This is a genomic window from Promicromonospora sp. NPDC057488 (assembly GCF_042802395.1).
Taxonomy (GTDB): Bacteria; Actinomycetota; Actinomycetes; order Actinomycetales; family Cellulomonadaceae; genus Promicromonospora.
The window spans coordinates 57,224-106,767 of sequence record NZ_JBHVEG010000002.1 but is presented as its reverse complement, the minus strand read 5'-3'; the positions used below and the strand labels follow the sequence as shown (position 1 = coordinate 106,767).

The 49,544-nt window shown below is 66.7% G+C and carries 34 protein-coding genes and 2 pseudogenes (1 of these 36 cut by a window edge); 9 read left to right on the top strand and 27 right to left on the bottom strand.

Annotation, left to right across the window (positions count from 1 at the left end):
• Positions 1 to 1,407, top strand: a pseudogene (locus ACFU5G_RS01080) (Tat pathway signal sequence domain protein); the annotation flags it as partial.
• Positions 1,404 to 4,277, top strand: a complete 2,874-nt coding sequence (locus tag ACFU5G_RS01075) for a hypothetical protein (protein ID WP_377239872.1) — start codon at positions 1,404 to 1,406, stop codon at positions 4,275 to 4,277. The pseudogene ACFU5G_RS01080 and the gene ACFU5G_RS01075, both read left to right, overlap by 4 nt.
• Before the next feature lie 906 nt (positions 4,278 to 5,183).
• Here ACFU5G_RS01075 and ACFU5G_RS01070 read toward each other — a convergent pair.
• On the bottom strand, positions 5,184 to 6,254 hold the full coding sequence (locus tag ACFU5G_RS01070) for a LacI family DNA-binding transcriptional regulator (protein WP_377239869.1): 1,071 nt from the start codon (positions 6,252 to 6,254) through the stop codon (positions 5,184 to 5,186).
• A gap of 103 nt (positions 6,255 to 6,357) precedes the next feature.
• On the opposite strand from ACFU5G_RS01070, the gene ACFU5G_RS01065 reads away from it, so the two are divergent.
• Positions 6,358 to 7,368, top strand: a complete 1,011-nt coding sequence (locus tag ACFU5G_RS01065; RefSeq protein ID WP_377239867.1) for a LacI family DNA-binding transcriptional regulator — start codon at positions 6,358 to 6,360, stop codon at positions 7,366 to 7,368.
• A 151-nt stretch (positions 7,369 to 7,519) separates the two neighbouring features.
• Here ACFU5G_RS01065 and ACFU5G_RS01060 read toward each other — a convergent pair whose 3' ends face one another.
• The 5 genes from ACFU5G_RS01060 to ACFU5G_RS01040 form a co-directional block, all read right to left on the bottom strand.
• Entirely contained in the window at positions 7,520 to 7,852 is a 333-nt protein-coding gene (locus ACFU5G_RS01060) for a hypothetical protein (protein WP_377239865.1), read from the bottom strand.
• A 204-nt stretch (positions 7,853 to 8,056) separates the two neighbouring features.
• Positions 8,057 to 13,150, bottom strand: coding sequence for a carbohydrate-binding protein (locus ACFU5G_RS01055; RefSeq protein ID WP_377239863.1), 5,094 nt, complete (start codon positions 13,148 to 13,150; stop codon positions 8,057 to 8,059).
• Positions 13,151 to 13,356: 206 nt separating this feature from the next.
• Positions 13,357 to 14,346: a hypothetical protein gene (locus ACFU5G_RS01050; protein ID WP_377239861.1), complete on the bottom strand. Its 990-nt coding sequence runs from the start codon at positions 14,344 to 14,346 to the stop codon at positions 13,357 to 13,359.
• A gap of 47 nt (positions 14,347 to 14,393) precedes the next feature.
• Entirely contained in the window at positions 14,394 to 15,026 is a 633-nt protein-coding gene (locus tag ACFU5G_RS01045) for a hypothetical protein (protein ID WP_377239859.1), read from the bottom strand.
• 229 nt (positions 15,027 to 15,255) lie between these two features.
• Complete coding sequence (locus ACFU5G_RS01040; RefSeq protein WP_377239857.1) at positions 15,256 to 17,946, bottom strand: carboxypeptidase regulatory-like domain-containing protein; 2,691 nt, start codon at positions 17,944 to 17,946, stop codon at positions 15,256 to 15,258.
• 413 nt (positions 17,947 to 18,359) lie between these two features.
• Between ACFU5G_RS01040 and ACFU5G_RS01035 the strand changes: the two are divergent.
• Positions 18,360 to 18,734: pseudogene (locus tag ACFU5G_RS01035) on the top strand (transposase); the annotation flags it as partial.
• A gap of 69 nt (positions 18,735 to 18,803) precedes the next feature.
• On the opposite strand, the gene ACFU5G_RS01030 reads toward ACFU5G_RS01035, so the two are convergent.
• The 3 genes from ACFU5G_RS01030 to ACFU5G_RS01020 are packed head-to-tail and all read right to left on the bottom strand — an operon-like array spanning position 18,804 to position 22,006.
• Complete coding sequence (locus tag ACFU5G_RS01030; protein ID WP_377239855.1) at positions 18,804 to 20,120, bottom strand: ABC transporter substrate-binding protein; 1,317 nt, start codon at positions 20,118 to 20,120, stop codon at positions 18,804 to 18,806.
• Between the two features lie 40 nt (positions 20,121 to 20,160).
• Positions 20,161 to 21,072 (bottom strand): carbohydrate ABC transporter permease, encoded by a 912-nt coding sequence (locus ACFU5G_RS01025; RefSeq protein ID WP_377239853.1) that lies wholly within the window; start codon positions 21,070 to 21,072, stop codon positions 20,161 to 20,163.
• On the bottom strand, positions 21,062 to 22,006 hold the full coding sequence (locus ACFU5G_RS01020; protein WP_377239851.1) for a carbohydrate ABC transporter permease: 945 nt from the start codon (positions 22,004 to 22,006) through the stop codon (positions 21,062 to 21,064). Before ACFU5G_RS01020 ends, ACFU5G_RS01025 begins: the two co-directional genes overlap by 11 nt.
• 259 nt (positions 22,007 to 22,265) lie before the next feature.
• Between ACFU5G_RS01020 and ACFU5G_RS01015 the strand changes: the two genes are divergently transcribed.
• Positions 22,266 to 25,904: a glycosyl hydrolase 115 family protein gene (locus ACFU5G_RS01015; protein WP_377239849.1), complete on the top strand. Its 3,639-nt coding sequence runs from the start codon at positions 22,266 to 22,268 to the stop codon at positions 25,902 to 25,904.
• A gap of 83 nt (positions 25,905 to 25,987) precedes the next feature.
• Here the strand turns inward: ACFU5G_RS01015 and ACFU5G_RS01010 are convergent, their stop codons facing one another.
• From ACFU5G_RS01010 to ACFU5G_RS00945, 14 genes are all read right to left on the bottom strand, one after another.
• Complete coding sequence (locus ACFU5G_RS01010) at positions 25,988 to 27,973, bottom strand: hypothetical protein (RefSeq protein WP_377239847.1); 1,986 nt, start codon at positions 27,971 to 27,973, stop codon at positions 25,988 to 25,990.
• Between the two features lie 131 nt (positions 27,974 to 28,104).
• Positions 28,105 to 29,172, bottom strand: coding sequence for a LacI family DNA-binding transcriptional regulator (locus ACFU5G_RS01005; protein WP_377239846.1), 1,068 nt, complete (start codon positions 29,170 to 29,172; stop codon positions 28,105 to 28,107).
• A gap of 480 nt (positions 29,173 to 29,652) precedes the next feature.
• Entirely contained in the window at positions 29,653 to 30,678 is a 1,026-nt protein-coding gene (locus ACFU5G_RS01000; RefSeq protein WP_377239844.1) for an ATP-dependent DNA ligase, read from the bottom strand.
• 74 nt (positions 30,679 to 30,752) lie between these two features.
• Positions 30,753 to 31,586, bottom strand: coding sequence for a hypothetical protein (locus tag ACFU5G_RS00995; RefSeq protein WP_377239842.1), 834 nt, complete (start codon positions 31,584 to 31,586; stop codon positions 30,753 to 30,755).
• A 210-nt stretch (positions 31,587 to 31,796) separates the two neighbouring features.
• Entirely contained in the window at positions 31,797 to 32,168 is a 372-nt protein-coding gene (locus ACFU5G_RS00990; protein WP_377239840.1) for an aldo/keto reductase, read from the bottom strand.
• Positions 32,087 to 32,590 (bottom strand): aldo/keto reductase, encoded by a 504-nt coding sequence (locus ACFU5G_RS00985; RefSeq protein ID WP_377239838.1) that lies wholly within the window; start codon positions 32,588 to 32,590, stop codon positions 32,087 to 32,089. Before ACFU5G_RS00985 ends, ACFU5G_RS00990 begins: the two co-directional genes overlap by 82 nt.
• The gene (gene tmk / locus ACFU5G_RS00980; RefSeq protein ID WP_377239835.1) at positions 32,587 to 33,228 is read right to left on the bottom strand and encodes a dTMP kinase; all 642 of its coding nucleotides are present in this window, start codon (positions 33,226 to 33,228) and stop codon (positions 32,587 to 32,589) included. The genes ACFU5G_RS00985 and tmk (ACFU5G_RS00980) overlap by 4 nt, the downstream gene beginning before the upstream one ends.
• Positions 33,225 to 33,845, bottom strand: a complete 621-nt coding sequence (locus ACFU5G_RS00975) for an exonuclease domain-containing protein (protein WP_377239833.1) — start codon at positions 33,843 to 33,845, stop codon at positions 33,225 to 33,227. The genes tmk (ACFU5G_RS00980) and ACFU5G_RS00975 overlap by 4 nt, the downstream gene beginning before the upstream one ends.
• Entirely contained in the window at positions 33,842 to 35,002 is a 1,161-nt protein-coding gene (locus tag ACFU5G_RS00970; RefSeq protein WP_377239831.1) for a hypothetical protein, read from the bottom strand. The genes ACFU5G_RS00975 and ACFU5G_RS00970 overlap by 4 nt, the downstream gene beginning before the upstream one ends.
• A gap of 297 nt (positions 35,003 to 35,299) precedes the next feature.
• Entirely contained in the window at positions 35,300 to 36,442 is a 1,143-nt protein-coding gene (locus tag ACFU5G_RS00965; protein ID WP_377239829.1) for a lanthionine synthetase LanC family protein, read from the bottom strand.
• Positions 36,443 to 36,875: 433 nt separating this feature from the next.
• Positions 36,876 to 37,676, bottom strand: coding sequence for an HAD family hydrolase (locus ACFU5G_RS00960; RefSeq protein ID WP_377239827.1), 801 nt, complete (start codon positions 37,674 to 37,676; stop codon positions 36,876 to 36,878).
• Between the two features lie 29 nt (positions 37,677 to 37,705).
• On the bottom strand, positions 37,706 to 38,002 hold the full coding sequence (locus tag ACFU5G_RS00955) for a hypothetical protein (protein ID WP_377239825.1): 297 nt from the start codon (positions 38,000 to 38,002) through the stop codon (positions 37,706 to 37,708).
• A 229-nt stretch (positions 38,003 to 38,231) separates the two neighbouring features.
• A complete protein-coding gene (locus tag ACFU5G_RS00950; RefSeq protein ID WP_377239823.1) occupies positions 38,232 to 39,098 on the bottom strand; it encodes a phosphotransferase enzyme family protein in 867 nt (288 codons plus the stop codon).
• Positions 39,099 to 39,103: 5 nt separating this feature from the next.
• Entirely contained in the window at positions 39,104 to 40,456 is a 1,353-nt protein-coding gene (locus ACFU5G_RS00945) for a hypothetical protein (protein ID WP_377239821.1), read from the bottom strand.
• Between the two features lie 332 nt (positions 40,457 to 40,788).
• On the opposite strand from ACFU5G_RS00945, the gene tmk (ACFU5G_RS00940) reads away from it, so the two are divergent.
• Complete coding sequence (gene tmk / locus ACFU5G_RS00940; RefSeq protein WP_377239819.1) at positions 40,789 to 41,433, top strand: dTMP kinase; 645 nt, start codon at positions 40,789 to 40,791, stop codon at positions 41,431 to 41,433.
• A gap of 468 nt (positions 41,434 to 41,901) precedes the next feature.
• Here the strand turns inward: tmk (ACFU5G_RS00940) and ACFU5G_RS00935 are convergent, their stop codons facing one another.
• The gene (locus tag ACFU5G_RS00935; RefSeq protein WP_377239817.1) at positions 41,902 to 42,147 is read right to left on the bottom strand and encodes a DUF2188 domain-containing protein; all 246 of its coding nucleotides are present in this window, start codon (positions 42,145 to 42,147) and stop codon (positions 41,902 to 41,904) included.
• Positions 42,148 to 42,349: 202 nt separating this feature from the next.
• Here ACFU5G_RS00935 and ACFU5G_RS00930 point away from each other — a divergent pair, with 202 nt between their 5' ends.
• From ACFU5G_RS00930 to ACFU5G_RS00920, 3 genes are all read left to right on the top strand, one after another.
• Complete coding sequence (locus tag ACFU5G_RS00930) at positions 42,350 to 42,919, top strand: hypothetical protein (protein WP_377239815.1); 570 nt, start codon at positions 42,350 to 42,352, stop codon at positions 42,917 to 42,919.
• A 33-nt stretch (positions 42,920 to 42,952) separates the two neighbouring features.
• Positions 42,953 to 43,600 (top strand): hypothetical protein, encoded by a 648-nt coding sequence (locus ACFU5G_RS00925; protein ID WP_377239812.1) that lies wholly within the window; start codon positions 42,953 to 42,955, stop codon positions 43,598 to 43,600.
• Positions 43,601 to 43,879: 279 nt separating this feature from the next.
• Positions 43,880 to 45,757, top strand: coding sequence for a DUF4365 domain-containing protein (locus ACFU5G_RS00920; protein ID WP_377239810.1), 1,878 nt, complete (start codon positions 43,880 to 43,882; stop codon positions 45,755 to 45,757).
• Between the two features lie 104 nt (positions 45,758 to 45,861).
• Here ACFU5G_RS00920 and ACFU5G_RS00915 read toward each other — a convergent pair whose 3' ends face one another.
• The 3 genes from ACFU5G_RS00915 to mobF all read right to left on the bottom strand — a co-directional run.
• Positions 45,862 to 46,446, bottom strand: coding sequence for a hypothetical protein (locus tag ACFU5G_RS00915; protein ID WP_377239807.1), 585 nt, complete (start codon positions 46,444 to 46,446; stop codon positions 45,862 to 45,864).
• A 246-nt stretch (positions 46,447 to 46,692) separates the two neighbouring features.
• Positions 46,693 to 47,652, bottom strand: coding sequence for a hypothetical protein (locus ACFU5G_RS00910; protein ID WP_377239805.1), 960 nt, complete (start codon positions 47,650 to 47,652; stop codon positions 46,693 to 46,695).
• Between the two features lie 360 nt (positions 47,653 to 48,012).
• Positions 48,013 to 49,544: the 3' portion of a MobF family relaxase gene (gene mobF / locus ACFU5G_RS00905; protein WP_377239803.1), read on the bottom strand. The gene runs 3,787 nt beyond the window's last position; only the last 1,532 of its 5,319 coding nucleotides appear in the window; its start codon lies beyond the right edge, outside the window; its stop codon occupies positions 48,013 to 48,015.

The following is a 49,544-nucleotide window of genomic DNA, read 5'->3' as shown; positions in this document are numbered from 1 at the left end:
GACACCTACCCCGAGCAGCTCGACGCCCTGGAGATCACCTACGAGGACTACGAGCCCGAGTTCGGCACGCCCTACGGCGTGGCCCGCACCACCGAACTGATGTTCTGGGCGCTGGCCGCCACCCCGACCGCCGAGCGGTTCACCGAGCTCGCCGCCGCGAGCGCCACACCGCCGCTGCTCGTCACCAGCCCGCGGCACAACCACCGGGCGGGCGTGTTCGGTTCCTGGTCGCCCGTCGACCGCTCCACGCCGGCGCGAGCAGAGATCGAGGACAGGCTGGAGGCCATCCACCGCTACCACCTCGGCCAGGTCGATCAGCGCTCGTGGTACGGCTTCTGGGACTACGGCGACGTCATGCACGACTACGACGGTGATCGCCACCAGTGGCGCTACGACGTGGGCGGGTACGCCTGGGACAACTCGGAGCTGTCCACGGATCTGTGGCTCTGGCACCACTACCTGCGCACCGGCGACGCTGCGGCGTTCCGGTTCGCCGAGGCGATGTGCCGGCACACGGGCGAGGTCGACGCCTACCACCTGGGCGAGTGGAAGGGTCTGGGCACCCGGCACGGTGTGATGCACTGGGGTGACAGCGCCAAGCAGGTGCGCATCAGCAATGCGAACTACCGCCGGCCGCACTACTTCCTGACCGGGGACGAGCGCAGCGGCGACCTCCTGCGCGAGCTGGTCGGCTCCGACCGCACCTACCTCGTGCTCAACGCCGGTCGCAAGGTGGATGGGTCCACCGGCGAGTACGACCCCGATCCTTCGGCGCTGCCCCTGAGCAAGACCACGGACTGGGGCGCCATCGCGGGCGCGTGGTTGACCGAGTGGGAGCGGAACGGCGACCCCGCCGCCCGTGAACGGCTGCTGGCCAGTGCCCGGTCCATCGCGGCTCTGCCCAACGGCTGGGCTCAGGCGGGTTCCACCTACGACCTGGCGACGGCGACGTTCTCGTCGGGCCCGGAGAAGGCCGTGTCCGTCGGCAGCCTCAGCTCCGTGTTCGGTCTCATCGAGGTCATGACCGAGCTGATCGACCTGGTCGACGAGCCCGAGGTCGAAGCCAAGTGGGTCGAGTTCTGCCGCCTCTACAACGGCACCAAGGAGGAACAGCGCGCGGAGACCGGCGCGGACTGGGGCAGCCTGAACCTCAAGCAGTCGTACTCGCGCGCCACTGCCTATGCCTCCGTCAAGCTCGACGACGACGCCCTGGCAGCTCGTGCATGGCAAGAGCTGGCTACCGGGCATGCCGGATATCCGGCAGACCATGACTGGGGGACGCGCCGCATCGAGCCACCCGTGGCCCTGCACTCGGTCGACGAGGCCCGGTTCTCCACCAACGCCAGCGCCCAGTACGGTCTCGCTGCCATCCAGTGCCTCGCCCTCGTCGGGGAGAAGCTCTCATGACCGCGCGTCGGGCGTTCGCGGCAGGAGCTCTTTCCCTGGTCCTGGCGACGGCCACTGGTGCGCCGTCGATCGCCGCCCGCATCGAGGGCTCGGCGCCCGGCTCCCAGGTTGGCAGTGCTCCCACTGGGCAGAGTGCTCGCCCGGTGGAGAACCTGGGCCGGGGACTCGTCGCGGTTCGGGAGGGCGCGGACCGCGTGCTGGTGAGCTGGCGGCTGCTCGGTCTCGACCCGTCGGGCATCGGCTTCAACGTCTACCGGTCGACGGCCGGTGGGGACGAGGTACGTGTCAACGACGAGGTGCTCACCGCAGGCACGAACGTCGTGGACACGGATGCCGACCTGAGCCGGACGACCACCTACCGGGTCCGGCCGGTCGTGGACGGGGCCGAGGGCTCACCGAGCGCCCCGTACACCCTGACCGCCGACCACCCGGTCGAGCCAGTGCACCGGATACCGATCGGGCAGGGCGGCCCGATCAAGTTCGTATGGGTCGGAGACCTGGACGGGGACGGCGAGTACGACTTCGTCGTCGACCGGCAGACCAGTCCTCAGTCGATCGAGGCCTACCGCAGTGACGGCACGCCGCTGTGGTCGGTGGACATGGGCCCGAACAGCGTGGACCAGGACAACATCGAGGGCGGGTCGGCCACGATCGACGTGGGCCATTGGGACGGCGTCACGGTCGCCGACCTGGACAGCGACGGTCGAGCAGAGGTCGCCGTCCGCGTCGCGAACGGCGTCACGTTCGGCGACGGCGAGACCTTTGAGCTCGACGACGATGTCCACCAGGCTGTCGCGGTCCTGGACGGACGCACAGGTGCGATGCGCGCGACAGCGCCCGTACCGGACGACTACATCGAGGACGGTCCGATGTACGCCCGCTTCGGTGTCGGCTATCTCGACGGCGTCCGCCCGCACCTCGTGGCTCACATGAAGAACCGTGTCGGCTCGGAGGGCTTCAACCTCATGATCGGTGCCTGGACCTTCGACGGAGACCGGATCTCCCAGGAGTGGACCTGGCACCGCGGCGACACGGACGCCCCCGACGGGCACAACACCCGCATCGTCGACGTGGACGGCGACGGCCGCGACGAGGTCGCCGAGATCGGGTTCGTGCTGAACGGCGACGGCAGCCTGCGCTACTCGCTCGGCCCGGACGTCGTGCATGGCGACCGCTTCCACATCGCCGACATGGACCCCGACCGACCCGGCCTCGAGGGCTATGGCGTGCAGCAACGCAACCCGTCCGGACTCCTGGAGTACTACTACGACGCGGCCACGGGCGAGCTGCTGTGGGAACACCACGGCGATCCAGGAACCGACGTGGGAAGGGGCATGGTCGGCGACATCGACCCACGCCACCCCGGCATGGAGGCCTGGTCGTTCTCCGGCCTGTACAACGCGCCGACGAACGAGCTCACCGAGCCGGACACGAACCTCCGGCCCTGGCCGCATCTCGGCCTGTGGTGGGACGGCGACCCCATGATCGAGCTGCTGAACGACGGCAAGATCGAGCAGTGGGACCCCGAGAACCCCACCCCGTCGGGATCGCTGCCGAGAATCGAGACGATCAGCCGGTTCGGAGCGAAGAACGCCGCCGGCGGGCGCAACCCCGCGATGGTGGGAGACGTGCTCGGCGACTGGCGCGAGGAAGCGATCTACCCGGGTACCGAAGACGACGAGCTCGTCGTCTTCGCGACCGACATCCCCACCGACCTGCGTCTGCCGACCTTGGCACACGACCCTGCCTACCGGAACGCCATGACGCTCAAGGGATACCTGCAGTCCCACCACACCAGCTACTACCTGGGAGACGGGATGGAAACACCGCCACGGCAGAACATCACCTACGCCGGCTCCGATGCGCAGCCCGGAGCGGCTGCGGGAAGCCAGCGCCCCCGTGCCGGCGAAGGACTGCCCCACTGCACCGGCGAGAGTCCGATCACGTGCACCTTCGACGTGCCGCCCGGGCACTACGACGTGACCGTACTGCTCGGCTCACGCGACGAGGCGGCGGAGACCACCGTCCTGGCCGAGGCCCGCCGCCTGATGGTCGACGCAACGGCGACATCCGCAGGCGAACGGGTCCGACGATCGTTCACCGTGAACGTACGGGACCCTGAAGGCCAGCAGAACGATCACGCGAAGCCAGGCGGCGACGGACTGACGCTGACGTTCGCCGGCCCGTCACCGAAGGTCACGGGGATCAGCGTGCGGCGAGCATCTCCCCGGACCACTCGGGTCGCGCTCCTCGGCGACTCGACGGTCACCGACCAGGAGAACGCCCCGTACACCGGCTGGGGGCAGCGACTCCCTGTCCACTTCGGCCGGGGTGTCTCGGTGATCAACCACTCCGGGTCGGGCGAGAGCACGGTGTCCGCGCTCGCCGACCCGCGGATGTTCGATGCCCTCGAACCGCAACTGAGGAGGGGCGACGTCGCCCTCGTCCAGCTGGCACACAACGACAAGACCACGACGGCTGCCGAGTACCGCGCCAATCTCACGGAGATCGTCACTCGCATCCGCGACCGCGGTGCGACGCCGGTGCTCGTCACACCGATCGTCAGACACCGCTTCGAGGGCGACCGGCTCAGTCCCACCGGGCTCATCGTCACGGACAACGCGGACCTCCCCGCAGAGATGCGAGGCCTGGCGGCCGATCTCGATGTGGCGCTGATCGACCTCACGGCGATGAGCAAGGAGCTGGTGGAGGGGCTGGGCCCTGCGGACTCGGAGCCGCTCTACCTGGTCAGGGTCAACGGCGACCGCACCCACACCTCGGAGCACGGTGCATCGGTGTACGCCGGCCTGGTCGCCGGCGAGCTGGAACGTCTGGGCCTGGTCCGGGAACAAACCGGGCGGAGCGAGTAGGTGACGCCGGAATCTCACACGTCCACGCCGGCGGGGCCTTTCGCCTTCGTCTTCTGGAACGACGACTCTGGGCGACGAGCAGATCCTCGACCAGCTGCGCGAGCTCGCCAAGATCTGCCCCGTGGCAGATGGCGGATCACCGCTGTCCTGGACGCGCCGAGCGGGGCACGATACGTGGCGCCCATCCCGAACAGGACGACGGTTCGGCTCTCGCCCCGCGGCGGCGGACCTGCTGCGCAAGGACGCGGTCGACGCCTTCATCGAGCTCCCCCACGACGCCTACGCGCGGGCGCTCGGCGACCATCTCGGAACGACGGTCGTCGCACTGTTCACGGACGAGCCGTTCCTGCTCGGCCGCAATCCTCGTGCGGACGCCCGCCCCTACACCCCGGGCCTTGAGCACGACGCCGCGACGTCCTGGGCACGGAGGTGGACGACGTGCTGCGGCGGTTTCCCCAGCTGTGGGACTCGGACGATCCGACACGCCCCGGCGGGTCGGATCCGACGGCGGCCGGCTTCCCCCGTCTCTGGGACGAGGTCGTGCGCACCCGGCTGCACGAAGTCTTCTATGACAGCCAGGCCGCCTGGTGCACCGCGCACGGGATCGCCCTGACCGGCCACCCGGCCGAGCCGGACGACCTGTCCACGGCGACCAGGCTCCACTGGCCAGGACAGGACACGGTGTGGCGGTGGGTGCTGCCGGGAGGCGTCGGCTCGCTGGACGCCCCCGAGAGCGCCGCCCGTTCACGAGACGCCGAGACCTCGGTGGCGGAGGCGCTCGGCGCCTACGGGTGGCGGCTCACCTTGGACGAGGCACGCTGGCTGCTGGACTGGTATCTGAGTCGCGGGGTCACGACACTGGTCCTGCACGCGTTTTTACCTCACCGACCATTTAGGAGACACGCCCTAGATTCGTGGGGGTGTGCTGTCGCGCACGACGGTCCGTGCGACGAACTCGACACGGCGCCGCTCGGGGACAGCCGTGCGCAAGGCCAGCTCGACAGCGGCCCCACCGACCGCCTCGAGCGAGAGGTCCACGCTGGTCAGCCCCGGGGTGACGTCGTCCGCGTCGACCACATCACCGAACCCCGCGACACCGATGTCCCGGCCGGGTTCAAGCCCTGCTGCGCGGAGCGCTCTGAGCGTGCCGAGCGCCATCGTGTCGTTCGCCACCACCAGGCCGTCGACGTCGGTCGGCCCATCAGACAAGAATGCGGCCGTGGCGGCGAAACCGCCGTCCCGTGTTCTCGCGACCTCCGGACCTCGGTGCGGCTGTACGACGCGGACCCCTGCTGCGCGGGCGCCTTGGAGCAGCCCTCGTTCCCACGCACGCACGTCGGGCGCGTCCTCGGCTGGCCGGATCAGCCCGAGCGACCGATAGCCCAGGTCGCGCAGCGTCGTGGCAAGAAGGTACGCACCCTCGTGACGAGGCACGACCGCGGTATCGAAGGGCAGGTCGTCGTCTCCGGCAACCACGACCCGTCCGCCGTCACGCTCGTAGCTCTCAAGCTCGCGCAGAAGCCGGCTGGAGGAGGACCACGAGCCCGTCCGCGTGCTCGTGAGCACGAGCGCCCGAGGGCGCTGCCCGCGCAGCAACCGGATCGTGCGGACCTCGTCGCCCGTGACGTCGTCGGCGCCCGTAATCGTCACCATGAGCCCGGCCGCACGGGCCTTGTCGATCGCGCCGTGCACGAGCTGAGCGTTGTACGGGTCGCGGATGTCGGAAACCAGCATCGCGATCGTCGGCGCGGAACCGGTCGTCGTGGCACGCGCCGACGAGTTGGGCCGGTAGCCGAGGCGGTCGGCAACCTCGAGGACCCGGGCCCGCACCTCGGTCGCGACGTACTGGGACGTCGGGTCCATCGCCCGTGAGGCGGTTCCGAGCCCTACACCCGCTTCGCTCGCGACATCCCGAAGGGTGACGGTCGAACGTTTAACCGCGCGTGCCTGCGCCTCGCCGCTGAGATTCTTCGACACAGTTTCATCTTCCCATCTCCGAGGTCGGTGCTCCGTCGAGTGGCGGGCGACACACGGGATACTGGGCACGAGTCAGGAAATCAAAGGATCGGAGCGCGCAGCGATGGCATGGGATGCGGCGGGCGGCAGCGCAACGTTGCGCGACGTCGCCGAGGTGGCGGGTGTGTCGGCCTCGACGGCATCCCGCGTACTCAACAACGGCGGACAGGGGGTCAGCAATGACCTGTCCGTGCGAGTACGTGCCGTCGCCGACGCCCTCGGCTACGTGAGCAACCAGGCAGCGCGGGCACTACGGGGTCATCGGTCGGGAGTCGTGCTGTTGGCGAGCGATCCCCGCACCTCGTCCATCGCCGCCATGGCGGCCGGCATGGAGGAGGCGGGCCGGGAGCGTGGGGTCTCGGTCTCGATCGCGGCCGTCGGACCGGACGCCGATGCTCACCTCGCGGTGCTGCGGATCCTGCGAGGGATGCGCCCGCTGGCCCTGGTCGTGACGAGTGCGAGCTTCGTGGGGACCGAGAGCGCCAGGATCCTTCCGGAGCTCGAGGCCGCCAAGCGCGAGGGTGCCAACGTCGTGTTCATCGGCGAGCACGAGTACGACTTCCCGGCCATCCGGTTCGACGACGTGCAGATCGGGCGGACCGTGGCCGCGCACATGGCCACCCTGGGCCGCGCCCGGCCCGCGATCCTCACCAGCCAGGGTCACCCTGCGATCGAGGGGCGCACGCAGGGCTTCCTGGAAGGGCTCACGGCACGGGGATACGACGGCGAGTCGATTCCCGTCGAAAGCTCGGAGGTTAGCCGGGCCGGGGGCTACGCGTCCACCAACCGGCTCCTGCGACGTCGTGAGAGGCCGGACATGATCCTCGCCGGCAACGACGTGCTCGCGATCGGTGCGCTGCACGCGCTGCGGGATGCCGATGTGGAAGCCCCTGGCGATGTGGCCCTGTCAGGGGTCGACGACATCCCGATCGCCCGCGACCTCACCCCGGCACTGACCACTGTCTCCCTGCCCTTCCTCGAGGCGGGCCGCGCCGCGCTGGCCCTCGCTCTCGAGACGTCGATGCCGAAGGACGTGCACCTCAACAGCACGCTCGTGACGCGCGAGAGCGCGTGATCCGGAGTTCTCCCTAGCGGGACATGTTGCCTGGGCTGAGCGGCGGCGGTGCTTGAAAAACACCCTCCGCGAGGAGAGACATGTAACCGCGTTCGACAAGCCTAGACGGCGAACCTGGCGAAACTTCGGAGCACCGGCGACCCGGCAGAACTCATCGGCGAGGAGCCCGTTCCGGCCACACTCCGAGGCCGGGTACATAGCGGCCGGACCTCTGGAGCCACTCGTCAAAGGTCGGGATCCTCGCCCGACCTGCCCGCTGGCTCGGGGACTCTTCACGCCACCGACCAACCTGGAAAACGACGAGGTCGAGGTAGTCCACACCGAACGCGAGCCACGTAGCGCCGAAGTCCGCGAGTTCTACGCAGTCTTCGACGGACATCCGATCCGCGAAGCCGAGGCCGGCCGACTCGCCCAGCGTTGCTCCAAGACTCCGTTGGAGGTGACGCCATCCCTTCGGCATTCCGGACTCCTCCTCCTCGAGCACCGCCACAGCTCACGGACGGCGGGCACCCAGCGCTCGACTTCGTCCACGACACCGATGTGCCCCATGTGATCTGTGGCAGTGGTGCCGCTGTCGGGCGGATGGCAATCGTGCCGAAGCCGTTTCCCAAGGAGTTCCGTGACGACGTCATCGCGGTCGCGCGTCGCACTCGGCGTGTGGGGAGGCCCTCGCGGGCCTCCCCACTGATCAGCAGGTCTTCGCCGGATACGAAAGGGCCTGGCGCGTGTTCTTGCTTGTGCCTTGGACCTGAGCCGTCGCCGTCACGATGAGTTCCCCAGCGGGAACCGCGTTCAGACGGGTGGTGAAGCTATGGAAGACGCTCTTGTCGGCGCCGACGACAGCGAAGTTCTTCGCGCCGTAGGCAGATTCGAGCGCGATCGCAATCGGACCGGTGTCCTGGTTCTTCACGGTGACCGCAAGCAATACCTTCGACGCGACGCAGCGCGCCTCGACCACGACTTCGAACTTCACGGCGCTGCCGACCGTTACCGGCTCGGACGGCGCCGAGGACGGCGAGTCGCCTAGAGCGTTCGTTGCTACAACACTGGCCGAGTAGACACCGCTGGCTACAGCAGTAATCGTCACACTCGTGGCCTCGCCGTCGACGGCTCTGGTGATCGGCGCGGGTCCGCCCGAGAGCGTCACGGTGTACCCCGTGATTGCCGAGCCGCCGTTGTTTGCGGGCGCCGCCCACTGGACTCTCACCTCGTCGCCCTCAGCTACGGCCGCCGGCTTGGCAGGGGCGTCCGGGACACCCGCAGCGACGTCCACGTTGAGCTCAACATCGAGCGACACACCATTCGCGGTGAAGCCTGTCGGCAACGCGACTTTCCCTTGGACTGCCACCGGTTCGGTGACTGTCTCCGGCAGTGCCTCGTCCCAATCGACCGATGCCGACACGGCGGCGCCGTTCGCGGTGAGCTCGATCCGATCCGGCAGCTGCGATCGAAGCTCGTCATCAGTGGTTCCCTTCGGAACGGTGATTCCGTCGGGCTGTTCGACCGAGCTGATCGGAGTAGCAGGGACGGCACCCAGGAATCGGAACGTCTGGAGATTCGCTGACGCGCCGGCTGGTACCTCAACTTGGAGGGAGAAGTCGCGCTCGCTGACGATCTTCGGGTCGATCTTGAAGAACTGGGTGTGGTTCTCGCCGTACTGGGAGTCGCGACCGTACCCGATTCGCGGTTGCGCCGTGAGCGGGATCTCGACCCCGTCGGCACCCTCCGTGACGAGCGTGACCTTCACGGGCTCATCGGACCCGAGGGTCATCTCGAGTGCCGCGGCTCCGGCGTCGCCGAACTGTCCGTTGGTGTAGGGAAGCCGGATGCTTCCCTGGATCGTGCCACCGATCTCGAGGGCTTCAAACGACGACCCACTGCCAACGAGCTCAAGGTCCGGGTTCGACCGTGGGTCGATGGCGGCGTAGGGGTCGGTGGTCGGGATCTCGACGAACGAGAAGTGGTTCAACTGCAACCCAGCAGTCTTGGCCACGATCGTGATGTCCTTCGTACCCGTGATCCTCGGGATGGTGAATCGCTGCGACTCCGCGTGGAGCGCATCTCCAGGCCCGTCTCCCGTGCTCTCGAAATCGACGGTTGAGATGAGGGTCCCACTGATGCCGCCGTCACGGAGCTCCACCTGTACTGGCAGACCATCCGCGCGAGAGTTGATGCCGTTGAGTACGAATTCACGCGTACCGACGGACCCGAACTTGACTCCCGTGTGCGTGGTCCATGGGCCGGATCCGACCGGGCCATCCACTACCGTCTCGGTCGTGCTTGTTCCGTCTACTCGGTCCGTCACGAGACGTGCGCCGGTGATCGCGGAGGTGTAGCTTTCCGACTCAATCTTCGAGTAGGCATACGGTGCTTTCGTCAGCTGGATGTAGTTCAACGCGATGCTGCCGTTGACGAAGACCAGGGTGAGATCCTGCACGCCCTCCAGTCCAGTGAGGTCGAACGTCCGCGAGACGTACGACGTCCAGCTCGATCCAGTTTTGGCGAAGTTGATCGTGGAAAGCAGCGTCCCGGTCGGACCGCCCTTGCGAACCTGGATCACTGCTGCAGCACTGGTCGAGGACGCGTTCGCGCCGTTCAGCGTGATCGACTTCGACCCGGTCAAGAAGTCCCGGGCTTTGTAGGTGATGTAGTCACCTGCAACGACGCCGCCGATGACGGTCGCGGCTTTGCCGTCGACCGTCGTACCTGTTTCCGTCTTGAAGTTCCTGCTGCCGACGTCGTAACGCTCGGCTTCGAACTGTGCGTACCCGTCATTGCTCACGTCGAACATGTCGTCGAGTGCGGCGACCGAGACACCGGTGTAGCTCGGCGCGAAGTCCGCGGAGCCCATGTAGTCGAGCATGCTCGAGTAGAGCTGCGTGATTTCCGGATGCGACTTGTCGAAGAGATCGAACGACGAAACCATCAGCGACCCGGCACCCACCTTGGCCTCGAAGAGGCTAGCCAGGCGGTGGTGGCGGTTGATGTGATCGATGTTCTCAGCAATGACCGGCTGATCCGCAGGCAACGAGTCCATGACGATGGCGCGAGATCCACGAACAAGGTTGTACCACTGCGCGTCACTGAAGAACTCCGTCGGGAAGTTGTCGAACACCGGGTGGTCGGCGTCGATGTAGGCGCCCAGCGTGTACGCGTCTTCCTTGGTGTATGCCTTGCCGAACGAGTCGACGCCCGTCCGCTTGGGCCGGTCATAGTTGGGATCGACGAGGTGGAAGTACTTCGACCAGTAGTCGGGGCGCCAACCGACCTGCACCGAGTTCGGGATGTCGGCGCCCTTCGGCACGAACAACACCCGTCCTCCAGCGGCGAGCCGGTCCTTGGCGGCCTGGTCCCACGTGCGGGTCACGTACACGTTGCTGGGCACCGTGGTCGACGGTGCAGCTGGGTATACCCAGACGTTGTAGAAGTTCGAACCGGTGAAGCCGGACTCTGCCTTCAGGCGCAGCACGAGCTTGGTCGGCTTCGTAATCGACGACAGGTCGATGGAGAGGTCCTTGACGTCCCTGACGACTCCCTGATCGATGTGGTCGATCGTGAAGTCACCTGAGGCGATGATGTCGCCCTTGTCCGTCACGACGTCCTTGCCATCGATGGACAGCGTCTCTTCGCCGAGGGTCCATGAGACGCCGAGGTCCGCGAGATCAGTCGAGCCGTAGTTGGCGATCGTGACTGTCGGCTCGATGTCCTGGTCGTTCGTGTAGACGAACGTATCGAGTTTGCCGAGGAGTGAGACGTCGTCGTTGAATGCGCGGTAGTCCGAGCTGGCGAGCCCGCCGATCTTCTCATCCATGAAAATGTCGAGGATGCCGACCAGGGCCGTCTGCTGGCCAGGGAAGTCCTGGATGCTGAGCAGCTGGTAGCCAGCCATCTCTGACGTGCGAATGTTGGCTTCGATGTCCGCCTTGTATGCGGTGGCAGCGAGCCTTGTGGAGGCTAGAGCGAAGCGGTCCTCCATGTCGCTGAGTCCCGAGGCAGCCGCCATGCTCTGGTAGCGGGACAGGTTCCGAGCTTCGAACTTACCCTCACGGACCACACCACCTGAGTCGGTGTAGCTGGTCCGATACTTGGGGATCTCCTCGCTGAAATCGGGATAGTTCTCGTACTGCCCGGTCTCGTGGCCCATGATGGGCATGTTGTAGCCGGCCGTGCCCGTGTCCATGGTGAAGCTTGAGTTCGGCTGCATGGACTCGAGGAAGCCACCGCCGCCTTCGTTCTTGTACGAGAAGGACATGCGGACTGCGTCCTTCTCGGTGCGCATGGTCGCCCAGAAGTCGTCACCGGTGTTGAGGCTTGCCCCGGTCAGGTTCGCGTTCGTCCCCTCGGCATAGAGGCGTGTCGGGTCGAGTTCACGCATGAACGTGCGAAGCCGGTTGGACGCGTCGCGTGAGGCTCCAGCTGTGCTGGTGACTTCGTTGCCCCACGTCATCGCGACGTAGGAGGGGTGGTTCGCGAGGTGCTTGGCGATCAGCTCGGCCTCTGCCCGGTTGGGCTCGTAGTTCGCATCGAGGCGGCCGCCGAAGCGGTACAGCTCGGGCTGCATGTAGATGCCGAGCTCATCGGCGGCAGCGAACGCCGCCTCCGGCGGTGACCACGAGTGGAAACGGAAGAAGTTGATACCGAGGTCCTGGGCCTTGCCGAAGAACTTTCGCCACTCCTGCTTGGTCATGTACGGGTATCCCGTCAGCGGGAAGACAGCCGAGTTTGCCTCGCCACGGAGGAAGGTCACGTCGCCGTTGATGGTGAAATGACGGTTGCCGGGTCCGCCGGCGCTGAACTCGCGCATCCCGAACGAGGTTTCGTAGCTCGCGCTCGGAATGCTCACCTCGAGGTCGTAGAGGTTGGGCGTCCATTCGCTCCACAGCTTGACGTTGTCCCCCATGGGCACGCTGTAGGAGAAGGACTGGACCGCACCTGCGGCGACCGTGCCACCCGCACCCGTGAAGGCCGGGATCTGTGCGGGAGCTTCGCCTTCCGTCCCGTTGTAGCTTTCGCCGGTGATCGAAACGGCCGGGAAGCTGGACGCGCGCGAGCTGGCGTTGGCGACGGCCACATTGACGAGCGCTGCGTTCTGGTCGAGGTCGGGGTACACGCGGACGTCGCGGATTGCGAGCGCCGCCGTTGCCACGAGCTCGAACTTTCCGATGATGCCGTTCCAGTTGGTCTGGGTCTCGCGCGTGATCATGTGGTTGTCGGTCGTGAACTGCGTGATGGAGTTGTTGACCTCGATGGTGATCGTGTTCACCTCGCCCGCGCGGATGCCCGTCAGGTAGTACTCGTGCGGTGTGCCGTACGAGTACTTGCTGTTGAACGCAGTCTGCTCGACTCCGTTCAGCCACACCCGGGTGTCCTTTGTTCGCTCCATGAACAGGGTGATCTGCTTGCCGCTCCAGTCAGCGGGAATCGAGATGCGCCGTTGGTAGACAGCCGCTCCCACGTAGTTGTACAGGCTCGTCAGACGGTCAATGCTGCTTGAGCCGTCAGGGTTCCCCTTTTCGTTCTCGCCCATGGTGCCGGGAAGCAGCACGCTCTCCGAGAGCGTTCCGTTCGGGTCGGACGTTGCGTATCCGCCGGTCTTGAACTCCCATGAACCATTCAGGGAAAGCACGTCGCCGGTTACGTCGCCGATCCTCGGATCGGTCGGGGCGTCGAGGGAGGCTGGTGGTGGGGCCGCGGTTGCAGCGAGTGGTGTGAGCGCGACGGCGCTGGCCGCGAGCGCGACTGCTACCAGCGGGGCCGTGATCGCGCGGATCAGTCGAGGCATTCTGAACTCCGTTGTTGATGAATGCATGAAATCGTCGGGTGGCGCGTGAGCAGAACGGGGTGTTTGCGCATGTGCGCAAATTAAGGTCTGTGAGGGCAAATGGTTGAGCAGTCCTTCGACGCGATTTGCACCTCGATGGTGAGCGCGCCGTTCAGTTCGTCACGGTGATCACCTTCAGCCACAAACTTTCAGCGCTGATTGCGACGTCAGCTGACGGCTTCGCGTCGACCGGCCTCGCGCGCATCGTCGAGGAGGCGGTGAAGTTTTGCCTTGCTCCGGCGGCGTGAGCCGACCAGGCCCAGTGCAACGAGAATGGTGCCCAGAATCACGATGATCTGGGGCCACGGAATCGCCCATGTCGTGATGCTGGTCGTCACAGGGTTGAGTTCTCCGTCTATGCCCTCGGCGGTCGGAGCCAGGGTGAGGTCGGACGAGATGAGGAAGGTTGGCCAGACAGCGTTGCGGCTGAGCGTGATCGTGCGGGATTCACCGGGCAGGAGTTCGCCGCGGTCTTGCGTTGATTCTCCGTTGAGACTGTCGCTGTAGCGCAACTGCACGTTGCCGGTGTTCTGAGCGGTGTAGGTGACCGTCATGAATCCTCGATCCAACGGGTTCCAGGAGTAGGTGTAGTCAGTCGATGTGGTGGTGATCGCAAGAGCCGGATCGAGTTCGCCGTTGACTCGTGTGAGGACTCGGAACCCGACTCGGCTTTCGACGCCAACCCGGGCGCCCTCGGCGGAGGTCGTGGTGCTTCCAACGGACGCAGCTAGACCGGCGGCGTGGTCGCCGGGGGTGGCGTTCTCGGGAACGTGGATCTGAAAGGGGATGATCGATTGCTCCCCCGCGGGCACGATCGCGGTGGGCTGAACGTCGATCCAGGTGCCCGCCTGCTTGGAAGGTTGGTCCGACGGCAGCATGTTGAATCGGCCGGTGTCAGTGAAGTAGCCGTCGGCCGCGGTGAGCCGGAACTCTGCGTCGGTGTCGCCGAGGTTCCGCACGGCGACGTATTCAGTGACGGTTTCCCCTGGATCCAGTTCGTGTTCGACCCAGGCTCGGCCATCCGGGCCGTCGATCGTGGCGGGCGCGACCGCCCAGGTCACTGATGGGTCGGTCTCGGCCGCGACAGCCGTACCGGAGGTTCCGAAGGCGAGCGCAAGGACGGTGACGGCTGCCGCGGCCGTGAAGAGGTGTTTCATGGTGCTCCGCCCTGGCCGGGGCGGAGCACCCCGGCCAGGTTTGCTGTTCACTCGAACAGGGAGAGGGTGAGGATGGACGCGTACGCACCGGGCGCGACGGTTGCCGGCGTGCGCAGCTTGAGGTCGGCGGTCGCGGTCCACTGGCCCTCGGGTGCGATCGCGCCGGAGTCGGACGCCATGGCAAAGAGCTCGGTGTCGACGAGGCCGACGTTGTCGGGTGCCTGGGCCGTGTCGACGGCGGAGAACACTTCCTCACCTGCGCCGACGCTGCCGGGATCGGCGTCAATCAGGCGCGGCGCCCAACCGAGGTACTCCGCACCGATGTCAGGCTGGCCGGCGTCTCCCACGAAGTCGGTTGCCGTGCCGATGACGTACCAGTACGCCCCGGCGGGAATCTCGTCGGCGGTCCGGGTGTCGGTGACGGTCACGGTGGGCAGGGTGCCGGTGAACTGGCGGATAAGTTCTGTCGAGCCATCCTCGACGAGCGATGCGGAGCTGCCCGCCACGGTGAGTGCAAGCACGCCAGGCTCGCTGATCTCAGGGATCTCGACCGTCACATCGATGTCGCTGTCGCCGTACCCTTCCTCGGCGGTCGCGATGCCGACGCCTGCCACACCGGTCACCATGAGTGCACCCACCGCGACTGCGCCGATGTGGAAGCCCCTTCTGAGGTCCATCATGTTCTTCTTCCTTCGTTTCGCCCGCAACGGGGAGCGGGTGGCGATCCGTGCGCCGACCGGCGGACGGAAAAGTGAGTTTGGGGGTCCAGTCGCTGCCCTATGGGGCCCAGTGCCGCTAGGAGGTCTGCGAGCACCAGCTACGCGGACTGCTAGCGCAGCGTCGAATTTGGGAGGTGCGGAATGCGGGTTGTGGTGTGGCCGCCGCCCGGATGGGCGACGGCCACCCCGTTCAGCAGGTTCGGTTGTTGTACGCGACGTGGTCGGTGACCGTTACCGGTGCGCCCCCGATCGTGGCTCTCGCCGTGACCGTGACCTCGCCCGCGGGCACGGTCCCCAGACGGGTCGTGAACGGCTGGAGCGCGTCCGTGCCTGGCGCGATCGATGCGATCGCCTTCGAGCCGTACGGGGTCTGCAGCGTGACGGCGACAGGCACCTCGTTCGTGTTCGTCGCGGTCGCGGCGAGCACGACCTTGCCCGCCACGCACCGCGTCTCGACGGTCACTTCCGTGGTGAGTGCGGGCGTCGGCTCGTGCTCCGCCACGAGCGTGAAGTAGCTCGCGGTTTCGGCGGACGAGCCGTTGTTCCCGCCGAGCGCGACGGTCGTGCCGGCCGTGACGTCCTTCGCGAACAGCACGTACGACGCCGCCGACCCGTCGTCAGACTTCGCCCGTAGGTCGGTCTCGACGAACCCCTGCTGCCCGACCCATGCCGGCCACCAGCTCCCGCGGCCCCGGGTGTCGAACGCGACGTAGACGGTCGAATCCCTTTCGACGGTGAACCGCAGGTAGTTCGTCGTGCCTGCGATCAGCTTGTCACCGCTCGCTCCCGGGATCAGCACCGCCCCGGTCAGCGACTCGGGGTACTGCACCAGCTTGTACGTGCGGTCCACATACTGAACCGCACCGACCTCGCCGCGACGGACGGCTTGCAGCTTCGTCGGAGTCTGCACGGTCACGTTGGGGATCACGTCGGCGGGGCCCGCCACGACGTGAACACGGTACGTGCGCGGTTCGCCCGATACCGGAGTCACCACGATCTGCACCGTCGGCTCGGCTGCAGCGGTCCCACCACCACTGACGGAGACCACGGCGGTCGCGGTCGGATTGATCGTCGTAGCGGTGACCGTGGCAGTTGTGATCGCTCGGTTCGCAGGAACAGTGACCGAAATTTCACCTGTCGTCGTGAGTGCTGCGACATCGACCGGGATATCCGAGATGGTCAGCGACGAGAGGGAGGTATCGGCGACAGCGTCGGGGTCCTCGAGCGCGAAGCCCTGGAACGTCGTCGAGCCCACGGTGGCCACGATCTGGTCTGCCGACGCGGTGGTGTAGCTGTCGCGAGAGGCGGTCACGGTGTAGCGGCCTGCGCCGAGTCCGGTCAGTGCATAGAACCCGGCAGCGTTGGTCGTCGCCGTCGGCCCACCATTGATCGAGACGGTGGCGCCGGCAAGCGGAGCACCGTCCTGGTCCTTGACCGTACCCGCGATCTGACCGCTGTCCGATGCCGCGTTCGCGATGTTCAACGTGCCGAGGAAGTCCGACCCCAACGTGTTGTTACACGTCGCGACCTGGCACTTGTCAGTGACCAGACGGTCCTCCCCGTTGATCCGCTCGTAGATGCGGTCCAGGTTGACCGTCGCCCGGTCATCGGAGTTCATCCCCGAAATGTCGACCGGGTAGAAGACGTTGCGCAGCGTGAACTCCATGAACTCCGGCCACGCCGTGTAGTGCGGCGTCGACGTCGGGTACCAGCTCGAATCCTGGCTCGAGCCCTTCCCGTAAGAGAAGAAGAACCATGGATCGACGCGGTTGAACGTCGTCTTCTCCGACGTCTGATTCGCGTAGTACGAGTAGTACACGTTCTCGACGTTGAAGTTCTTCGTGTAGTCCCAGTGGTTCGCGCCCCAGGCCGCCGCGATCAGCGCTGTGTTGTAGCGCGTTACGTAGAGGTTCTTGATCGTGATGTCCTCGATTCGGCCGTTGCCGACCTCGGGGTCGAAACGTGAGTCGCTCACGCCCTGCACGAAGATCGTCGACGTGGACGCCCCGCCGTATTTGTTGGCGACGACGTTGTCGAACTCGACGTCCTTCGTCAGACCGTTCCAGCCGATGACGAACACATTGTCGCTGCAGGCAGCGAAGAAGTCCTGGACGCGCACGTTGCTCGAGGCCTCGACGCTGAACCCATCACCGTTGCTGTCACGCGAGATGACCTTGAGGTTCTTGCTGGTCACGTCCTGGCTGTAGAGGACGGTGACGTTGTGGATGCCGCCGCCCGCGGTGACATCCGTGACGATGACATCCTCGATTGAGACGTTCGATGACTGCACGATGTCGAGGTGGTTGCCCTGAACCTCGTCGTAGGGTCCGGTGTGGTCGGTCCCGATCTTGCTGGGATCTTTTCCGTCGGTGTTGGCGTAACCCACGATGATTCCGGGGCCGACAATCTTGATGTTCTCCGCCTGCTTGGCGAAGGTCGTTGCGCGCAGTACAGCTCCGGGCTCGAAGTAGTAGATGGTGTTGGACTGCAGCCGGTAAAAGTGCGCGGACGGTTCGGTCACGCCTGCGGGAATCGTGACCACGTTGGTGTAGACCCCGCTCGCGGTCGGAACGTCGACCGGCTTGTCACCGAAGATGAATAGCTCCTTGGTGATGTCGCCGTTGGCGCGGAAGATAACTCTGGTGTCGCGGTAGTCGTTCTCGTCTGTCAGAACGAAGGATGCTTCACCCGTGGCCAATGCACTCGACGTGATGCCGTAACGCGCGGGCTCGATGGCGAAGGTGCTGAACCCGGGGTTGTACTTGACACGAACGGTCACTGAACCAGTGAAGGAGAAGTTCGCGACAGCGCGTGACTCCGTCACCCACACGTTCGCCGGCTGGTCGTTGACCCAGACGCTCCAGTCGGAGGTCGTGCCCATGCTCGCAGGGAACGGGTAGATGTTCACTTCACCGCTGTCAGCCGTGGCGGCGGTTGTTGGGTCTGGGGCCGCATGTGCGCTTACCGGGCTGAGGACGCCCGTGACGATGAGTGCGAGCAGGACCAACGCCGCGAGAGCGGCGCGACCGAGTGAACTTCCCTTGGGTCCGGGGAAGGCGAGCGATGCGGCTAGTGCAGCGGCTGGAGGAACGGCGTCAGCCGAGGCTGCCGTGTGTGTGCTGGCGCGTGGGCGCCGGATTCCGAGCTTCATTGCTTCTCCCACTTCATCGTGTTGGCAGAGAGGTCCGGACGGTCGAACGGGTGTTGCGGAGGTCGTGTAGTCGGGTCGGGTGGGCATAGATGAGCGGCATTTCCGTGACAAGGACCGGGGACCGCTGGGGCGCACCACCCGAGGCGATGCTCGAGCAGGTCCTGACAGACATCCGCGTCCCACGGCTGGGCCCTGGACGCCCGCGCACCACGCCGAACGCCGTCGTCGCTGACCGTGCCTACACCAGCGGCAAGTCCCGCCGGATGCTCGCCGCGCGAGGTATCAGGACCGTGATCCCGCAGAAGAAGGACGAGATCGCTGCCCGTCGCCGCAAGGGCTCGGCCGGTGGGGGCCCACCGAAGCTGGACACCGTGACCCACAAGGGCCGCAACGTCGTCGAACGAACCTTCGCCCTGGCCAAGCAGTGGCGCGCCCTGGCCGCCCGGTACGACAAGCTCGCCATCACCTACCGCGACGCCGTCGTCCTGTCAGCCTGCATCACCTGGACCCGCATTTAGGAGACATGCCCTAGACGGCTACACCTGTGGGGCCGGTCGATTGCTCGACTGGCCCCACAGGATCGTGCGCTACTTAGTGGCGTCGATGCTCGATTGAAGCTCGGCGATGAGCTTGGACGCCGCGTCGGCGGGCGTCTGCTTCTCGAACAGTACGTCCTGCAGGTACCGCAGCAGGAGCGAGTCGACCTCGGAGGCTCCGTTCGGGACGATGTCCGGTGCGTCACCGAGCATCGAGGTCAGGGAGTCGGTGTAGTCGACGGCCTTCTTCTCGTCCTCGGTCAGGTCCGCCGAGATGCTCTCGAGGACCTCCGGGTTCGACGGCAGACCGCGCTCGGTGCCCAGCAGCGCCCCTGCCTCGGTGCTGTTGGTCATGAAGTCGACGAACAAGGCTGCCTCGGCGGGGTGCTCGCTCTTGGCCGAGACCGACCAGTACATGCCCGGCTTGAAGTACTGGTACGGGGTGGCGTTGGCGTCGTCCGTGGGCAGCTTGGCGACGGTGAGGTTCGCGCCTCCGGCGGCCTCGGAGTAGGCGGTGAGCTGGGTGACCTGGGAGAAAATCATCGCGGACTTCCCGGTCGCGAAGTCCGTCTGGTCGAGAGAGGCCGCCGCCTGCTCAGCGAACTGCGAGGCCGACTGCGACGCGCCGTCCTTAGTCCAGTCCAGGGCCCGCTGGAAGTACCCCTCCAGGGTCTTCGGGTCCATCACCACATCGCCGCCGGAGAACAGCTCGTCGCCCACCGGACGCGCAGCGAGCTGCAGGGAATACTCGTTGTTCCACGGCGTGATGCCCACCGTCTTGCCGTCGGACTTCTCCGAGACCGACTTTGCGAAGGCGTCGAACTCCTCCCAGGTCCACGTGTCGGTATCGGGGAGCTCAAGGCCGTAGGCGTCAAGCACGTCCTGGTTGACGAGGATGCCGAACGACGTAGTCGAGATCGGCATCCCGTACAGCGTGCCGTCGGACTTCCCCATGTCGAGCACGGCCGGCTCGAGGCCGTCCGTCTTGAGCTGGCTGAGCGAGCCCAGGTCGGCCAGGGCTCCTCGGTCTGCGTAGGAGGCGAGGTAGAGCTGGTCCATCTGGATGACGTCGGGCGAGTTCCCGCCTGCGGTCGAGGTCGCCAGCTTGTCCCAGTACCCGGACCAGTCGGTGAACTCGCCGGTCACGTGGATGTTGGGGTACTTCGTCTCGAAGGCGTCGATGGCGTCCTGGGTGCGCTCGAGGCGCGCGTCGGCGCCCCACCAGGTGACTCGCAGGTCGACCTCGCCGTCGCTCAGCTCGGTGCTACCGCCGCCGTTCTCCGCCGTGCCGCATGCCGCCAGGCCGAGGGTCACCGCCAGGGTGCCGACTACTGCCGCCGCACGCACGGACCACGTTGTCGTACGCATGTGTGTCACTTTCTCTAGGGTGCCGTCGCCGGCAGGAGGGTTACTTGCCGCCGGTCGTGGCGATGCCGCGGACCAGGTACTTCTGGCCGAGAGCGAACGCCACGATGAGCGGGAGGACCGACACGACGCTCATGGCGAACATCGAGCCGTAGGAGGACTGGGACTGCGCATCCACGAACGAGCGCAGCGCGACCGGAACCGTGTAGAGGTTGGGGTCCGTGAGGTAGATCAGCTGGCTGAAGAAGTCGTTCCACGTCCAGATGAAGGTGAAGATCGCCGTCGTCGCCAGGGCCGGGGTCATCAGCGGCAGCAAGATCTGTACGAAGATCCGGCCGTGCCCGGCTCCGTCGATGCGGGCCGCCTCGTCCAGTTCCTTCGGCAGGCCGCGGATGAACTGGATCATGAGGAACACGAAGAAGCCGTCGGTCGCGAGGAACTTCGGCACGATCAGCGGCCAGACGGTGTTGATCAGGTCGGCCTGCGCCCAGATGACGTACTGGGGCACGATCACGACGTGGATCGGGATCATGATCATCAGCAGCATGACCACGAACGCCGGCTTCTGGAACCGGAACCGCAGGCGGGCGAAGGCATAGGCGGCCATCGAGCAGGACACGAGGTTGCCGATGATCGCCCCGGCCACGACCAGCGCCGAGTTGAGCAGGTAGGTGCTGAACGGTGCGCCGAGCGCGTTCCACCCATCCGTGTAGTTGGAGATCTCGAACGTGTTCAGCACCAGCGAGGGGTTGCCGAAGATGGTGCCGTCCGGCCGTAGGGAGCTGACGATCATCCACAGCACGGGGTAGAGGGCCACCGCGACCGCGGCGATCATCAGGGCGTGACGCACCACGCGCAGGACACGGGTGCGCACACTGGGTTTTTCGTGCCTGATCCGCTGAGGGGACGTTCCGGGCGGAACGGCCGGCGCAGCGGTGATGGTCTCAGTCGTCATAGTGCACCCAATACTTCGAAGCCCAGAAGTTGATGAGAGTGAAGGCGCCGACGATGACCACCAGCAGCCAGGCCAGCGCGGACGCGTACCCCATGCGGAAGGCGCCGAAGCCTTCCTGGTAGAGGTAAAGCGTGTAGAACAGGGTCGAGTCGCTCGGTCCGCCGGTCCCGCCCGAGACGACGAACGCCTGCGTGAACGCCTGGAACGAGTTGATGATCGCGAGCACCAGGTTGAAGAAGATGATCGGCGTCAGCAGCGGCAGCGTGATGGACCGGAACTGGCGCCACGGCGTCGCACCGTCGGTGGAGGACGCCTCGTAGAACTCGCGCGGGATCTGCCGGAGACCGGCCAGGAAGATCACCATCGGCGACCCGAAGGTCCAGATGTGCAGCAGGATGATCGTCCACAGTGCCGTGTCAGGGTCCGCGATCCACGATGTCGTCGAGTCGATGCCGATGGCGCCGAGCAGGCCGTTGAAGAGTCCGGTCTGGCCGAAGATGAGCCGCCAGAGCACGGCGATCGCGACGCTCGAGCCCAGCATCGACGGCAAGTAGAACGCCGAGCGGTAGAACGCCAGGCCGCGCATCCCGCGGTCCAGGACGACCGCGAGCAGGAGCGCGACGGCCAGCTGGCCCGGGACGCTGACGAACACGTAAGTGAACGTCACCCGCAGCGACTGGTGCAGGCGCTCGTCGCCGAGCATGCGGGTGAAGTTGTCCAACCCGACGAAGCTCGGGTCCTGCAGCAGGTTGTAGTCGGTGAACGACAGATACAGCGACGCCAGCAGCGGCGCGATCATCAGCACCACGGCACCCACCAGCCATGGCCCGAGGAAGACCAGCGCGGCCTTGTTGTCCGGGGTCTCCTGTTTGACCCGTGGTCCCGTTCTGCGGCGGGTCACCTGTTGCAGCTCTGCAAGGCTCACGGCCCTCACTCCTTCCGCACCCTCGCGCGAAGCTCCGGCGGCTCTCGCCGCTCCGCCACCCGGATCTTCCCGAGCGACTAGCCGCAATCGTGACAACGGTTCCAGAAGTTGTCAACGTCTGGTTAGACTCCCGATGCCCAGGCAATGTCCTCGGGAATCCGCAGCAGGCCCTCCGAACAGGCCGCCCGGCCATAGGCGGGGCGACACGACACGACTGGATAACGGTTCCACAGTGATACGGGGCGGCGAACACACCAATGGAGGCGCCATGAGCAGGGGTTATGTCCAGGACGAGCGCGCGGGTGGGGTCGTCGTCTCCGAGTCCGGCGGACAGGTCCGGGTCGCCGTCTCAGCGAGTGAGGCTGCTGCGGTACAGCGTGCCGTCAAGAACCTCGCCGGAGACCTGCACGCCATCACCGGATCTGCCGTCGCGATCGCCCACGGCGCCTCCGCAGACGTCGGGGCGAACGTAGTCGTCGGAACCATCGGCGCGTCCCCTCTCATCGACGCCGCTGTCGCTGCCGGCATCCTCGACCTGTCCGGCCTGCGCGACGAAGACGGGCGACTGCGCTGGGAGGGGTTCGCCATCACCGCGGTCGGCGAGACCGTCTACGTCGCCGGCGCCGACCAGCGCGGCACCGTGTTCGGCGTGTACGACCTGTGCGAGGCAATCGGCGTGTCTCCGTGGGCCTGGTGGGGCGACGTCCCGGTCCGGCGACGTCCGCACGTCACCGTCACCCGCGGGACGACGTACTGCGACTGGCCGGGCGTGCGCTACCGCGGCATCTTCCTCAACGACGAGGAGGAGCTCGAGGCATGGGCCCGCGCCCACCTCGGCGAAGACACGATCGGACCCGCGACTTACGAGCGCGTGCTCGAACTGCTGCTGCGCCTCAAGGGCAACTACCTGTGGCCGGCGATGCACGTCAGCGCCTTCAACGACGACCCCGCCAACGGACGGCTCGCGCACGAGATGGGCGTGATCGTCGGCACGAGCCACTGCGACATGCTCCTGCGCAGCAACGAGCACGAATGGCGCCCCTGGTCGGCACGCCAGTCCGAGGACGTGCAGTACGACTACTCGATCCCGGGCCGCAACCGCGAGCTGGTCCAGGAGTACTGGCGCGGCAGCATCCACCAGAACCGCGACTACGAGGTCACCTGGACCGTCGGGATGCGCGGGATCCACGACTACGGGTTCCGCACGTCCGTGATCGACGCCGACGAGCACATGTCCGACGCCGAGAAGGACCGGGCGCGGGTCGCCCTGCTCGGCACGGTGATCGCCGACCAGCGAGGCCTGCTCGCAAGCGAGCTCGGCGCACCGGCCGAGACCGTGCCCCAGATCTTCATCCCGTACAAGGAGGTCCTGCCCCTGTACGACGCGGGACTAGATGTCCCGGACGACGTCACCATCGTGTGGGCGAACGACAACTTCGGCTACGTCCGGCGCTTCCCCTCCGGCGAAGAGCTGCACCGCTCCGGCGGGCACGGCCTGTACTACCACTCCTCGTACTGGTCCATGCCGCCACGGTCCTACCTCGCCACCTCGTCCACGCCCCTGGCCCTGATGCGTCAGGAGCTCACTAAGTCCTGGGAGCGCGGCATCCGGCGACTGTGGGTCAACAACGTCGGCGGGCTCAAGCCCCTGGAGGTGGAGACCGAGTACTTCCTGCGCTGCGCCTGGGAGGCCGGGAAGGAGACCACGACCGGCGACGTGGTCGGGTTCGTCGAGCAGTGGGTCGACAAGACCTTCACCGGCGGGCACGGCAAGCAGGTCGGGCCGCTGTACGCGGCCTACTACCAGCTCAACAACCAGCGCAAGCTCGAGCACCTCGACGCAGGCGCCTTCGCGCAGACCAGCTACGGGGACGAGGCCGGCAGGCGGCTGGCGGCGCTGCGCGGCCTGTACGAGGAGGCAAACGAGATCCACGCGTCCCTCCCGGCCGACGAGCAGGACGCGTTCTTTCAGCTGATCGCCGTGAAGATCCACCTCGCCTACCTCGTGTCAGGGCAGTTCCTGCATGCCGACCGCAGCACCCTCGCCCACCAGCAGGGCAAAGCGGCCGCCGCCGACCGCCACCTGGACCGCTCCAGAGAGTACGAAGCCCACAAGCGAGCCCTCCTGCACTTCTACGACACGACGATGTCCGGTGGTCGCTGGCGCCACATCTTCACGCCCGAGAGCTTCCCGCCACCCGCGATGGCCCTCCACCCGGCCGCACGCCCCGCGCTAAGGATCGGCTCCGCACCAGGTCTGGGCGTCCTCACCTACGACGACGGACCCCTCCCGCGGGACCGGCCGCGGCTGCGGTTCGCCCCCTACGGCACGACCTCCCGGTGGATCGAGGTCTTCACCACCGGCAGCCCCACCCGGTTCACCATCGACGCCGACCCCTGGATCGAGCTCGGCGTCGCCTCCGGCACGGTCGACACGGAGCAGCGCATCGAGGTCCGCGTGCCGGAACTGCACACCAGTGCCGGACGCCACGGCACCATCACCGTCACCGACCCCGACTCGGGCACGATCATCAAGATCAGCGTCGACGTCGCCCCCGTCCGTCCCGTCGACCCGCAGTTCGTCGGTGCCGTCGAGTCTGACGGGTACGTCTGTCTCGACCCGGCGCAGCCGGACAGGCGCCGCCCGGGTTCCTCATCCTCCTGGGACGACGTGCCTCACCTCGGGCGCTACGGCAACGCCCTCACCGTCGCGAGACGCACGGGCCCGGCACCAGACGCGCCGAACTCCGAGGACGCCGTGCTCGAGTACGACATCGTCCTCGCCACCGCGGGGGCGCACCTGGCCGAGCTCCACCGTCTCCCGACGCTCGACTCGACCGGCCGCATCCGCCTCGGCCTCAGCATCGACGACATGCCGCCGGTCGTGGTCGAGTCACCCACCACGGACGAGTACCGCGGGGCCTGGACGTCCGCCGTGCTCGACAACGTCGAACGACTCCTAGTGCGGCTGCCCTACCTCCCGGCCGGGCGGCACACCCTGCGGCTGCACGCCATGGACCGCGACATGGCCCTGTCCAAGATCGTCGTCTACACCCGCACCCGACAGGAGACGAACCTCGGTCCAGGGTTCAGCCACCACACCTCACGCCCACAGCCCGCCATCGCCGACCCGGGCGTCACTGTGGACAGCGACGACCGCCTGATCGCCACAACGCGCACGATCTACCGGACCGACCCGACCCGAGTCCCCCTGCCGCCCGTGGTGTACGCCGGTCCTGGGTTCTGGGACGGCGACACGACGTTCAAGCGAAACCTTGTTGAGACGCAGGGTCGCCTGGGCAAGCCCCGCCTATGGACGATGGCGGACGGCTCCAAGGACGTCGTCGCCCGTCTCGGAACGGGGGCGATCAAGGAGGTCGACGGTGTCCTCGCCCTCGAGACCGAGGACGCACTGACCCAGGACGAGCGCGCGTGGATGACGCCCAGCCTTGACCCCGTCCCCGTGGCCTGGACCCACACCCAGTCCGAGACGGACGCCGGAACCGGCCTGGCGATGCACGTCGCCGAACGCGGCGGTCGATGGGACGACCCGACCACGGCGCCGGGTCTGCACTACGCGCTCCAGGTCACCCGCCCCGGCATCTACCGTGCCTGGCTCCTGGTGAAGTTCGACAGCACCGACGACGACTCATGCGTCCTCGCGATCGACGGGACGCCCCAGCCGATCGACCAGCAACACTCCGGCGGCGACCTCTACAGCTTCGGGACGCAGCAGATCTGGTTCTGGACCCTGCTGTCCGACGTTGTCCTGACCGAAGGCCACCACGTGCTGTCAATCCTGGCCCGCAAGTCAGGACTGCGCATCGACCGCATCTACCTGAGCACCGGCGACGAGCTCCCTCCCGCGGATGCCGCCTGGACCCCCAGTCCTCGCAACCACCTCTGAAGGACACCCATGACCAGCAGCAGAGCCCCCGAACACCTCGTGTTCGTCGGGGACCGCGAGAACGCCTCGCAGTGGCCTGCGAGCTAGAGCGCCCCCTCGGTGCGCAGCAACAGGGCGAGCGCCCAGTCCTGGTCGTTGGCCAGCGGGTCGGGGCCATGAGCGGGACGGCCGTCGACGCAGCTGGGCATGATGAAGGCGCTGGTCGCACCGCCGTCGGGCGTGAAGTCCACGAGGTTGGCGGCAAATATCGCGGCGGCAGCTGCCTGGTTCTCGTCGTCGCGCAGCGCGGCGGGCAGCTGCCGCAGCGCGATGGCGGAGAGCACGCTCCAGTAGTGCGGGAAGGTGTCGCCCCACTGCCGGTCGAGGCCGAACCAGTACCCGTCCCAGTGGCGTATGCCGATGTCCCGCAGCCGGACGTGCGGCTGCGGGCCGCCGAAGGCGCGCAGCCAGCGCAAGGACGTGCGCAGCGCGGTGAGCAGCACCGGGTCGGGCGCCAGCTCGTACGCCGTCGCGAGAAGACTGACCAGGGGCGCCACCATCGACTGCTCGTACGCGACCTCGTGCGACGGCAGGCCGGCGCCGCGACGCGCGAATCCGTGAGCGTGCTCGACCAGTGCCTTTCGCAGTGCGTCGGCACGATCGCTCTCACCCACGCCGTCGAGCGCGGAGGCCACCGCGACGATCACCTCCGGGTGCCCGATGGACAGGTGGTCCGCGACGCCGAGCTCGTAGCTCGCCTCGAGGAGGCGCGCTGCCTGTTCGAGATCCGCGTGAGCCTCGTAGAGCGCGTGCTGGGTCGCGAAGAAATGCGCCACCCAGGGGGTGTTGTACAGGCGCAGGGTGCCGTCGTCATGGCCACTGCCGCGCCGCACCGACCCGTCCGACCGCACGAGGTGCTCCCGGACGAACGTCGCGTAGCCGGCGAGCGCCTCGTCCAGCTCGTCACGATCGCCCCAGCCCCGCAGACGTGCCTGTTGCAGCAGCACGGCCATCCCGATGCGCTCGGCGCCATCCGCCCAGTCCGACCAGGCGTTCCGGGTCTGCCTCAGTCCGGTGCGCGTGTCCACCGGCACGAGGGCGAAGCGCCCTGTGCCCGCGCGCTCGGTCGGGCGGTGCTCGTCGAGGATCCGTCGAACCCGCGCCTCGACCAGCTCTCGGACCGGCGAGAGGGCCGCGACCGCCGTCCGGCTGCGCCGCCCGTCGCGCTCGAGCTCGATGTGGCGCACCCCGTGACCGACACCGCGCTCCCCCACCACGTCGGGGCTCTCGATGACGCGCGCACCCGGCGCGACGTCGATCGTCGGCAACGCTCCGCCCGCCGTCAGGGCGGGGATCGATGCCGGCGCAGCGGTGGCGGCGAGGAACTCGTCGCGCGAGTCGTACCAGCCGGTGCGCCAGGCCAGCGTGTAGCCCTCTCCGGGGCCGAGGTCGATCACCGGCTGGCCGCCGAACGCGCCCGGGTTGCGCGCGTGGTCGGTGGGATGCACCAGCAGATGTCCTCGGCTGTTCGACGAGATGTCCTTGTTGCGGGACTCCACCGAGTACGCCCATAACGCGCCCTCGGTCACGACCGTACCCAGCAGCGGAGGGGTCCCGGACATCGGCTCGGCCAGCACCCATGCCCACGAGCCGCCGGTGAAGAGGTGTGCGTGGCAGCTGCGCGCCAGGGCGCCCGCGGCGTCGTCGTACAGGTCCCGGACCGGGACGTTCAACGCGAGCGACGTCACCTGCAGCGGCGCGTCCCCGGCGTTCGTCCAGGTATAGGTCTCGGTGTAGTGGTCGCTGGTGACCCGCCGCTCGACGTCGAGACGCAGTGCCGGCAACGGTCGGTGCGTGACGACGACGCCGTCGGCCTCTCGGCGCACACTGCTCGGCGCCTGCCACCGTCCCGACCCGGCAGACGTGACGACGAACCCGCTTCCCCAGGCGTGCTCGGGGCCGTGCCACGGCTCCGAGGCCGAGTCCAGCAGGTAGCGCCGGTCGGCGTCGATGTCGTTGCCGAACGCCTCTGGGGCCCCGTCATCTCCCAGGATGACGTACCCGCCGCCGAAGTCGTGCCGCTTGTTCACAGGGGCCCTTTCGATCATCGTCGATACGAATCGACGATGATGCTATACCTAGGCCCTGGCCTGTTGGCAAGTGTGGTTTCCCCGAGCGAACTGGTCGGACGGCCGCCTCGAGGGCAGTCCCGTCCGAACGGCTACGAGGTCGGAGGCTCGATCACCGTGTGGACGACAGTGCTGGCACGCCGGGTCACCGGGCGCGGCCGCACGACGTGGGCCAGATCGCCTTGCCACTCCTCGTCGGCGAGCTGTTCGAACACCACCGCCATCGCGCTGCGCGACGTGTCGCGAGGTTCCGGCGACACGTTGGTGACAGGCACGCGAAAGCTCTCGGCGACGTTGTCCGTGCACTGCCCCACCAGGGAGACGTCACGGCCCACCTGCAGGCCACGAACCGTCGCCGCTTCCGCCACGATGCCGATCGCCTGGGGGGTTCGTGCGATGACGCCCAGCCGGCCACCGTCGTCTGCCTTGGCGAAGAGATCGCCAGGCAGGACGTCGAAGCGCATCGGGGCGGATCGAGTCGGGCGGACCACGTCGAGCGACAGGCCGCCTTGTGCCACGGTCTCGGCCACGCCGGCGTGGAACGCCGACACGAAGTGGAAGCCCTGCTCCTGCTGCTGGGTCACCTCGCTCACGAGAACGATGTTCCTGTGGCCCGTGTCGACGAGTTCGCGAGCGAGCAGCTCGCCCGCCTTCCGGGAGTCGAAGTCCACCCAGGCGAGCCCGTGGCTGTCGTCCGGCGTACCGATCAGCACGACCGGCAGCCCGAGACCGGCCGCTGTCTCCACGCGCGGATCACCACCACGGATGTCCATCAGCACGACCGCGTCGCAGATCGACCGCTTCGCCAGCCGGACCAGCCCGTCCGCGCCCTCGTCACCGGTCACCAGGACCACGTCGTAGTCCCGGCGCCGCGCTTCCTCGACCACCGTGTCGATGTACGGCACGGTGTCGGCGACGTCGGTCTGCTCCGACAGGCGCACCACCAGAGCGACGACGTTCGTACGCCGGCCCCGCAGTGCCCGCGCGCCGGCGTTCGGCTGGAACCGGAGCTGCCGCATAGCGTCCTCGACCCGGCGACGCGTCTCGGCCGAGATCGGCCGCTTGCCCGTCAGGACGTACGAGACCGTGCTCTGCGAGACGCCCGCGAGCGCCGCGACGTCCTTGCTGGTCGGCCGGCTGCGAGCCCGGTCCTTCGCCATGGCAGCGAGCCTAGCCGGTAGCGAGCGACAGGGTGCCGTGCGCACCTTGGTCGTTGAATCGACTCCCCAGCGGAGGCTGAGCCCACCTACCGCAGGCCACCGTACCGGCTTCTTCGTCCACGCGGCCGCTTTCACGTCTCCTTGCTCGCGGCGGCATGGGGAACCTCCGTTGATGTGTGGGCGGGTTCGCCACTCGCGCCGTCACAAGCGTGGTCAGCGGAGTATGGCACCGATGCCTCGTGCGGAGCTTGCCCCGCTCAAGGAGCATCGATTCGCTACCTCGCCGGGCGACCCCGATCAGTCGCCTGCCGCGAGCGCCTCAGTTACCCCTTGCAAGGCGGTGTGACGTGATGGTCGCGGCGCTGGTCGCTATCGGCTCCGAGGCTCTGAGCGGTTCGTCATCACGACCAATGTGACCGACCTCTCGGTCAGATCCACGATCGCTCCCCGTGCTGCTACGCGAAGAGCCGGTCGGTACTGTCAGGCGGGCGGCCCGTCGCGAGCATTCGGAGGTCGGACACTGCTGACTTCGGTGTCCGGGCGGACACGCACGAAACGCAGAAGATGGCGAAAGTTCTGCCCGTCCCATCCAACGTCAGCCCTGACCTCGACAACGACCGGCTCGACGAGAGTCAGGTCCACGACGTCGCTTCGCGCCGTGTTGAACCGTGAGAACGCCGTGCGCAGCACCTGAGCCGGCCACGGATGGTCGGCCCTCGGGGATTCGAGCCACGGCGCCAGGGCACGGCTCCCTGAAGTGGAAAGTGGCGCGGTCCGCCCGACGATCTTGAGGGTTCCGTCGATCGGCAGGCCCGCTACGACTTCCTGCGGGGAGGATCGTCGGCCGATCACTGCAGCGCAGATGACGTCGACGGTGTCGCGGTGTTTGACCTTCAGCCAGTCGCGTCGCCCTGTCGGGTACGGCTGTGTCCCGCCCTTGATGATGAGGCCTTCGATCCCAACGACCGGGTAGGTCTCGAACCATTCTGTCGCGACGTCGGGGTCGGCCGTGACCAGGGATAGGTTCAGTGGTGGTCTCCAGCCGGCGGCCAGCCGGTCCAGGAGCGCGCGCCGGTCGTCGAATGGCAGGTGTCGCAGGTCCCTGCTGTCGTGCGCGAGGATGTCGAACGCGACGTAGGAGGCAGGGTGACCGGCGGCATGGGCAGCCGCCGTACGGGGGCCTCGGCCCATCCGGGTCTGCAGCGCTCCGAAGTCCAGGTGCCCGGCCGTCCAGATGACCGCCTCGCCGTCGAGCACCGTTCCCGGTGGGAGCTGATCGTCGCAGGCCGCGGCGAGCTCGGGGAACGTCGCCGAGAGATCGGTGCCACGGCGGGACCACAGGCTCGTCCCGTGCAGATCGCGTGTGGCGACAACGCGGAAGCCGTCCCACTTCGGTTCGAACCTGCATCCTCCAGGCAGGGCTCCGGGGTACGGGATCCGGTCGACCGCACGAGCAAGAGCCACCTGAACGGGACCAGCCAGCCCGGAGGGCAGCGCCGCTGACATCCTCTAACGGTCACCCCGTACCGACGATGGCGCACACCGATGCGGACGAGCCGCCGGCCCGGGGGGGGCGATCGCTAGCACGGTAATTGGTCTCGGATGGCCTTTTCTGCGCACCGCCGGATGGGGACAGCAACTTCAGGAAACTCGCCACTCTCAACGTGGTGGAGGTACTTCGATGCGGCAGTCAGCGTGGCCACTGCTCCGGTGTAGGTGCCTAGCACGTCAGCAAATTCGGTCTGCACCCTGTCAGCGACCGTTGGTTGGAGGATCGCGGAGCACAGAAGATGTGCGGCGTCGTAGCCGGCGGGTGCCCATCCCCAGTTCTCCCAGTCCAGGATGACCAGCTCGGGTGCGGTGAGGTTGCCGAAGTGCAGGTCGCCGTGAGACATAGCCATCTCGACGCGATCGGGGTCGATCCTGACCCCGAACAAGGCCAGGAAGTAGTTCTGGAAGGAATCCTCGCGAGGGTCGGCTGCCACGCGTTTGGTCGTGTTGATGTGCCGCAGCGGCGCCAGAGCGCTGTGGACGGCGTGCCACCAGGAGTCCGGCAGGTCGACGTCGTGGTCGAGAACGAGTCCTGTGCCGATCGCCTGCTGGCTGACGTAGGTGAGCAGGTCGGCGCGCACGACCAAACCGTCGTCGGTCCAGACGACCGAACGTAGGTGGCGCGGCATCGGGATGCCGTCGAAGGGCTCGTCCGTCGCCGTGGCAATGCCGTCCCACATCGTGTCCGCCTCGGTCCATCGCGGCCGTTCCGTGGTGAGCCTGAGCCAGGCCGACCCGGACACGGGTGCGGCGATGGTGCGGTCGTAGAGCCCGTGCACGGCCACGCCCGCGATCGTCACGTCGAGGCGGTCGGCTGCCTCGGCGAGGTAGGTGGCGAGTTGGTCGCGGTGCTCGGTGGTCATATGCCTCTCCGTGCGGGCGTCGATAGCCTGCTGGGGTGTTGATCGAGCTGATCGAGCGGGTGGGAACGGCCACCGGGCTGGCAACTGATCGAAGCGTGTGTGCCGGCCGCGCGTAACACGGCCGCGTGTCGCCCGAATCCAGGAACAACCCCCTGGACATCGCGCCTAGACCTTGGAGCGCTCGCTCGCGGGACCGCTTCACGGCGTTGTTCATTCGCTCCTTCGAGTCACGGCGGCAAGGTTGCTGTGGAGGTGGTCGATCGAGGTAGTTCCGGGGATCGGCAGAACCGCAGGCGACTGGCTGAGGAGCCAGGTGATGGCCCCGGTTGCGCCGCCGCCGCGAGCGAGTGTTCCGGCGCCAAGCGGGGCGTAGGGCACGAACGCCAAACCTTGCTCGGTGCAGTAATCCAGGACGCCTCGGTCCCCCTCAAGCTGATTGAACTTGTTCTGCACAGCGGCGATCGGGGTGATCTCTCGGGCGGCCTCGACCTGGGCGGCGGTCACCTTGGAGATGCCGATGTGCCGGATCTTGCCCTCGTCCCGGAGTACGGCGAGCTCGCCGAGCTGATCAGCCAGCGGCACGAGAGGGTCGATGGGTGCAGGTAGTACAGGTCGATCCGGTCCAAGGCGAGGCGGCGTAGGCTCATCTCGACGCACTGGCGCAGGTACTCGGGTCGTCCGACGGGCGCCCACCGGTTGGGCCCCTGACGAGTCATGCCGCCCTTCGTCGCGATAGCAAGGCCGTTCGGGTAGGGGTGCAGGGCCTTGCAGATGATGCGTTCGCTGGTCTGGGGCCCGTAGGCGTCAGCTGTGTCGATATGGGTGACGCCGAGGTCGACCGCTTCGCGCAGGACAGCCTTCGCGGCGTCCATGTCAGTGGGATGGAACCAGTGGCCCGGGCCCGTGATCTGCATGGCGCCGTACCCGATCCGGCGTACGGGCATGTCCCCACCGATGCGGAACGTCCCGCCCAACTCGGCGGACGGCAGTGCGGTGCTGGTCATGACGCTGCCTGTAGGCCGTGCGCGAACTCCAGCACCGTCGCCGCCGCAAGCTCGGCTACAGAGGCCGCGTCCATCGTGGTCGTGTCGATGTGCTCGACCCGTGCGTTCGTCCGGGATAGCCGATCGGAGGCGTCGAGGAAATAGGCCACCTCGTTGGCGGTCGCATTTGGATGGTCCTGGTAGCGATTGTGCGCTCCGCGCTGGGTAAGACGGGTTCGGACGACGTCGGGTGAGCCCGTCAGCAGGATCGTCATGTCGGCTTCGAGGACCGGGGTGTTGATGGTGTCCAGGAATGCGACGTCGACGCCGTCGTGGCGTTGCATGGCCATTCCGGATGCGGTGTAGCGGTCGGTGACCACGTTCTGTCCTGCCGCTAGTCGGGGCGCGATCTCGGTGGTGGCCTGGTGGTAGCGGTCGGCGGCGTACAGGCAGGCCAGGGCATGGCCGGCGACGGTCTGGGTCAGCTCGCGCGCCAGGGTACCGACCGGTCCGGTAGAGGGCTGGGTGGTCTGATGGACGTCGTGGCCCGCTCCGCGCAGGTGCGCGCTCAGGTTGGTGCACAGGGTGGACTTGCCGACGCCGGACGGGCCGTCGACGGCGATCAGCAGGCCTGCATGGCGTGGGTTGAGGGCGGTCATAGGTCGAACAGCGTGGCGTCGGCGGGGGCCGCAGTCTGCCGCTGGGAGGACGAACCCATCGCGCCTTCTTGCTGCAGCACTGCGAGGGTTGTACCCGGCGTGAGCTTGGCGAGCTGCACGAACAGCCGCGCGGTGACGGTCGCGTCGTAGTCGGCCCGGTGCGCTCGCATACCGGGAGGCAGCCCGTCGGCAAGGTGGCGATGCTCTACCAGCGCGCCCAGACCATAAGAAGGCAGGTCAAAGGCGCGCCGTGCCAGCTTCAGCGTGTCGAGCGCGAGCGACGGCTCCCAGCCGGGCAGTGATCGACGCAAGACATCGATGTCGACGTGCACCCCGTGCCCTACCGGAATCGCGCTCCCCAGTGCTGCTCGGATCTCCCCTGCCACCTCGCCGACAGCGGGCGCCTGGGCGACGTCGTCGTTGCTGATGCCGTGGACCTTGCGAGCTTGCCAGGAGATCGGTGTCGGTGGGCGAAGCAGCCACGTCTGGGCTTCCTCGACCTGCCCCCCACGGACCGGCACTACGGCCACCTCGACGAGCTCGGGTGGCCGTGCGCCGTTGCCTTCGACGTCGACCACGACGTAGTCGGCCTCGTCCCAGACCATGCTTGTACTCATGCGGGCGTCTCCTCGCTCGGAACCCACCCGATGTCCGCGCGCCCGTGCAGGCGAAGCTTGTGCGGGTGGCGCGTGTCGTGGAACTGGAACCCGAGGCCGTGCTGGAGGAAGTACCGCGGCGATTCGTCCAGGCCAGCGACCAGCACCGCGCGTTCGGTGATGTCTACGATCTCGACATCCTTCCTGCCCGGTAGCCGGCGCGCGAGGTCTCGGACAGCGTCCTCCGTTGGGACCTTGTGGTGCTGTGCGCACAGGGCCAGCTGCTTGACCGGGCAGATGTCGCACAGTTCCCGCACGCCATAGTGGCCGTTGTAGTCCGGCACGTCGTGGGCGAACGAGACCGAGCAGCTGGTCTTGCGGAAGAGCGGCCCGCCGGCGCCGTTCGCGAACGCTTCCAGGACCCGACGTTCCAAGGTCTCGGGGACGATCTTGCGACGCGCGGTGTCCTCGTACGGTTCCGGGATCTTGTTGGCCTTGTAGTAGTCCGCGATCTCGTCCCGGTAGAACAGTCCGGTGAACACGGTGCCGTGTGCGTGGTGGGACAGCTCGACGGCTTTGTCCATGTGCTGGGGCGTGTCATTCAGGCCGGGCACCAACGGTCGCCAGTACAGGATCACGCGGTATCGGTCGGCGTGCGCGTAGAGGATCTTGAGCGACTTCTCCGCGATCTCGCTGTTTACCGGCTCGATCCGCTTGTCGCTGATCCCGGAGTAGGTCACCAGGATTGTGACCCGGATGTTGGTCAGCCGGTTGAGTCGATCGCAGTCGTCTGGATCGACGCGGTACCGGGTGATCACCAGGACGTGGTTGGTCAGGCCTCGGGAGTCCAGGTCCTCCAGGACCGCGAACAGGTGCTCCTTGACCCTCGGCAAGAACGGATCGGTCGCCCGGTTGAAAATCTGGACTGGCGTGTGATGCGCCTGGAAGTAGGGGTGCTCGACCAGTTGGCGTACCGCCTCGTAGTCGGGCATCAGGGCCCGAGGCTGGTTCATCTCCCACACGCCGTAGGTGTGACGGATGCAGTACGCACAGTCCAGGGGACAGCCTTGGATGTGGTTGAGCGACAGCCCGGACTTGCGGTAGTCCACGACGCTGCGCGCTGCCTCCGGCAACTGGGCGATCTGGTCAGGGGTGAGCAGCGGGACGGTGATCGGCACTAGAGCCTCCATGGGAGAGGTCAACGAGGTGCGAACTAGCCCCTTCTCGATCAGCAAGAGGACTGGTCAAATCCTGAAACGGCTCGTCCTCGTCGGGCAGGGCATTCTGGACGGCCGCATCCGGCAGTCTGAGGCAGGCAGGCGGGGTCTCGTTGTCGGCGGGGAGACACGCCGACCAAGGCCCAAGGCGGGTCTCAAGGCGATCCCGCGACTTGGTCGGGAAGTACAGAATCGTCGCCGGCCTGGAGGCGTCACCAACTTGCCATCTGCTGTCTGGCAAGTAGTAGACGGTGGCAGTCACTCGACCCATCCCGTCGCAAGAACCGCGTCCACGCCCGAGACAGGGGCTGCTCGGCTGCGAAGGGCTTGGAACACCAGACGTGTTCCAAACTTCCCGTACATGAATTCACGATCATCTGGTTCAGGCAGGGTTCTGCTCGTGCGTGATACCGCGTCAGCAGCCGCGCCGACGCGGTGGGTCAGCAAGGAAGCGCGAGCGTTGAGCGGCGCGAAGTCCTCGGCGTCGCGTGCCGCGCGGAGCACCGTCAGGTACATGCCGCCAGTTCCGGCGTACAGGTCCGGCTCGGTGAGAGAGTCGAGCTGGGAACGGGTCAAGCAGGACGCGATGGCTCCTTCGGCCGCCCGGCGGCCAAGCGGATCTCCGAGAGCGATGGCAGCCATCTGCAGTGCCCTGCCGATGCCAGGAGTGCCGTGCGCCCAGGTAGGTGTCGGCGGGTGCTGCTGAGTACGTCCGGTCCGCAGTTCCTCCAGGGTCAACCGATGGGGCCACCACACCACCCCTCCCCTGGCATGCTGCCGCCACCGGACGTACCAGCCCGTGATCTGCCGAATCGCTGCGTCTTGGCCAGGCACCGTGCACCTTGCCTGGCTTGCAGCAGCTAGTAGAGAGAGAATTCCGGCGCCGCCAAGCGCCACACCGAAGTCTGCATACCCCCAGGCTGCGTCCGCCCGTCGTTTGCCGGGCACGGGCACAGACGTTCCGCGCCGGGGCTTGCTCCACCAACCTGGCACGAGGACGTCGTCCAGGACGCGGTCTCGCGTGCGGTGCACGAGGTACGTCAGGACGCGCGACAGCATCTCGTTCAAGGCTTCAGCATGCTGTCCGCCGAGTTCCCCACGCGCATGCACGGTGCGGCGCAACAACACGAGCGCCAGTCCCGTCAGCCCAGTCATGAGATCGAACTCGTCACTGCTCGCTGCATCCCCGTTGCGAGAGCGGGCCGCAGCGTCGAAGAGCCGGCGGCCGGTCAGCGCAATCAGCAGCTCGTCCAGCTCGGTGAGCTGTCGAGCCCAGCGCATCCGTCCCGCGGCACCGGTCGAGTCCATGACGAACGTAAGCGCCGGCACTCCGCGAAAGAGGCTTGCTCGTGCCGAGTCGTCCAGCGGCACGGACGTCACGGCAAGTAGCGAGTCGATCACCTCGTCCCAGGATCCCTGGCTCGTCAGGGCCAGCTCGACCGCCAGGAGGGTTCGGGCAAGTTCTCCGTCCGCTAGAGACTGCGGGTCGGTCGAAGGCAGCGCGTTTGGACTTTGCGGGCATGGAGGGTGCGTGCCCATAGGGGTATCTCCAGGATGTCGTGGCCCGGTCGGTGACGATTTTCCGGCACGTCACCGACCAGGTGTTGAGGGGGCGGTACCACCGACATGCGGTGAGCACGGCAGGTTTGACAGAGGCGCGGCTAGTGGGCCGTCTTGATGGGGAGCGCGTCGCCTGTCCATACCTCACAGGTCCTTAGCCGCTGCTGTTCTGTGTCCAGGCGCGCCCGCGCCGCTACCGGGTAGGTGCGGGGGTGCAGGCGCTGAGCCAGCGCACGGATCTGGGCGACCAGCTCCGCTGGTGGCGCGATCTTGGTCACGATGCTGCCCCGCTGATCGCGGGCACCCCAAGGAGCTCGTGCAGGACGGCCACGGCACCGTTTTCTTCCAGGGTTCCGGTCACGTGATGTGCGGCACGGCGGACCTTGTCGGGCGCCTGGCCCATCGCGACGGACCTGGCCGCCCAGGCCAGAGCTGGCAGGTCGTTGACACCGTCGCCGACGAAAACGGTGTGCTCCGCGGCCACGCCCAGCTCGGCCCGCACCGCTTCCAGGGCAGTCGCCTTTGAGACTCCCGGAGGCGTGACGTCGAGCCAGTGCGGCCCGACGGCGTTCACCGTGACGCCGAGTGCGGCCACTGCGTCCCGTGCCAAGGTCGCGACGTCAGGACCGGCCAGGACCAGCCTTGGCGTCTGAACCCGGTGGAGCTCGCTCTCGCCGACCAGATACTGACGTCCGTTGAGTCGACCGGGGCTGAAGATTTCGGAGACGTGGTAACCCCACCCGACGTCCTCGGCGGCGACCTGGAGGTCTGCGCCCAGGTCTCTGGCCAACCGGAGTACGGGCCCGGCCGCCAGGGTGTGGCAGTGCTGGATCTGGTATCCGCCGGGCCAGGCTGCATCGAGGTTGGCGGTGATCGCACCGTTGGAGGCCGCAATTGTGGCGTCCTCCAGGCCGAGGGCCTGGGCGACGGGCAGAGCGCCGGCCAGCGACCTGCCTGTTGCCAGCACGATGTGATGGCCTGCCCTGGTGGTGGCGGTCATTACCTCAACCGTCTCGTCGGGCACGTTGATTCCGCCGTCGGGTACGAGGGTGCCATCGATGTCGAACGCGACCATGTGTCGGGGCGCGCGTCGTGTAAGCGTGGTCATCCCAAGGCCCCCACGAGCCGACGCAGCTCGGCCCGGACATGGACCTCGTACCCGTCGAAGTCCCCGCTCCAGTCCGTGGAGCCCGGCACGAGCATGCGGTGGTCCATCGCGAAACTGCAGCCAAGGAGCTTGGCGATCTGCTCACCCTCAGCGAGGTGGTTGGGATGGAGGCTGATCCGGCCGCAGTGCACCGCAACCGTCTCGATCCGCTCCTCCCCCACAGTCGCTACTACGTCAGCTGCGACGCGTAGCGCCCTCAGCAGTGAATCGGAGCCCTGTGTGGTTGTTCTCATGGGTCCTCCTCGCGCGACGCGCAGACCCGGTGGTCGGGAAAGCCGTCACGCTGTGGTCGACAGTGCGTTCACTATCGACCACAATCTCAAAGCCGCAGAAGGGTATTCAGACGAACTGAATCCGGCATTCTGCAACGCCGGACAGATGCACAACCGGCAATTCACGGATAATTGATGGCCGCTACGACGATGTAGCACTCGGGCACTCGACCTCTGACCTACTGACCGGTCATTCGATGGGTCGCCAGCTCCACGGGCGCGGGCCTCGGCGCCCTCGTAGGCTGTCTACTCGTGATTGCGCATCGTCCCGAAGCCCTGTTTGTTTTTGGGCGACGAAAGCTGCGTAGCAGGTTACGCGCAGTTCTCTGATATCTCGAAATAGTTCGAATCCGGACCATTGTGTGACGTCTCGTCCGTACTCGGCGCAGTACTCGGCGTAGATCTCTGCGCTCAGTGTGCCGAAGCTCGTCACCCGGCAAGCGGTGGAGGCCAGGTCCCATTCGGGTGGACCGACAGAGCACCGTTCGAGGTCCATCAAGGTGACGCCCTGTCCTTCGACCTCGACGACGTTTCCTGCCCACGCATCCCCATGGATGACCGCGTCGGGTAGCCCGGCGGACCGGCCGGTCCATTGTGTCTCGAGCTCATCGAGGTGCTCGAACAACCAGGTCCGGTCGGCGTCCGCAATCCAGCCCGCGTCGGTGATCCGTTCCCGCAGCCGGACGAACGGCGCGACCCGGTGTCCAAGGAGTTCGTCCGGCACCGGCAAGGCATGGAGCTGCTTGAGTGCACGAGCAACCTGCCGCGGGGTCCCCGCCTGATGCGGCGGTAGCTCACGCCAGAACGTCACCGGATGATCGGAGACAGTCACGGGTTGTACGACGTCGAGCGGGCGAACCGAGCGAACATTGTTGTCGTTGAGCCAGCGCCCCAGGAACACCTCGCGCGCAGCAGCCTGCCCTTGTCCCGGCTTGTTGATCCGCACCACTACTCGGCCAGGCAGCGAGTAGACCTGGTTCTCGCCATCGCGGAGCAGGTGCGCTCCCTGTGACGAGAGCCCGACCCGCGCGCACGCATCGTGGAGCAGACGATCCACGGGTCTCATGCAGCGCGACCGACAGCCGGCAGCGCGGACATCAGCGCGGGGATGCCGTCCTGTGTGGTGTGGCGTCGCGCTGGCGCTGCGATCTCCAGAGCGGTGCTGCGCAGCCGCTGTGAGCGGATTCCCGATGAATCTTGGATGGCTTCCCTGGCGATCTCTGTCGCTTGCACCGGGTCACCCGCATGCATGGTCAATGCCGCAAGCTTGAAACCGGAGAAAGCGCGCGATCTTATGTAGGTGTTCGGGTGCTCGGCAACTGCCGTGGCGAGGCGATTGGTCGCGTCGCCGACGCGCATGCCGTGAACGGCCAGTTCGTAGAGCGCATGGCCCGTATCGCCGGCGTGCTGAGCATGGTCGTAGTACGCCATCCACGGAAGGTCATTCGCTGGGTCAGCGTGGGAGAACGCGTCGTCAGCGTCGCCAATCGCGCGCATCGTCGCCTGCACGTCACCGAGCCGACCATGCGCGCGAGCGGCGGCTGTGTGCAGCATCGCCTTTTCGGTCGCCGTCAGACGATCGCTCTGGACCAGAGCAAGCTGCGAGTAGATCAGACCGGCGCCGACGTCGCCCACCCAGACTGCTTGGCGCGCACGCCACGAGAGCGCTTTGGCGTGCAGGTTCCAGTCCTCGCCATCTTCCGCGCAAGCCGTTGCGAAGGCAAGGATCCGCTCGGACAGCTGATGCTGATGCGTGTCGAACAGCAAGGACCCCGTCGCGATGCCGAGCTGCCCGACCGCCAACAGGAGGTCCCGCTTGAGCCGCGTCGGACACTTGGTCCTGAGCAGGTCGACGGCACGCGACATCTCGGCTGATACGGCCTGCCCGATCTCCTCCCCACCGTGGACGTGAGCCCACGACGTGAAGAACTCCCCAACAGACTTGAGCCGTGCGATGTCCGCTTCCGTGACGATCCGAGCCGGGGTGACAAGGTCGAGCTCACGCGCGAGCCCGTCCAACGACGCGCTCATGCCGGCGACCGTCAACGTCCGCAGGAAAGCGCGCCGGTCCACGGGGTCTGCCAGATCACCCGGAGTAGAAGGGTCGCCCGCCGACCCGAGTGAGATTCTCGGTGTGGCTGACTTGCCCCGGCGTGTGGGAAAAAAGCCCAGCTCTGCGTCCGACTCGACACCGAGTACGGCACGCAGGCCCTCGCGATACGTCGAACCTGGCCAGCGAGACTGCCCCTTCTCGTAGCGGCGCAGGGTGTCTACGTCGAGGTGACATTCCTTGCTGGTTGTCTTCCAGACGTACTGGTTGACGGCCGCCACCAGCTCAGCGCGCGTCATCGGTAGGCCGCTGCCCGACGGCGAGGGCGTCGACTCACGCCGACGACGCAGGTGGTCGTTCGACATCGGACACTCCTCTCGCGGCTCTCCGCCCTTCGCGGGCTCATGGGACATGTCGCACACCGGTGCGAAGCCAGAATAGAGACCTGAGACACACAATCTCGAGACCTGTGCCCAGATTGCCGGGAGGCAATCTGGACGTCACTCATTGCAGGGGCGATAACGGCAAGTCCGCAGAATGCCGGAGCCAGTTCGGCAGAATGCCCTCCCTGGCGGTGCCCGCCCTGGCCACAGTTGTCCACGCGCGTGACCGCACGGGGCGCGACATCAGCAGCGGTTCCAGGAGGCACGATGGTGGTTACGAATCGGCCACCCACAACAGGCGCACTGAGGCGGCCATGAGCACCAGTCCGGGCATCTTCATCGCAGTCGACGGCCCCAGCGGTGTCGGAAAGTCGACGCTCACCCGCGCACTCACGATCCGGCTCGCCGAAGACGGCCACAAGGTCCATAGGACCGCCGAGCCCTCAGAAGGACCGATCGGAGCGCTCGCGCGCGCAATGACCAACACAGCGGACGGCTTGACCCTCGCGTGCCTCTACACCGCCGACCGTCATCACCACCTCGCCCACGAGATCGAGCCCCGACTGGCCGCCGGCTCGATCGTGATTACCGACCGGTACGTCTCCTCCGGCCTGGTCATGCAACGCCTAGATGGCGTCGACGCCGTCTATCTCCGGACGCTCAACGAACCGGCCCGTGCCCCGGATCTCCTACTGGCGCTGACGGCCGACGACGCTGTGATTAGGCGGCGGTTGACCCGCCGCGGCACCCACAACCGCTACCAGGACCAGCACGCATCCAGTCGAGACGAGGCCGGCTACCACCATGAGGCCGCCAGCCACCTCGCCGCAGACGGTGCTCGTGTCCAGAACATCGACACGACACATCTGACTGTCGATGCAGTCGTCGCTCTCGCGCATCAGTACGTGCGCGACAGAATTGCAGCGGGAACCGTGCCCAAGCTCCACCGGTCAGCGTAAGAGTGGACCGCCCTTGGTCGCCGCGTCCTGACCAGAGGCGTCCAGGCGGCTGGCGATCAGGTCAGCGTGTCGAACAAACCACGCTCACACGGTGTAAACCGTGGAAGGTGCCCTGACCTGCACAGACACCCCTCGAAAGTACCCTCGTGGGCATCCCACGGGCATCCCACGGGCATTCGAGGTTCGTGCGCGGAATCATGGGGACAGAGTCGCACGCGGGTGCAGCACCTGCTAGCGACGCGACGGTCCGACTCGCAGGCCCGGGGGGGGCGCGTGAGCCCGTCCTCGTAGGCCCGGCGGGCAGCGGACTCACCCCGCTGCTGTGCCTCGCGTTCGTAGCGAGGCAGGTACTCCGGTATCTCCAGGCGGGGCGCCCTGAAGCCCTGACCACCTGGGGTGTCCTCGCCGGATGATCAGCCGGCAAGATTCCCCAGCACGTGCCTGCGACATTCTTGGTCCGTCGCCGGATCACTTCTTGTCGCGCGGCGGGTTCGGGTCGTTCCCCGGTGCGATGGTGTCAGAGTCGCGGATCTGGCCATCGCGACCGTGGATCCGGACCTCGCCGCCGCCAGCCTTCTTCACGATCTGCCGTGCGCGGTCGATGGCAGCTTTCTGCGTGTCAGCGTGTGCGCTAGCTCGCTTACCCCCGGGCGCGACGACGTCCCAGCCTCCGCCCTCGCTCGGTACGACATCTCGGTTGTTGTGGTTCCCCATGGTCATCTCCGATCCGGCAGGCCTTAATTCGTCTGTCGAGCGTCCGCCCGTACGCGCCGAGTCCGCCAGGAAAGTACGGAAACATCACCCAGAAGACGGTCTGTCTGCGCCAGCGGATGGATCGTGCTGCCGATCATCTGCCGATCAGGATCTCGGCGACTGGCCTTGGCAACGCGAGACCCGCTCACCTAGTTTCGTTGCCATGGTGCTGCACAGCGGGTCAAGCCTTCAGGTCACGATGCGTCCCGCAGAGTCGCCGGGCGAACCCGACGGATCCCGCACCCTGGTCCTGGAGATCGACGACCCCGGTGGGCTCGATGAAGGGCAGTTCCGGCAGGAACTGGTAGCCATGACTGGGCTCAGCGACGGAATCGTCCTGGAAGAACGCAGGACCACTTTCGAGTGGGGCGCATCTGCACAGTTCTACGAGATCGTAATGACCGTGGCTGACGTCGCCTGGGACGCCATCATCGCAGGCGCAGCTTGGGAGTTCGCAAAGAACTCGGCCAAGCGACTCCGTCGTCAACGGCACCACGACGAGACCTCGCCACCAACCGAACAGGACGTCCAGGAGCGCGGCAGGTATCGCGTCGCGGTGCGGTACGAGCTCGCCACCGACGACCTCGTAGTCATTGAGACAACGATCGGCACCACACCCGATGGGTATGAGTCGTCAGTCACGCTCACGGCACCCACCGGGGAGACATTCGTCGTCACGACGGCCACGACCGGTGCCGTGAGCATGACGAGGATCGAACGCACAGGTCGCTAAAGCCGGCTCGTGCCCGGGGTTGTGGAGGCATGCATGGACGTCCAACAGATGGTCGACGCCCTCGACCACGTCGAGATATCAATCCACGTCGGGCGCACGCTTTTCGACGGATCCGAAGACCTCAGCCACCCGGCGACGTGGTTTGGTCAAGCCATCATCGAGGCGGAATCGTTCCCCGACGAACTGAGCGTGCCCGTCAAGGTCTCCGGGTGCCGCATCGGGGGTCGAACATTCAATCTCCGTGAAGCCCTCGACGCCCCATCCGTCGACACCGCCTGGTTCCTCCCCCTGCTCGACGACGCAGACGAGCCGGAAGAAGAGCTCGGACTGATCGAACCATGGGGCGACCTGCTTCTCGTCGATCGGGCCTCGACCCATCCTGCCTGGCAACATCTCGGAGGTATCGGGCGCTATCTGATCGGACTCATCTTGAGGGAGATCACGGACGGTATCGGGGCCGTTGTACTCCATGCCCACCCCTACCAGTACGCCCACTCGGGGACCGACGACGAGATCCGCGCCGGTGAAGCGAAGCTGCTCGAGGTCTGGGAGTCGCTGGGTTTCAAGAGGTTCAGGGACACCCAGATCATGACGCTCGATCCGCACAGCACGGCGCTCGACGACGCGATCAACGAACTCCGCGAAGCCGTTCGAACCCACCGCCACCGAGGCGAGCCGTAGCCGGCCAAGGGACCACGCGGACAAGCCACGCTCGCCAACAGCCACTCGCGCGTGCACACCCTGGAGCACTCGCGGGACAGTCCGCAACTAGCGCGGCCAGGGGGACCCGTCGGCCGTCCGATTACCCGGCGAAACTGTCGACGAAGATGTCACGGCGCGCCTAAAACATCTGCCGACCCTTGCGGTTCATGCGGAGCCTTCGCGCCATACCGCCACGCAGGTCGAGGGCACTACCGGGAGTCGTACGCGCCCGTGGGTGGAATCGTGCACACTGGATTAGTGGTGACCAATCGGACGATGCCGAAGCGACCTGAGCAACACCGCCTAGAAGAGGCTTCGATCCGTGCGTTCTCGGCACGCGTACCCCAAAACTGGGCCGTTTCCAGGCCGTCAGAGCACGACTACGGGATCGACCTCGCCGTGGAGGTGTTCTCGGGTGATGACGCGACGGGTATGAGGTTCGGCGTCCAACTTAAGGCCACCGAGGGGCGAGAATCGGGCGTGCAGGTGAAGGTTGCATCGCTGAATTACTGGCTCGAGCAAGACACCCCAGTCATGGTCTTTCGCTGGAGCAAGGCTCTCGACCGGGCCTGGATCATGTGGGCGCACCAGATTGAACCGCCACGATCGCCCACCCAGGCGAGCGTCCGTGTGAAGTTCTCTGACACCGACGTTTGGGACGAGACCACCGCCGAGACGATCGAACGTGAGGTCCGCGCTGCGCGAGCGATCCAGCGTCGAGCCGTCCGCCTGCCCCTCCCCATCGCGTGCGCCGGCACTGGCACCGTGATCGGAGTTTCGGCCGGGAGCGTCGTCCGCGAGGTGCGAAGGGCACTGAGGAATTTTCCGGCCATCGTCACCACCACGATCGCTGGTCCGGACGATGTCGTCATCGACCTTAGTGTGGAACGGCGCCGGATCCGCTTGGGCATGCGCGGGAAATCTCCGAGCGTTCTTGAGTGCCAGCGTTTCCCCAAGCCTGGCTCTCCCGCCGAAGAACTCGACCGCATCCAGATGCTAGCGCGCGCAACTTTCTTCGCTATCGCTCTCCAGCTACACGGGATCGGGCACACCCATGAAGCCGCTCAACTGTTGCTTTCGATCGTCGACGAACCCTGTGTCGCACACGACGATGGACTGCATGCAGCAGTCACCGTACTGGCGCTCGGGGGAGAGCGGCGCGCAGCCGCCCGGCTGCTCGACGTAGCTCGCAACATCGGAAATGACCATGCTGTGCTCGTCGCAGCGCTCATCGATGACCCCGCAGGTGAAGATGAAGTCATCGCCGGGGTCCTGAGCGACTGGGTCCAAGAAGATCTCGCCGCGGGAGACCTGGCCTCGGCCGCACCTATTGCATACAACCTCGCCCGCCGAGCGTTGTCCCGGCGGCCGGACCTAGCCGTGGGACTGCTGACCGAGGCCGCAGACCTGGATCCTTCGTACCGGGATCGTGACTACTGGAACCGCGAGGTCGGCGGGGCCGCGTTCCTGTCAGGCGACTTCCAGACCGCCGTGAAGCACTACCAACGCGCAGTCGAGCTTGGTGACGAAGACTCCAGAGTTCGGCTCGGCGACGCTCTTTTGCACGCGGGGCAGTACGCGGAATCGCTAGAACTTCTGCGCGATGCCGGCGACACGGTGCGAGAGGCTGAGTTTCGGCTCAAGGCGTGGTTCCTTGAGCCCCTGATCGCCGAGTACACGATCACGACGCAAACACGCGAGCAGTTCCTCGCGGAGCGCATCTGCGACACCGAGCCACTGGACGCCGCAACCGCGCGAAAAGCCCTGAGGAAGGACCTGCTGTGCCCCCAAGCATTGTGGGCACTCGGTCACGACCTACTGGACGCCCCCAGAGAGGAACTTGCGGTCCAGCACCTGCTGGCCGCGGTGCTCTCCGAGCCAGCGAACGACGAGGCGTGGGTCTTCCTACTTGGCGCCGGTGACGTCCTGCCGGAGCGAAATGACATCATGCGCGACATCCTTCTTTGCGCGCGCCAGTTCGCCGGTGCCGACGTCCTAGACCGGGTCTGGGAGATTGATTCCCAACTCGGCAGCAGGCTCGAGTCCGTGTTCGCAGCGCTGCCGCCCTTCGAGGAGCCACCGGCAGTCATCCGAACAACATCGTTCGGTTCGGCTGCCTACTCAGTCATCGAGTGAGGCAAACGGGTCGGGGCTGATCCAGGGCCATCCACAGCCAGAACGCGCGGGTGACCAGATGGCTCTCTCGGGAATACTCCGCTGACGAGGCATACCGTTGGAAGCTAGAAGAACGCCGTCCAAAGGGCAACGGCACCAGCGACGAGACCGGTGCCCAGGGCTGTGGCGAGGGTCGCGACGATAATCTGGCCGAGCACACCGATCGCGCCTGCAGCGGTGCGTTGAGCTTGGTTGTCGGTGCCGACAGCTTCTCGTAGGTTGGACGGCCATCTCACGAATGCCGCTATGAGTCCGGTCAGTGCACGTTCACGCTGTTGCGCTTCCGCAGCTTCTTGGCGAGCTGCACCGATCGCGCCCTCGACAGAACTGACAACCATGTCGGGGGAAAGTTCTTCAGGGCTGCGCAAACTCATCTCCCAGTTCACGACCGGGTTGACGTCACGGCGGATGACGGCGGCGTTGTGCAAGGTGTAGGTGCCGCCGTAGCGCACGTAGGCTGCGGCGGCAGGCCCGGAGGCGAGAGCGACTTCACGCCGCAGAGCCTGGTACTGCGGCTGCGGAACGGCTGGCACCAGGGAGTCGTACAGCCCGTCGCTTGAGGCGCGCGAACTGTTGATGAGGTCGACATACGCGGAGCGGAACGCAAGGAGTAGCTCGGCGTCCGCGGTACATCTCTGGCTGGGCTTCACGCGTTGAGTATCCCGAACTTGTCCAACGATCTGAGCCACAGTCAATCAATGGCCATCCCGACGGCGAGGACTCATCGCACAGTCGACAATGCTGGTATCTCGTGTCGTCGGCCAGACATGTCGAACGTCGCACTTTGCAGACGCCAGGCTAGACCCCGCGTCCCCGGGCTGGCCGTGGCAGACACCGTCCAGCCTGCTGCCCATGACCGGTGCTCAGCGCTTACGTGCAGCTAATAGTTCTATCAACTAGATCTCGCTGAGTCGGTCTTCCCAGTACGCCTCCGCATCGGCTTCCATGACATCGGAGACGTCTGGCATGTCCTCCAGGTCCAGGGCCTCGAGCTGCTCGCCGTCGAGCTGGAGCTCACACACAGGGCACCACAGCCCGTCCAGGATCGTGTAGGCGTAGTAGGTGAGCTCGCCGTGGTCGTCCTCAGCCTCGCCCTCGATGCCCCATCCAACTGTCGCGGTGTGCGAGCACGCAGGGCAGTCGACCGACGCCTGTAGATCGCTGGTGATCGGCAGTTCTCGCGCCACGAGCAGTGCCAAAACCTTTGCCCACGTCTCGGGATCACTGAAGGATTTTTGGCGCCCATCGTACTTTCTGCGTGCGGCGTCGACGGCGGCCTTCGCCGCGACGGAGGTCTCTGCCTCGAAGTCACTGATCCGCTGTGCGACATCGCCCGCACGGGTACCCCAGAAGTCGGCCCGTGACTGTTTCAGAGCGTCGATCACCGCGCCTGCGAACGCGGCCATCGCCAGGACGACATCGGTGAGCGGCCGCTGGTGAAGAGCGACCGCGAGGTGCACCGCATCGTTGCGTGCGGCGATCGCCTTCTTCGCACCGTCCGCACGTGCGTCGATGGAACTGTCGAGCCTTCGCACCAGCTCGACCGCGACGCTGGCTGCGACGGTCTGTTTGCGGACGGCCTTCTTGCCCTCTGCGGCCCGTCCGTCGGGTCGCTCCACGATCGCATCCATCAGGTGCCGGTGAACAGTGGAGGGGTCCGCGATGAGCCGTTCGTCGTGGGTGAGCAGGAGCGCCTTCGAGAGCAGCTCAATGATCGCCCCAGCGCGGTTCGCTATGTCGAGCGCGGCATGCTCGTTCCAGGGCTGGTCCTGGAGTTCGAGGGCAGCTCGTGCGTGGTACCTGGCGGCAGCGTATAGCCGCTCCCAGTCCGCCACTGAGGCTGTTGAGCGCGTCATGCGTCACACGGTACGGGTACTCCCTACACCCGCCAGGTCTGGCACTTCGACCGAAGTCGCTCATCGCCGTGAGCACGACCTCAAGCGTGCTGCGATCGCGTCATTGCGAGCCCTTGAGAACGGCCCGGCTGGCAGCGCGCCCGCGCCGTTTGAGCTCCGGGCTGAGCCGCTGGACGAGCTTGAGGGCATCACCGCGTGGAACTTCACAGCTGCATGCAGCCGCGTGGCGGTCAGGGCGTGTGGAGCGCGATTCGGCATGGACAGGATTCTCTCCCGCGTAGGACCGGGGTCGGCGTGAAGTGGTGCAACCACGGTGAAGAGCTCGTAGGGCCTCCAGCCATCGCCGCGCTCTGGAAATTCCTACCAGCCCCAGCCGCCGTGCTGCTGTGCTGCTCGGTCTGCGGCGTCGCGTTGTGCTCGCTCGTACGCGTCGTGCCGCATCTGGGCGGCGCGGGCTCGCGCATCGGCCAGGACTACCGAGGCGCGCTCCATCGGCCTCGGCCCCGGGCGGCGTAGCTTCCGGGCCGACTCCTGGTCCATCGTGATGGCTCCGAGGGCTCGTGCAGCGGCAGCAAACGCCTCGCCCCGCTCTCCTTCGGATGCCCGCGGCCCGAGCGGGTCGACCGGGTCGGTGATCTGATAGCGGTCGCGGTAGGCCACCACCTGCCGCATCGCCATCCGCCATGTCTCCCGCACATGCCCGTCCGGCGGCGGTGGGGTGATGGTCTCCATCCACAGCTGCGGGTTGCTCACCGCGTCCTCGACCAGGGCGTCCAGGCGGGTGGCGATCAGGTCGGCGTGCCGGGCAAGCCACGCCTGCACGAGCGGGTCGGTCGCCGGTCGCTCCCGCCCTGCTGGCGCACTGGCCTCGGCTCCGCTGTCGACACCGGCGCCTGCGTCGGTCCGGGAGGGGTCGCCGATCAGGTCGGCGAGGTGGTCGGTCATGACCTTGCGCACCGAGCCGACGTCGAGCTGCTGATGCGTCGCGGTACCCGGTGCGTGACCGACGCTCTGGGCGACGTGTTCGATCAGAGGCCACCACTGGTCCAGCTCGACCCGGGCGTAGAGGTGGTCGACCAGGGCACGCAGCGCCGGGATCTGTCGTTCGAAGTGGTCCAGGGATCTGATGGTCTGCAGGTTGGGCTCCATCGCGAACCACGTCAGTGGAATGGGCTCGGCCAGTGCGCCGGCGAGAGCATCGGGGTTGTCGGTCGCGGTCTGGGCAGGGTCGGTCGGCAGGTCGAGCGCTTGGGCGTGGGCGGCTTCTTCGGGGGTGAGCATGGCCCAGACCCGGGCCGCCGCTGTGCGGCCGGCGTTGTCGGGGTCCAGGGCGACGATCAGGTCGGTCAGGTCCCTGCCGGTCGCGTCGCGCAGGGCTTGCAGGTGCCGTTCGGTGATGCCGGTGCCGCCCGCGGCGACCGGCACGATCTCGACCCCGGTCTGCTCCGCCAGGCGAGCGGCCGCCAGGTGCAGGGCCGCGTGGTCGGTCGGGCCCTCGACCAGCACCGGCCGGGCACCGGCCGCCAGGCGTGTGATGGCGTCGGGGTCCAGGCCGTAGACGAGCTCGCCCTTGCGGTACACGGCTGTCTCCGGGGTGTTCAGGTACTTCGGCACGCGCCCATCACCCGTATCTGCCTCGGCGGGGTTGATGCGTGCGGTGACGCCCACGACGATCCCGGTCTGGTCGCGGTAGGGGAACACGATCCGGTTGCGGAACTTGTCGATGACCCGCCCGTTCTTGGTCCGGGTCGCGACACCTGCGGTGACGAGGTGGTCGGGCGTGTACCCGAGGGTCTGCAGGTGGTCGGTCAGCCCGCTCCATGACGCGGGAGCGGCGCCCCACTCCGCACCGGCCAAGCCACGGCTGGTCATGTACCGCGTCGCCCAGGACT

What these genes read in the sequence shown, in the direction of transcription:
- ACFU5G_RS00985 (WP_377239838.1), bottom strand. Translation starts at nt 32,590, where the DNA reads ATGACCAGCACCGCACTGCCGTCCGCCGAGTTGGGCGGGACGTTCCGC.
- ACFU5G_RS01025 (WP_377239853.1), bottom strand. Translation starts at nt 21,072, where the DNA reads ATGACGACTGAGACCATCACCGCTGCGCCGGCCGTTCCGCCCGGAACG.
- ACFU5G_RS01030 (WP_377239855.1), bottom strand. Translation starts at nt 20,120, where the DNA reads ATGCGTACGACAACGTGGTCCGTGCGTGCGGCGGCAGTAGTCGGCACC.
- ACFU5G_RS01045 (WP_377239859.1), bottom strand. Translation starts at nt 15,026, where the DNA reads ATGATGGACCTCAGAAGGGGCTTCCACATCGGCGCAGTCGCGGTGGGT.
- ACFU5G_RS00935 (WP_377239817.1), bottom strand. Translation starts at nt 42,147, where the DNA reads ATGGGGAACCACAACAACCGAGATGTCGTACCGAGCGAGGGCGGAGGC.
- ACFU5G_RS00930 (WP_377239815.1), top strand. Translation starts at nt 42,350, where the DNA reads ATGGTGCTGCACAGCGGGTCAAGCCTTCAGGTCACGATGCGTCCCGCA.
- ACFU5G_RS01015 (WP_377239849.1), top strand. Translation starts at nt 22,266, where the DNA reads ATGAGCAGGGGTTATGTCCAGGACGAGCGCGCGGGTGGGGTCGTCGTC.
- ACFU5G_RS01005 (WP_377239846.1), bottom strand. Translation starts at nt 29,172, where the DNA reads ATGGCGAAGGACCGGGCTCGCAGCCGGCCGACCAGCAAGGACGTCGCG.
- ACFU5G_RS01050 (WP_377239861.1), bottom strand. Translation starts at nt 14,346, where the DNA reads ATGAAACACCTCTTCACGGCCGCGGCAGCCGTCACCGTCCTTGCGCTC.
- ACFU5G_RS00995 (WP_377239842.1), bottom strand. Translation starts at nt 31,586, where the DNA reads ATGACCACCGAGCACCGCGACCAACTCGCCACCTACCTCGCCGAGGCA.
- ACFU5G_RS00975 (WP_377239833.1), bottom strand. Translation starts at nt 33,845, where the DNA reads ATGAGTACAAGCATGGTCTGGGACGAGGCCGACTACGTCGTGGTCGAC.
- ACFU5G_RS01000 (WP_377239844.1), bottom strand. Translation starts at nt 30,678, where the DNA reads ATGTCAGCGGCGCTGCCCTCCGGGCTGGCTGGTCCCGTTCAGGTGGCT.
- ACFU5G_RS01055 (WP_377239863.1), bottom strand. Translation starts at nt 13,150, where the DNA reads ATGCCTCGACTGATCCGCGCGATCACGGCCCCGCTGGTAGCAGTCGCG.
- tmk (WP_377239819.1), top strand. Translation starts at nt 40,789, where the DNA reads ATGAGCACCAGTCCGGGCATCTTCATCGCAGTCGACGGCCCCAGCGGT.
- ACFU5G_RS01075 (WP_377239872.1), top strand. Translation starts at nt 1,404, where the DNA reads ATGACCGCGCGTCGGGCGTTCGCGGCAGGAGCTCTTTCCCTGGTCCTG.
- ACFU5G_RS00910 (WP_377239805.1), bottom strand. Translation starts at nt 47,652, where the DNA reads ATGACGCGCTCAACAGCCTCAGTGGCGGACTGGGAGCGGCTATACGCT.
- ACFU5G_RS00925 (WP_377239812.1), top strand. Translation starts at nt 42,953, where the DNA reads ATGGACGTCCAACAGATGGTCGACGCCCTCGACCACGTCGAGATATCA.
- tmk (WP_377239835.1), bottom strand. Translation starts at nt 33,228, where the DNA reads ATGACCGCCCTCAACCCACGCCATGCAGGCCTGCTGATCGCCGTCGAC.
- ACFU5G_RS01040 (WP_377239857.1), bottom strand. Translation starts at nt 17,946, where the DNA reads ATGGGCACGACCTCCGACTGGAGCGTCTGGGTCAACGACCAGCCGGCG.
- ACFU5G_RS00955 (WP_377239825.1), bottom strand. Translation starts at nt 38,002, where the DNA reads ATGAGAACAACCACACAGGGCTCCGATTCACTGCTGAGGGCGCTACGC.
- ACFU5G_RS01065 (WP_377239867.1), top strand. Translation starts at nt 6,358, where the DNA reads ATGGCATGGGATGCGGCGGGCGGCAGCGCAACGTTGCGCGACGTCGCC.
- ACFU5G_RS00945 (WP_377239821.1), bottom strand. Translation starts at nt 40,456, where the DNA reads ATGTCGAACGACCACCTGCGTCGTCGGCGTGAGTCGACGCCCTCGCCG.
- ACFU5G_RS00960 (WP_377239827.1), bottom strand. Translation starts at nt 37,676, where the DNA reads ATGGTCGCGTTCGACATCGATGGCACCCTCGTACCCGACGGCGGAATC.